47 protein-coding genes (1 of these 47 running past the window's edge) are annotated in these 57,671 nt (G+C 47.8%); 19 read left to right on the top strand and 28 right to left on the bottom strand.

Features of this window, described 5'->3' with window-relative positions:
* A protein-coding gene (adhE, locus tag L2713_RS15830) for a bifunctional acetaldehyde-CoA/alcohol dehydrogenase (RefSeq protein WP_248968530.1) crosses the window boundary here: on the top strand, window positions 1–2,569 show its 3' portion. The gene continues 32 nt to the left of window position 1, outside the view; 2,569 of the gene's 2,601 nt are visible here — the last part of the coding sequence; its start codon lies beyond the left edge, outside the window; its stop codon occupies window positions 2,567–2,569.
* Between the two features lie 501 nt (window positions 2,570–3,070).
* Here the strand turns inward: adhE and L2713_RS15825 are convergent.
* The 13 genes from L2713_RS15825 to L2713_RS15765 form a co-directional block, all read right to left on the bottom strand.
* A complete protein-coding gene (locus L2713_RS15825) occupies window positions 3,071–3,604 on the bottom strand; it encodes a cell division protein ZapC (RefSeq protein WP_011622458.1) in 534 nt (177 codons plus the stop codon).
* A 200-nt stretch (window positions 3,605–3,804) separates the two neighbouring features.
* Complete coding sequence (pyrD, locus tag L2713_RS15820) at window positions 3,805–4,824, bottom strand: quinone-dependent dihydroorotate dehydrogenase (RefSeq protein ID WP_011622457.1); 1,020 nt, start codon at window positions 4,822–4,824, stop codon at window positions 3,805–3,807.
* A gap of 62 nt (window positions 4,825–4,886) precedes the next feature.
* Window positions 4,887–9,731 (bottom strand): NAD-glutamate dehydrogenase, encoded by a 4,845-nt coding sequence (locus L2713_RS15815; protein ID WP_086904709.1) that lies wholly within the window; start codon window positions 9,729–9,731, stop codon window positions 4,887–4,889.
* Between the two features lie 265 nt (window positions 9,732–9,996).
* The gene (locus tag L2713_RS15810) at window positions 9,997–12,312 is read right to left on the bottom strand and encodes an efflux RND transporter permease subunit (RefSeq protein WP_109286158.1); all 2,316 of its coding nucleotides are present in this window, start codon (window positions 12,310–12,312) and stop codon (window positions 9,997–9,999) included.
* A gap of 31 nt (window positions 12,313–12,343) precedes the next feature.
* Window positions 12,344–13,354, bottom strand: coding sequence for a WD40/YVTN/BNR-like repeat-containing protein (locus tag L2713_RS15805; protein WP_248968529.1), 1,011 nt, complete (start codon window positions 13,352–13,354; stop codon window positions 12,344–12,346).
* Window positions 13,355–13,408: 54 nt separating this feature from the next.
* Window positions 13,409–14,773, bottom strand: a complete 1,365-nt coding sequence (locus tag L2713_RS15800; RefSeq protein ID WP_086904712.1) for a DUF1329 domain-containing protein — start codon at window positions 14,771–14,773, stop codon at window positions 13,409–13,411.
* A gap of 12 nt (window positions 14,774–14,785) precedes the next feature.
* Window positions 14,786–16,828 carry a DUF1302 domain-containing protein gene (locus L2713_RS15795; RefSeq protein WP_248968528.1) on the bottom strand — a complete coding sequence of 681 codons (2,043 nt, stop codon included), beginning with the start codon at window positions 16,826–16,828 and terminating at the stop codon, window positions 14,786–14,788.
* A 335-nt stretch (window positions 16,829–17,163) separates the two neighbouring features.
* Window positions 17,164–17,382, bottom strand: a complete 219-nt coding sequence (locus L2713_RS15790; RefSeq protein WP_011622451.1) for a DUF2835 domain-containing protein — start codon at window positions 17,380–17,382, stop codon at window positions 17,164–17,166.
* A 310-nt stretch (window positions 17,383–17,692) separates the two neighbouring features.
* Entirely contained in the window at window positions 17,693–20,242 is a 2,550-nt protein-coding gene (pepN, locus tag L2713_RS15785; protein ID WP_248968527.1) for an aminopeptidase N, read from the bottom strand.
* Window positions 20,243–20,325: 83 nt separating this feature from the next.
* Entirely contained in the window at window positions 20,326–22,377 is a 2,052-nt protein-coding gene (gene prc, locus L2713_RS15780; protein ID WP_248968526.1) for a carboxy terminal-processing peptidase, read from the bottom strand.
* A gap of 28 nt (window positions 22,378–22,405) precedes the next feature.
* Window positions 22,406–23,047: an RNA chaperone ProQ gene (proQ, locus tag L2713_RS15775; protein WP_083757891.1), complete on the bottom strand. Its 642-nt coding sequence runs from the start codon at window positions 23,045–23,047 to the stop codon at window positions 22,406–22,408.
* 278 nt (window positions 23,048–23,325) lie between these two features.
* On the bottom strand, window positions 23,326–23,784 hold the full coding sequence (locus tag L2713_RS15770; RefSeq protein ID WP_011625985.1) for a GAF domain-containing protein: 459 nt from the start codon (window positions 23,782–23,784) through the stop codon (window positions 23,326–23,328).
* Between the two features lie 15 nt (window positions 23,785–23,799).
* Complete coding sequence (locus tag L2713_RS15765; RefSeq protein ID WP_089067972.1) at window positions 23,800–24,099, bottom strand: YebG family protein; 300 nt, start codon at window positions 24,097–24,099, stop codon at window positions 23,800–23,802.
* 205 nt (window positions 24,100–24,304) lie between these two features.
* Between L2713_RS15765 and L2713_RS15760 the strand changes: the two genes are divergently transcribed.
* From L2713_RS15760 to L2713_RS15745, 4 genes are all read left to right on the top strand, one after another.
* Complete coding sequence (locus L2713_RS15760; protein WP_248968525.1) at window positions 24,305–24,940, top strand: paraquat-inducible protein A; 636 nt, start codon at window positions 24,305–24,307, stop codon at window positions 24,938–24,940.
* A gap of 1 nt (window position 24,941) precedes the next feature.
* Window positions 24,942–25,559, top strand: coding sequence for a paraquat-inducible protein A (locus L2713_RS15755; protein ID WP_088211614.1), 618 nt, complete (start codon window positions 24,942–24,944; stop codon window positions 25,557–25,559).
* The gene (locus tag L2713_RS15750) at window positions 25,546–28,182 is read left to right on the top strand and encodes a PqiB family protein (RefSeq protein WP_248968524.1); all 2,637 of its coding nucleotides are present in this window, start codon (window positions 25,546–25,548) and stop codon (window positions 28,180–28,182) included. Before L2713_RS15755 ends, L2713_RS15750 begins: the two co-directional genes overlap by 14 nt.
* A gap of 82 nt (window positions 28,183–28,264) precedes the next feature.
* On the top strand, window positions 28,265–28,561 hold the full coding sequence (locus L2713_RS15745; RefSeq protein ID WP_109286166.1) for a hypothetical protein: 297 nt from the start codon (window positions 28,265–28,267) through the stop codon (window positions 28,559–28,561).
* Window positions 28,562–28,705: 144 nt separating this feature from the next.
* Here L2713_RS15745 and L2713_RS15740 read toward each other — a convergent pair whose 3' ends face one another.
* The gene (locus tag L2713_RS15740; RefSeq protein ID WP_248968523.1) at window positions 28,706–29,932 is read right to left on the bottom strand and encodes a nucleoside recognition domain-containing protein; all 1,227 of its coding nucleotides are present in this window, start codon (window positions 29,930–29,932) and stop codon (window positions 28,706–28,708) included.
* 146 nt (window positions 29,933–30,078) lie between these two features.
* On the opposite strand from L2713_RS15740, the gene rsmF reads away from it, so the two are divergent.
* Window positions 30,079–31,527: a 16S rRNA (cytosine(1407)-C(5))-methyltransferase RsmF gene (rsmF, locus tag L2713_RS15735; protein ID WP_248968587.1), complete on the top strand. Its 1,449-nt coding sequence runs from the start codon at window positions 30,079–30,081 to the stop codon at window positions 31,525–31,527.
* 316 nt (window positions 31,528–31,843) lie between these two features.
* Here the strand turns inward: rsmF and L2713_RS15730 are convergent, their stop codons facing one another.
* The 9 genes from L2713_RS15730 to apbC all read right to left on the bottom strand — a co-directional run bounded on the left by L2713_RS15730 (window position 31,844) and on the right by apbC (window position 39,101).
* Window positions 31,844–32,632 carry a TatD family hydrolase gene (locus tag L2713_RS15730; RefSeq protein ID WP_248968586.1) on the bottom strand — a complete coding sequence of 263 codons (789 nt, stop codon included), beginning with the start codon at window positions 32,630–32,632 and terminating at the stop codon, window positions 31,844–31,846.
* Between the two features lie 361 nt (window positions 32,633–32,993).
* Window positions 32,994–33,320: a PilZ domain-containing protein gene (locus L2713_RS15725; RefSeq protein WP_011622439.1), complete on the bottom strand. Its 327-nt coding sequence runs from the start codon at window positions 33,318–33,320 to the stop codon at window positions 32,994–32,996.
* 6 nt (window positions 33,321–33,326) lie between these two features.
* Window positions 33,327–34,283, bottom strand: coding sequence for a DNA polymerase III subunit delta' (gene holB, locus L2713_RS15720; protein WP_248968522.1), 957 nt, complete (start codon window positions 34,281–34,283; stop codon window positions 33,327–33,329).
* Window positions 34,277–34,906 carry a dTMP kinase gene (gene tmk / locus L2713_RS15715; RefSeq protein ID WP_248968521.1) on the bottom strand — a complete coding sequence of 210 codons (630 nt, stop codon included), beginning with the start codon at window positions 34,904–34,906 and terminating at the stop codon, window positions 34,277–34,279. Before tmk ends, holB begins: the two co-directional genes overlap by 7 nt.
* Window positions 34,903–35,913, bottom strand: coding sequence for an endolytic transglycosylase MltG (gene mltG / locus L2713_RS15710; protein WP_011622436.1), 1,011 nt, complete (start codon window positions 35,911–35,913; stop codon window positions 34,903–34,905). Before mltG ends, tmk begins: the two co-directional genes overlap by 4 nt.
* Window positions 35,910–36,719: an aminodeoxychorismate lyase gene (pabC, locus tag L2713_RS15705; protein WP_248968520.1), complete on the bottom strand. Its 810-nt coding sequence runs from the start codon at window positions 36,717–36,719 to the stop codon at window positions 35,910–35,912. The genes mltG and pabC overlap by 4 nt, the downstream gene beginning before the upstream one ends.
* A gap of 5 nt (window positions 36,720–36,724) precedes the next feature.
* Window positions 36,725–37,306 carry a dCTP deaminase gene (gene dcd / locus L2713_RS15700; protein ID WP_055648412.1) on the bottom strand — a complete coding sequence of 194 codons (582 nt, stop codon included), beginning with the start codon at window positions 37,304–37,306 and terminating at the stop codon, window positions 36,725–36,727.
* Window positions 37,307–37,335: 29 nt separating this feature from the next.
* Window positions 37,336–37,974 (bottom strand): uridine kinase, encoded by a 639-nt coding sequence (udk, locus tag L2713_RS15695; RefSeq protein ID WP_011072566.1) that lies wholly within the window; start codon window positions 37,972–37,974, stop codon window positions 37,336–37,338.
* An 11-nt stretch (window positions 37,975–37,985) separates the two neighbouring features.
* Window positions 37,986–39,101, bottom strand: a complete 1,116-nt coding sequence (gene apbC, locus L2713_RS15690) for an iron-sulfur cluster carrier protein ApbC (RefSeq protein WP_011625975.1) — start codon at window positions 39,099–39,101, stop codon at window positions 37,986–37,988.
* A 160-nt stretch (window positions 39,102–39,261) separates the two neighbouring features.
* On the opposite strand from apbC, the gene metG reads away from it, so the two are divergent.
* Both metG and L2713_RS15680 read left to right on the top strand, forming a co-directional pair.
* Complete coding sequence (metG, locus tag L2713_RS15685; protein WP_086903590.1) at window positions 39,262–41,292, top strand: methionine--tRNA ligase; 2,031 nt, start codon at window positions 39,262–39,264, stop codon at window positions 41,290–41,292.
* A 326-nt stretch (window positions 41,293–41,618) separates the two neighbouring features.
* Window positions 41,619–42,575 carry an AEC family transporter gene (locus L2713_RS15680; protein WP_248968519.1) on the top strand — a complete coding sequence of 319 codons (957 nt, stop codon included), beginning with the start codon at window positions 41,619–41,621 and terminating at the stop codon, window positions 42,573–42,575.
* Window positions 42,576–42,643: 68 nt separating this feature from the next.
* On the opposite strand, the gene L2713_RS15675 is transcribed toward L2713_RS15680, so the two are convergent.
* Both L2713_RS15675 and L2713_RS15670 read right to left on the bottom strand, forming a co-directional pair.
* Window positions 42,644–43,396, bottom strand: coding sequence for a Nif3-like dinuclear metal center hexameric protein (locus L2713_RS15675; protein ID WP_248968518.1), 753 nt, complete (start codon window positions 43,394–43,396; stop codon window positions 42,644–42,646).
* A 60-nt stretch (window positions 43,397–43,456) separates the two neighbouring features.
* A complete protein-coding gene (locus tag L2713_RS15670; protein ID WP_069455124.1) occupies window positions 43,457–43,927 on the bottom strand; it encodes an outer membrane lipoprotein in 471 nt (156 codons plus the stop codon).
* Window positions 43,928–43,981: 54 nt separating this feature from the next.
* Between L2713_RS15670 and aat the strand changes: the two genes are divergently transcribed.
* The 3 genes from aat to infA all read left to right on the top strand — a co-directional run bounded on the left by aat (window position 43,982) and on the right by infA (window position 45,699).
* Window positions 43,982–44,692 carry a leucyl/phenylalanyl-tRNA--protein transferase gene (gene aat, locus L2713_RS15665; RefSeq protein WP_248968517.1) on the top strand — a complete coding sequence of 237 codons (711 nt, stop codon included), beginning with the start codon at window positions 43,982–43,984 and terminating at the stop codon, window positions 44,690–44,692.
* A complete protein-coding gene (locus L2713_RS15660; protein WP_248968585.1) occupies window positions 44,682–45,398 on the top strand; it encodes an arginyltransferase in 717 nt (238 codons plus the stop codon). Before aat ends, L2713_RS15660 begins: the two co-directional genes overlap by 11 nt.
* An 82-nt stretch (window positions 45,399–45,480) precedes the next feature.
* Window positions 45,481–45,699, top strand: coding sequence for a translation initiation factor IF-1 (infA, locus tag L2713_RS15655; protein WP_006081934.1), 219 nt, complete (start codon window positions 45,481–45,483; stop codon window positions 45,697–45,699).
* A 104-nt stretch (window positions 45,700–45,803) separates the two neighbouring features.
* Here the strand turns inward: infA and clpA are convergent, their stop codons facing one another.
* Complete coding sequence (clpA, locus tag L2713_RS15650) at window positions 45,804–48,071, bottom strand: ATP-dependent Clp protease ATP-binding subunit ClpA (RefSeq protein ID WP_248968516.1); 2,268 nt, start codon at window positions 48,069–48,071, stop codon at window positions 45,804–45,806.
* 42 nt (window positions 48,072–48,113) lie between these two features.
* Window positions 48,114–48,422 carry an ATP-dependent Clp protease adapter ClpS gene (gene clpS, locus L2713_RS15645; RefSeq protein ID WP_011622425.1) on the bottom strand — a complete coding sequence of 103 codons (309 nt, stop codon included), beginning with the start codon at window positions 48,420–48,422 and terminating at the stop codon, window positions 48,114–48,116.
* Window positions 48,423–48,615: 193 nt separating this feature from the next.
* On the opposite strand from clpS, the gene cspD reads away from it, so the two are divergent.
* Window positions 48,616–48,822: a cold shock domain-containing protein CspD gene (gene cspD / locus L2713_RS15640; RefSeq protein WP_011072576.1), complete on the top strand. Its 207-nt coding sequence runs from the start codon at window positions 48,616–48,618 to the stop codon at window positions 48,820–48,822.
* Window positions 48,823–48,968: 146 nt separating this feature from the next.
* Here the strand turns inward: cspD and L2713_RS15635 are convergent, their stop codons facing one another.
* Complete coding sequence (locus L2713_RS15635; protein WP_248968515.1) at window positions 48,969–51,194, bottom strand: NADP-dependent isocitrate dehydrogenase; 2,226 nt, start codon at window positions 51,192–51,194, stop codon at window positions 48,969–48,971.
* Window positions 51,195–51,246: 52 nt separating this feature from the next.
* On the opposite strand from L2713_RS15635, the gene L2713_RS20545 reads away from it, so the two are divergent.
* The 7 genes from L2713_RS20545 to L2713_RS15605 all read left to right on the top strand — a co-directional run bounded on the left by L2713_RS20545 (window position 51,247) and on the right by L2713_RS15605 (window position 57,516).
* Window positions 51,247–51,369, top strand: coding sequence for a hypothetical protein (locus L2713_RS20545; protein ID WP_258405807.1), 123 nt, complete (start codon window positions 51,247–51,249; stop codon window positions 51,367–51,369).
* 175 nt (window positions 51,370–51,544) lie between these two features.
* On the top strand, window positions 51,545–52,333 hold the full coding sequence (locus tag L2713_RS15630) for an rRNA large subunit pseudouridine synthase E (RefSeq protein WP_248968514.1): 789 nt from the start codon (window positions 51,545–51,547) through the stop codon (window positions 52,331–52,333).
* A 68-nt stretch (window positions 52,334–52,401) separates the two neighbouring features.
* Window positions 52,402–52,893: an NUDIX hydrolase gene (locus L2713_RS15625; protein WP_248968513.1), complete on the top strand. Its 492-nt coding sequence runs from the start codon at window positions 52,402–52,404 to the stop codon at window positions 52,891–52,893.
* A gap of 221 nt (window positions 52,894–53,114) precedes the next feature.
* Window positions 53,115–54,233: a tRNA 2-thiouridine(34) synthase MnmA gene (gene mnmA / locus L2713_RS15620; protein ID WP_055648406.1), complete on the top strand. Its 1,119-nt coding sequence runs from the start codon at window positions 53,115–53,117 to the stop codon at window positions 54,231–54,233.
* 3 nt (window positions 54,234–54,236) lie between these two features.
* Window positions 54,237–54,854, top strand: a complete 618-nt coding sequence (hflD, locus tag L2713_RS15615; RefSeq protein ID WP_248968512.1) for a high frequency lysogenization protein HflD — start codon at window positions 54,237–54,239, stop codon at window positions 54,852–54,854.
* Between the two features lie 29 nt (window positions 54,855–54,883).
* The gene (purB, locus tag L2713_RS15610) at window positions 54,884–56,254 is read left to right on the top strand and encodes an adenylosuccinate lyase (protein ID WP_248968511.1); all 1,371 of its coding nucleotides are present in this window, start codon (window positions 54,884–54,886) and stop codon (window positions 56,252–56,254) included.
* Window positions 56,255–56,376: 122 nt separating this feature from the next.
* Window positions 56,377–57,516 carry a ribosomal protein uL16 3-hydroxylase gene (locus L2713_RS15605; RefSeq protein WP_248968510.1) on the top strand — a complete coding sequence of 380 codons (1,140 nt, stop codon included), beginning with the start codon at window positions 56,377–56,379 and terminating at the stop codon, window positions 57,514–57,516.
* Window positions 57,517–57,671 lie beyond the last annotated feature (155 nt).

Raw genomic sequence — 57,671 nt, 5'->3', positions numbered from 1 at the left:
CATGGTCGAGCGCGTCGCCAAAGCGCAAGCCGAATATGCCAGTTTTAGCCAAGCACAAGTCGATGCGATTTTCCGCGCCGCCGCACTGGCCGCCGCAGATGCCCGCATATCACTTGCGAAAATGGCCGCCGCCGAAACCCGAATGGGGGTGATTGAAGACAAAGTGATTAAAAACCACTTTGCCTCCGAGTACATTTACAACAAGTACAAAGATGAAAAGACCTGCGGAATTTTATTCGAGGACCCCACCTTCGGTACTATCACTATCGCCGAGCCCGTGGGCATTATCTGTGGGATTGTCCCCACCACAAATCCCACCTCTACCGCCATCTTCAAAGCATTGATCAGCCTTAAAACCCGTAATGCGATTATTTTCTCCCCTCACCCAAGGGCGAAAGTCTCGACCACCACAGCGGCTAAACTGGTGCTAGATGCCGCCATTGCCGCTGGTGCGCCCAAGGACATTATCGGTTGGATTGATGAGCCCAGTGTGGCGCTTTCCAATCAATTAATGACCCATCCAAAAGTGAACCTTATCCTCGCCACAGGTGGCCCAGGTATGGTGAAAGCCGCCTACTCCTCCGGCAAACCCGCCATTGGTGTCGGCGCGGGTAACACGCCAATTGTTATTGATGAAACCGCCGACATAAAACGCGCGGTCAGCTCGATTCTGATGTCTAAAACCTTCGATAACGGCGTCGTCTGTGCCTCAGAGCAAGCGGTGATTGTGGTCGATAGTATCTACGAGCAAGTCAAAGAGCGCTTCGCGACCCATGGTGGTTATCTCTTAAATGCCGCGCAAACCGCTGCAATGCAACAAGTCATCCTTAAAAATGGCGGCTTAAATGCCGATATAGTCGGCCAAAGCGCCGCGACCATAGCGCAAATGGCGGGCATTGATGTCCCCCACACCACCAAGGTATTGATTGGTGAGGTCACCGATATCACAGAGGCCGAAGCCTTTGCCCACGAAAAACTCTCACCATTACTTGGCATGTACCGCGCCGCCGATTTCAATGACGCCGTCGATAAAGCTGAAGCCTTAGTTGCCTTAGGCGGCATTGGCCATACATCGGGCTTATATACCGACCAAGACACTCAAACCGAGCGGGTGAAAACCTTTGGTTTTAGAATGAAAACCGCGCGTATTTTAATCAACACCCCAGCCTCGCAAGGCGGAATTGGCGATCTGTACAACTTTAAACTCGCTCCCTCGCTCACTTTAGGTTGTGGCTCTTGGGGCGGGAACTCGATTTCCGAAAACGTCGGCCCAAGTCATTTAATCAATAAAAAAACCGTCGCTAAGAGGGCTGAAAACATGCTGTGGCACAAGCTTCCTTCGTCTATCTACTTCCGCCGCGGCAGCTTACCCATCGCGCTTGAAGAATTAAGCGATAAAAAACGCGCCCTCGTAGTGACCGACAGATTCCTGTTTAACCAAGGTTATTGCGACGAAACCTTAAAGATTTTAAAAGCACAGGGCCTTGAAACCGAAGTCTTTTACGAGGTGGAAGCCGATCCCACACTTGCGACCGTACGCCAAGGTGCCAAAGTCGCCAATAGTTTTAAACCCGATGTGATTATTGCCTTAGGCGGTGGTTCGCCCATGGATGCGGCCAAGATTATTTGGGTGATGTACGAGCATCCCGATGTCGACTTTGCCGATTTAGCGCTGCGTTTTATGGATATCCGTAAGCGTATCTATAAATTCCCTAAAATGGGCGTAAAAGCCACTATGGTGGCAATCCCCACCACATCAGGCACAGGCTCAGAAGTCACACCTTTTGCCGTAGTCACCGATGAACAAACCGGTAAAAAATACCCCATAGCCGACTATCAACTCACCCCAAACATGGCGATTGTTGACCCGAATCTGGTGATGGATATGCCTAAATCCTTAACCGCTTTCGGCGGAATCGATGCTATCACCCACGCGCTCGAAGCCTATGTCAGCGTGATGGCGAATGAGTACAGCGATGGTCAAGCCCTGCAGGCACTTGATCTACTGTGCAAATATTTACCCGATGCTTATCAGCTTGGCGCCGCATCCCCTATAGCCCGTGAAAAAGTGCACAATGGTGCGACCATAGCCGGTATCGCCTTTGCCAACGCCTTCCTTGGGATCTGTCACTCCATGGCCCATAAACTGGGCGCCGAGTTTCACTTAGCCCATGGACTCGCCAATGCGCTACTCATCAGTAACGTGATCCGCTTTAATGCGACCGACTTACCCACTAAGCAAGCCGCATTTAGCCAATACGACAGACCCAAAGCTTTGTGTCGTTACGCGGCGATTGCCGATCATTTAGCCTTAGGTGGAAGTTCAGATGCGGAAAAAGTCGAGAAATTGCTGGAAAAAATCGAGCAACTCAAGAAGACGCTGGGCATTCCAGCATCTATCCAAGAAGCGGGAGTTAACGAAGCCGACTTCCTCGCCAAACTAGACGAGCTCGCCGAGGATGCCTTCGATGACCAATGTACTGGCGCCAACCCTCGCTACCCTTTGATTAGTGAGCTAAAACAGCTACTGCTCGACAGCTACTATGGCCGCCCATTTACTGAGCAATAGCACATTAAAATAGTGCATTAAGTAGTCACTGAAATTGACAGGGCTTTGTTTCCTTAGCGATATAGGTAAACAAAGCCCATTATTCACTAAAGTACCGACAAAGAAATTTGAAGATATATTCAACTGGCCAACTTATCTTAAGTTTACAAATCGAATGAATCACCTACTCCCAAGCTTATTGTCTATCCTATAGTTTATTAACACCATTTCTAAGATAAATGGAGAGTGAGTCTAAAGTGCTCATATCTATATTTACCCCTATCTCTTGCGTTCAAAACGTCGAGACAACGAGTATCACTAAAGCCTACGATTTGGATTAACGAGGAAGTATAACGCTGTAGATATTCTAAATTGACCTTTCAGTAAATCATGTCGATTTATAGGGTAAATGAATAGTGTCAGATGAGCGGAAAACCGTGCGGAAATAATCAAAAAATACCAAGCTAAGTTGGCAATAGCTCGAAATAAATAATGACGGCCAAGACTTGGCTAGGCCGTCATTTAGGCTGCGACAACATGGCGCTGTACCCTTAATGGATGCAAGCGATTATGCATCACCTTAATAGTTTCAAATTGCGTCATGGTTTTAGCACCGGATAACACACATTCTGGCGATAATAGCATCACCAATGCGGATTGTAGGGTGTTTTCGATGACTAAGACTAATGCACGTTGTTTTTGGCATTTAAGCTCAAAGACTTTACCCACATCGCTAAATACGCACACATCGCTGCAATCAAAAAACCATGATTTTGGCATTTGCGGTGTCAGCATAAAATGCGCGGCTGTCGCATTTAGGGCGATTTGCACTATAGCAGCATCGGTAAGGGATAAGGTTTTCGGCAACTTGTCGAGCAAGCTCATATAGAATTTGGCGTGCGCAATATTAAATTCCATGCTTGATAAGGCATCAGGAATTAATGATTTTGCTTTATAAGCCGTCAGAAATTCTATCTCGGAACCTAACGAAACGCCTAATACACCGTACGAATCGTTATATTTCCAGTGCCAATCCTTTTGTGGCAATAATAACATAACGTTTACCTACTATTTGAACACTGGCACATCATAGTAGATATTTTATTCAATATCAAAATAAAAATATAAAAATACAGATTAGTTAACAATTACTTAGTAGATCTATTTAAGGATCTTAACTGCGTTCCAATGATCGTTTTAGATCGCAGTCAAGATAAATGATCGTAATTTAGATCCCTATTGATATCTAAAGATCATTATTTTAAGCGGTAAGCTTCAACAATTTCTTTAATTAACTTTGGACCTTGGTAAATAAAACCTGAGTAAATCTGTACCATAGTCGCGCCCGCATCAAATTTAGCTAACGCATCTTCTGCACTGTTAATTCCACCCACACCAATGATCGGGATCTGACCATTTAAACAGGTGGCTAATTGTTTGATCACTTTAGTTGAAAGCTCAGTCAATGGTTTACCACTTAACCCACCACTTTCATTGGCATTCGCAAGGCCGCTAACACCGTCACGGGTTAACGTTGTGTTAGTCGCAATCGCGCCATCAAACTTGTTTTTAATCAAGGATTGAGCAATATTTTCGATTTCTTCCGTGGTTAAATCAGGCGCAATTTTAAGGGCAATTGGCACATATTTTTTATGTTTCTCGGCCAACTCAAGTTGCTTAGTTTTTAATGCGCTTAATAATTCGTCTAATAGATCGCCATATTGTAGCGATCGTAATCCGGGTGTATTCGGTGATGAAATATTCACCGCAATATAGGCAGCATAGGGATAGACTTTGTCCATGCAGATCAAATAATCGTCTTTCCCCTGCTCTACTGGCGTGTCTTTATTTTTACCAATATTGACCCCAACCATGATATCGGTTTTCTTTGCGATCAAATTTTTGACCAGATTATCGACACCCTTGTTATTAAAGCCCATGCGATTGATGATCGCCTTTGCGGGTTTTAATCTAAATAAACGGGGTAAATCATTACCGGGTTGTGGTCTTGGGGTCACTGTACCCACTTCCACATGACCAAATCCCATCGCATGAAAGGCATCTATCGATTCGCCATCTTTATCCATACCTGCGGCAAGGCCGACAGGGTTTGGAAAAGTCAGTCCCATAAAGCTGACGGGCGCTGGCGCAATATTCTGGGCATAAAACGCATTCAATGGACTATTACCTGTCATTTTCAGGCTGCCAATGGCTAAATTATGCGCTCGCTCAGGATCCATCTGAAACATGACTTTCTGTGCGATTTTATAAAACATGTATTTTCCTCGACCTAAAAAAAGCCCCGGCGATCGCCAGGGCTTCTGATTGTTATAAAAGTTTACTTATGGCCTTCGCAATGAAGGATCAGAAGGTTCAGTTCACGCAGGGCGACAGAGAACTTAGCAAACTCATGGCTTTGCGACGTTTTGAAGTCAGCGAGCATATGGAACCATCTTTCCAGTAGCGCTTGATTGGTATCAATCCACTGAGAAATAACGCTTTGAGCGTCACAGGTTGCACTGCATGTTCTTAAGACCACTGACGTCAACGCACGTTGTTGCCAATCCAACTCTTCCCTAAAGGCTGCACGAGCCAGTGCTTGCCAATGGTTTGCCACAGGCTGTGCACTGATCTGCTCTAGGAACCAGTGCAGCTCAACGCGGGCACCGAGTTTGAAATATGTCTCGGCAACGAGCTCAACTGTTTTCTCTTCGGCTTGGGCAATTTGCGCAATATCCAGAGCCGAGAACAGTGTGCTCATGTTAGCCACGACGGTCGCCACATTCTGAGGCACGTTCTCTTTGATAAGAGCGTTGATCTCAGCTTGGATACCCGCCGCTTCTTCTTCTACCAAGTAAGAATGAACATTCGCTTTGATTTGTTCAAATACAGGTTTGAAGAAGGCTACAGTTTGCTCGATGCTCCAAGTACGGTTGCGGTGACGCAGGAACCAGCGGCATGCACGGCGCATGTTGCGACGTAATTGATGCAGCATTTCGCCCTGAACCACAGCAGGAACAATACCGTTTAAGTCAGTGATCGCTTTAGTTAATTCAGCTAAACCAAACACTTCGCGAGCCATAGTGTAACAAATTGCCGCGTCGGCAACTGAGGCACCAGTCTCATCTTGCATACGTTGAACAAAGTTCAGACCCATGTCGTTGACCAATTCGTTGGCCAGTGACGTGGCAATGATTTCACCGCGCAGTGGGTGCGTCACCATTCTGTGGCTGTACAGTTCCTGAAGTTGTTTCGGGAAGTAAGCAATCAACAGTTGGCTCAGCAGCGTGTCTTCGGTGATTTCTTGAGTCAGTAACTGCTCTTTCAGTACCATCTTAGCGTAAGCCACCAGTACCGATAGCTCAGGACGCGTTAAGGCGCGGCCATTGGCTAAACGTTCTGCCAGCTCTTCTTCCGATGGTAAGAATTCTAAGGCGCGGTCTAACTTGCCTTCTTTTTCCAGATACTGGATAAAGCGAATTTGCTCTTTTAACTGCTCAGCACCGCGGACTTGGGTGACCGAAATCGTACGAGTTTGATCTTTACAATCCTGCAGTACGATTTGGCCGACTTCTTCGGTCATCTCTTCCAGTAAACGGTTACGTTGCTTGAGTGTCAGTTCACCCTCAGCCACTAATGCGTTTAATAGAATTTTGATGTTAACTTCGTTGTCAGAGCAGTCTACACCACCTACGTTATCCACGAAGTCAGTGTTGATACGACCGCCGTTTGCCGCGTATTCAATACGACCTAACTGAGTACAACCTAAGTTACCACCCTCGCCCACGATCTTGGCGCGCAGTTCGCGACCATTGACACGCAGTGCATCGTTAGCGCGGTCGCCCACTTCTGCATGGGTTTCGCGTGATGACTTAACATAAGTACCGATACCACCGTTCCAAATCAGATCCACTGGCATTTTCAGCAGTTCTTTCATCAGCTCAGTCGGTGTCATCGACGTCTTTTCCGTTTCCAGCATTTGCTTCATTTCAGCAGACAATGGAATCGACTTAGATGAACGCAGGAAGATACCGCCGCCCTTAGAAATCAGCTTGCTGTTGTAGTCTTCCCAGGTTGAACGTGGCAGCGCGAATAAACGGGCACGTTCTTCATAGCTGGCAGCTGTATCTGGATTCGGGTCGATAAAGATATGCATATGGTTGAATGCAGCCACAAGTTTTGTGTGCTTAGACAACAACATACCATTACCGAATACGTCACCGGCCATGTCACCAATACCTAAACAGGTAAAGTCTGTGGTTTGACAATCGATACCCACTTCGCGGAAGTGACGTTTAACCGATTCCCAACCACCTCTGGCCGTGATCCCCATTTTCTTATGGTCGTAACCGTTACTACCACCCGACGCGAACGCATCGCCTAACCAGAAGTTATATTCTTGCGAAATGGCGTTAGCGATGTCAGAGAAGGTGGCAGTCCCTTTGTCTGCCGCGACCACTAAATATGGATCATCTTCATCGTGACGGACTACATCTACCGGGTGAACGATTTCACCGTTAACGATGTTATCTGTGATATCGAGCAGTGCACGGATAAAGATGCGGTAACATTCTTGACCTTCGGTGAAGAAGGCTTCGCGGCCACCTTCAGTAGGCAGTTGTTTACAAACGAAACCACCTTTCGCGCCCACAGGCACGATTACGGTGTTCTTCACTTGTTGTGCTTTTACTAAGCCAAGCACTTCGGTACGGAAGTCTTCACGACGGTCAGACCAACGCAGACCACCACGAGCCACTTTACCGTAACGTAAATGCACACCTTCAACCCGTGGCGAATAAACGAAAATTTCGAATTTCGGCAGCGGACGCGGCATTTCAGGAATTAACGAAGGCATGAATTTAAACGAGATATAACTCTTAGATTCGCCTTTGGCATCCAGTTGGTAGAAGTTAGTACGCAGCGTGGCGTTAATCAGATCGAGGTAACGACGGATAATACGGTCATCATCTAGGCTCGATACTTCGTCTAAACGTAGGTTGATCTGCTCCATAAACTTGCCCAGAGTACGGGTCTTCAGTTTTGGGTTGAACTTACGGATAAACATTTTCACCAACAAATCAGCGATTTGTGGGTAACGGCCGAAGGTTTCTTCGATGTAAGCTTGGCTGAATGTCGCATCGATTTGACGCATGTACTTAGCGTAAGCACGCAGTACTGACACTTCACGGCCAGTTAAACCTGACGCCAGAATGATGCGGTTAAAACCGTCATCTTCTAATTTCTTTTGCCACACTTGAGAGAGTGCAGTTTGGAATCTGTCTTGGCTGTCGGCGATATTGTCGGTATTAGTGACTTTAACCGTCATTAAGAAGTCTAAGATCCAGAAGGTCGAACCGTCTGAGGTCGTCACTTCATAGGGACGCTCGTTGATCACGCGCAGACCAAAGTTTTCCAGCATCGGCAGTACGTCAGAAAGATGGATTGGCTCATCTTTATGGAACAGTTTTAAACGCACTTTGTTGTCGTTCAACGCAGCTTCCTGCGGTTGATAGAACAACATGCCTAACTTGTGTTCGTCATCCAGCGCTTCAAGCTGTTGCATATCCACAACGGCAGAGCTTGGTAATACGTCTTCTTTATAGCTTTGTTCGAAGGCGTTAGCGTAACGCTTCATCAGATGAGTACCGGCTTCTTCACCTAAGGCAGTGTTTAGCGCGGTATTTAACTTATCTTCCCACGAGCGTGCCGCTTCAATTAAATTGTTTTCAATGGCAGCCACATCTACATCCATATTATTGTTATCAACTTTGACAATGTAGTGAGTACGGGCCAGGGTTGACTCGGAGAAATACGTCGTAAACTCTACATCTTCTTTGCTGTTGAAATGCTGAGCCAGAATACGTTGAGTATCTTGGCGAAGTTTAGTGTTGTAACGATCTTTTGAAACGTACACCAAACAGGATAAGAAACGACCGAAACCATCTTTGCGAACAAAGAGTTTCAGTTTGTCCCTGTCTTGCATCTCGAGCACACCGTGCGCCGTGTGTGCTAAATCATCCACATTGGCTTGGATTAGCTCATCGCGCGGCAGGTTTTCGAGAATGTTCAGCAGGGCTTTATAGTCGTGAGAACGTGGCGTTAAACCTGAACGGTCTAATACGCGCTGGACTTTTTCGTTCAGCAGCGGGATCTCACGTGGGCTGCGGTTATACACATTTGAAGCGTACAAACCGATGAATCTGTCTTCACCGACCACATTGCCTTTCTTGTCGAAGCGTTTGATACCGATATAGTCCACATAGGCAGGACGGTGCACGCGGCTCTTGGCGCTGCTCTTGGTCAGGATCAGTAAACTGTGGTCTAAGGCTTCTTTACGGGCACTGTCAGAGAAGCTTGATAATAATAAACCTTGCTCAGGCTGAGTCTTATGGTGCTTATTCATTAAACCTAAACTAGAGGCCATATTTGGCACTAGTTCGACGTCGCCTTCAACGCGTTTTAAATCGTATTGACGGTAACCCAGTAAGGTAAAGTGATGATTATTAAGATAAGTTAAGAAGTTAATCGCTTCTTCTAACTCTTGCTTCTCACCTGGGAATGGACGCTTAGGTAAATCTTTAATGGTCTCACTCAGCTTAGCTGACATCGCGCTCCAGTCGTTGACTGATGCGGCCACATCACCCAGCACAGATTGGATTTCGCGCTCAAGGGCTTTGATATCCACACTGCTGCTTTGACGGTCGATTTCAATCAGGAAAACGGCAACGTGTTCAGTGCTGTCAGGGCTTTGATTCAGGTAAGTGACTTTAGTTACATCCTGGGCTGAACGCTCAATCGCCAGCGGAGTGTGTAACATCATGTGAGCGGTAATACCCATACGATTCAATGCCATACCAACTGAATCTACCAGGAATGGCATGTCAGGTTGGATAACTTCAATGATCGAATGAGTTGATTGCCAGCCGTGCTTTGACTGACTTGGATTGAATACTCTGAGGTGAGTCTCCCCTTTCGGGGTTTTGTTTAGTGCATTCCATAAACTGAGAACCGCACCATACAGGTCGCTGTCGTTACGCGCATTGAGGTCGTCTTTCGACATGTGGGCATAAAGGCAGGTCGCGAACTGTTCAACTTGCTTGGCTTGTGAATTAGGGACTTTAGCGTGAATTAAACTGACTACATTTTCAAGTAGTACTGAAGGCATTGCATCTTTCAAGGCCATGTTGCTGTTTCCTTAAGCGTCTATGGCAGCGCTTTTTTTCATTATTTGGATGCTTCGGCTTAACGATCTCAGAAAATTAGTGTGATCCAGATCGTCGCGCGAAGTTTATTACTAAATCCTCTGTATTTCGAGGAAAATTTTAGTGGTACATCCTCTGTAAATCCAGCCAGAGCGTAAAGATGTGATAACAGGTGAGCAAAAAATCAAAAAAACAGCGTTTATATTCAAAGACAATGGGGAGTCAAAAACTCCCCATTGTTTGTAACTACTTAGCCTGCCGCCAGAATACCGCTGCCAGTGCTGGCAGGATAATTATGGCGCCCAACATATTTACCACAAACATGAAGGTGAGCAGGATCCCCATGTCCATTTGGAACTTAAGCGCCGAGAAAAACCAAGTGCTCACCCCAATCGCCAACGTCAGGCCAGTGAATATCACCGCACTGCCCCGCTCGACTAACGCTTCATAGTAGGCTTGTTGTACTGGCATCCCATTCGACAACTTAGATGACATGGTCGACAGGATATAAATGCCGTAGTCAACACCGATACCCACACCGAGGGCAATAACGGGTAAGGTACTGACTGCTAAGCCAATATTGAGTTGAGTCATCAGTGCCTGCGCCAACGTGGAGACCACATAGAGCGGGATAATCACCGCGACTGTCGCTTTTAATGACTTAAAGCTGATAAGGCAAAGCACAAATACCGCGCCATAGACATAAATCATCATAGGTAATTGGGCTTCCGCCACCGCTTCGTTGGTCGCCGCCATCACCCCAACAGGACCAGATGCTAGCTTAAATTGCAGCTTGTCATTGTCCATTTTGGCCGCGACCGCTTTCACCTTAGCGACAACCGTTTCAATGGTTTCAGCCTTATGATCCTGCATAAATAGATACACAGGCATCACTGAGCAATCACCATTTAACAAGCCCGATGTCGTTGGGATCTGGCCAATCGCCTGCACTAAACTGGCGGTCGTACGGGGCAGTACTTCCCATCTTGGGTTGCCTTCGTTAAAGCCCGCATTCACTTTTTTCGCCACCGAGGCCAAGCTAACTGTCGATTCAACGCCAGGAGTATTACGCACTAACCATTCAAACTCATCAATTTGCGTCAGCATATCGTGGTAAGTACAGGCCTCCGGGCTCGCTTCCACAATCACAGTCATCACGTCGGTGGTGATAGAAAAGTGATCGGTAATAAAGAAGGTGTCCAAGTTGTAGCGTGAATCTTGGTGTAAAGCCGGCGCGCCGCCCTGCAGATCGCCAATTTTCATCTGATTCGCCTGTTGCAGACCGGCAAAATACAAGGCAATGGTCGCCGCAATCACTACCACCGCATATTTCGGTGTGGCAAATTTGGCAAGGTAGCGCCAAATTGCCTCGGCTCGCACTTCATCCGAAGTCGGCGCCCCCTGAGGTGCAACCTTGAGTTCAGTGAAAGAAATCACTAAAGGCAGAAGGATAAGGTTAGTGAAAATAATCACGCCCACACCGAGGGAGGCCGAAATGGCCAGCTCACGGATGATACCGATATCAATGGATAACAGTGTGATAAAACCAACCGTATCAGAGAGCAACGCCACCCCACCAGGCACCAATAAACTGCGAAACGCAGACGCCGAGGCCGCCTTAGTGGTTTGTCCGTCCATCACGCGGCGTCTGACCGCGTTGATCATCTGCACCCCGTGACTCACCCCGATGGCAAAGACGAGGAATGGCACCAGAATTGACATAGGATCTAAGCCAAAACCAATGACCGTCAGTAAACCCAGCTGCCAGATCACCGCCGTTAAGCTACAGACTAATGGCAATAAGGTCAGGATAAGTGACTTGGAAAACAGGTAAACCATTACTGCCGTAATCAAAATGGCAATCACGAAGAACAGCAATACGCCTTTGGCGCCATCGGCCACATCACCCGCCATCTTAGCAAAACCGATAATATGGATTTTCACCTTATCGGTTTCATACTTACCGCGAAGTTCCTTCTCTAGCTGAGCGGCAAAGGCGATGGTATCTAAGGGCTTACCCGTTTGTGGATCAAAGTCCATCAATTGAGCCGACACCATAGCGGCACTATAATCGTTGGCGATCAAGCGCCCCACAATGCCTGCTTTTTCAATGTTATCGCGCACCGTATTCAAACCCGCTTCGGTGGTCGTAAAATCGGCAGGGATCACAGGGCCGCCCGCAAAACCATCTTCCACGACTTCGGTAAAACGGGTCGAAGGTGAAAATAAGGATTTAACCTGTGAACGGTCAACACCGGGAATAAAAAACAGCTGATCGTGAACGTTTTTAAGGGTGTCGAAAAAGTTAGGGTTAAAAATATTGCCGCTGGTGTCTTCCACCGCCACCATAATGCTATTCGCCCCACCAAAATCTTTTTGGTGTTTGAGGTAGGTTTGCATATAGCTATGATTAAGCGGAATATTTTTAATGAATGCCGCATCCATTTTTAATTGGCTAGCTTGGTATCCCAAAAAAACCGTCAGCAAAATAAAAATGCTCACCACCCAAGCACGGTTGCGGAATAAAAATGACTCAAATCCGTTGACCAGTTTTTCTAACATCTTATCGGCCCTGTTATTGTTGTTTTATCATTTATGGCTTCAGAGTGAGTAGCCCTTGGCTACCCGATAACCACACATTCCCTTGGTTATCTTTGGCAATCGAAACTAAGTTTTCCCCCTGGCGGCGAGTGACAATATTGGCACTATCATCCTGATTAAGCTGGATAACAACGCCAGCATTCCCTACAAGGTACAAGCTAGTATCTGAGCTCACCAAGGCGCCATTGATGGATGACTGCACGGGCATTTCAATCTCATCCCATTGGCTAAGGCTCAAATCTGCTTTAAACACGTGCCCCCTCAGTCCCATTACGTAGACCGCATCCTGCAATTGAATGGCATTGAACATAGAGCCGTCGTAATCAAACCCAGTACGGGTAAAGGTTTGGCCTTTATCGGCTGACACCGCCACAAGCCCAAGCTCTCCGACTAATAACAAACGACCATCATTGAGCACGATCATCCGATTAAAATGCGGCAGTAACGAGGCGCGCTCGGTCAGATAAGCGGCTTGGTCACTATTCTTTAACTCAGCCAAATAGGACACGTCTTCTTCGGCCAGCAACTCTTCGTGGAATTCTTCCGCCCAGGTCTTGCCGCCATCATGGGTTCGATAAAACAGTCCGTAAGCGCCAATGGCCATGCCGTCCTGCTCATTGAGAAACAGCACATCGAGGAAGGGTTTTTCAATTTCGCTCGACTGCATTTGTAACGACCATGTCTGGCCGCCATCTTGGGTGTGCAAAATAGTGGCATCGTGCCCGACTGCCCAACCGAGTTTTTCATTTAAAAAGAACACTTTTGTCAGCTGCGCCGAGGTCGGTGTCGGCACTTGTTGCCAGGTGTCATTCAGCACGAGCACATGGCCACGCTCGCCCACGGCGACCAAACGCTGTCCCGCATGGGCAATATCTAACACTAAAGAAGATGCCGCTAAGGGCTGAATTTGCGGGAAAGTCTCAGACACCGCAGAAAATGAAGGGGAAGAAAATAAACAACCAACACTGATTGCAGCGGCGCATTGAAGGATGCGAAACGACATACAAACTTCCTTAACTAATGAGGGGCGCTTAGCGCCCCTTTATACCGTGGCTGATTAACGGATACCTTCGCGACGTAGCGCGTCTGGGGTGAAGTTCGCTTCACTCAACTTGGCATCGAAGTTATACATTCCACTCTGGTTGTCTAAGCCCATGGCCAAATAACGACGGGACTGCAGATCGTGGAACACTTCTAAGGTATCCCACTGTGTGGGGACTTCGTAGTAGTTCAAGCCGTGGGCAACCGCCACACGGTAGAGTTCATCACGATTGTCATACAGATCGGCAATCGATACTTGCCATGAGTCTTCGTCAAGATACATCACACGCGTTTTGTAAATGTGGCGCATACCGTCTTTCAAGGTCGCCTTCACTTCCCATACACGGTGTTTTTCCCAACGGACAAACTCAGGATTGATATGACCGGGTTTTAAAATCTGGTCATATTTCAGCTTATCTGAGTGCAATTTATAGTCGTTGTAAGGAATATAGATTTCCTTCTTGCCCACAAGCTCCCAGTTATAACGCACGGGTGAACCGTTAAACATGTCGAAATCGTCTGTGGTGCGCAGACCATCGGATACGGTACCCGGTGTATCAAAGGCAACGTTTGGTGCTTTACGTACGCGGCGCTGACCTGTGTTATAGGTCCATGCTTGGCGTGGCAGCGCCTCTTGATCCATGGTTTCTTTTACTAACAGCGCAGTACCAGCCAAACGAGCAGGCTGAGTCACCACTTGTTTAAAGTAGAACAGCGTGTTGCTGGCCTTTAATTGATCAAGGGTGATTTCAGGGCGAGAATATTCAAAACGAATTTCCTCAGCGGTTTCCACTAAGGTGTAGCTGCCATCTGCCGTCGGTGCCGCTTGGCTACGTGAGGTTTCCACATCCACACCACGGAAGCGCAGGATATGGTTCCAAATCGCTTCTAAGCCATTGGCAGGGATAGGGAATGGAATACCAATCGATGCCCCCGCTATACCATTACCCTGTGCAACTAATTCAGCGCGAGTGGCGTTGGCTTTTGTCGCATCATAGACAAATTGTGGCACTGATGCGCTGCGGCGCGTTTTGTACACATTCATCTTGTAAGTATCTGGGTAAAGCTCAAACAGTTTCATTTGACCCGGGGTCAAGAAATCCTTGTATTGGGCTTTGTTCGCATTGGTAATAGTGAATTCAATTTTATCCTCAGGGAAAGGATCGGGGTGATGCATTCCCTTAGTATATCCAGCAACTGGCTTAGTAATACCGCCATCCCAAGCGGGAATAGATCCATCGGCATTGCCGGCTTTTTCTGCGCCTAATGGCGTTAATTCGTTACCTAATTTAGCGGCCTCGGCTTCAGATACCTTTGCCATCGCTACAGGTGCTACAAGGGCCATCATCACGGCACTTGCCAATATCGACAGTTTCTTCATTGTTATAGTCCTTTAGATCGAATACTTGATATTGAAAGAAATATAATCACGATCTGACATCGCGTTGGTTGTTCCTACACCGCCAAAGAAGTTGTTGTAGGATAAGTCTGCGCCCCAACGGTTTTGGTATTCAAAATTCAGACCCAAGGCCACTGACTTACGTCCTTCGGTAAAGAGGAACATAGGATCAGGCGTAATACCGTCTACATCGTGTGAGAAAATCAACCGAGGAGACATGTTCACGCCCGCAAACAAGTTGTTAAAGTCCGCTTTAGCCACCAGACGGTATCCCCAAGCAAAATCCGTTGGGAATGGGTTGGTTTCTGGACCATTGTGCAGCGCTTGGATGATGCCTGGCATATCGGGATTACCGCCAGAACGTGCAGTACCAGGGCCATTAAGACGCAGTTCATCAAAACCTGGCATATCGTGGATCCATACCCCACCGACTTCAGCCAACATCGTCAGGTTATCCAATCCCAAGGTAGGACCGAATAAATGCGTGAAAGTGACTTGCGCTTGAGTGGTATCGAGGCGGATAAAACCGTCAACGGTTTCGCCAGGTTGTACACCATCAATCTGTGAAATGCCGTCGAAATCGGGGCGAATACCCGCGTTGGCTAACTGTTGTGGCATACCCGCAAACAGCAGTTCTACGTCATCGATTTGTAGCGGTTCATCTTGACGGTGAGCGATTTCGGCGCCCACAGAGGTATCACCAAGCGAAGTGTTAAAGCTGAAGCCATAGAGTTTAATGTCTTCAGGGTAAACAATTTGCGCCTTAGAGAAGCTCTTTAAGCTGAGCAGCAATTCACGGTTAATATCACTCGCGTTTTGACCCAGTACCGCAAGATCTGACAACAGTGCGCCAGTGCTAAAGTCGGCGGCTGTACCGCTGATCAGCGGACGACGGCTGTGGTAGTTCATAAAGTAGAAACCAAACTCGGTATCGCCTAACTCAGGGGCGTAATAACCTAGCTTGATACCATATTGGCCACCGTTGCTTGGTGCTTGCTCATCTTGCACTAACGTCACTTTAGTTGGATAAGCCAGAGCCATCGCTACCAATTGCTGTGTAGGAATAGTTTGACCACTGGCGATCATCCCAGCCAGTTTCTGATATTCCTGCGTTAAGAAATCTAAATTGATGTCAGGGTTAGCATTAAAGCCTAACTGCGCGTTCTGGTTATAACCACCGTAACCGGCGAAATCGTTAGTAGCAAAAATCGAACCAGGGGTTGGGATCCAAACGGGTTCCCAATCATATTGATAGAAACCTTCTACCGATAGGTTTTCGGTGATCCCCAATGAGGCCCACACCATACCCTGAGGACGGAAGGCTTCCTTGAGTTCCGCACCTGGCGCGTTCAAGATGTTCAAATCGACAGGGTTGATTTCACCAATACCGTGGGCGATCAGCGTACTTTCACCCCAAGAAACCACTTGGTTACCCACACGGATAGAAAGCGGGTTAGCACCGTCGTTTAAATCAAAATTCGCGTAGACGAAGGCATCCAGCAGACGGATGTCCTTACATTGCACTTCAGACGCTTTACTGTCGCGGCAAGGATCGTATTCTTTCCCTGTTAACGGGTCATTGAAGTCGTAGTTACCATCGTTTAGCTTACGATCGTAAAAATACATGCCACGAACGAATAGGCCATAGTTCTCATACTTAAGGGATAACTCGTGTAATCCTTTAACGATTTCGGATGTAGTATCACCTTGAGAGTAAAGTAAATTACTCAAATCGTTGTTACTAGAATAAGAACCAGGTTGTGCCCAAATCTCAGCAGATGTGTATTTGGTATTGCCAAATGCAGTGTAGTTTGACCAATCAAACTGTGGCTGGTTTACCTTACCAATTTGTCCATCCCAATCGCGCTCCCCTACACGCCAACTGGCACCAGCAGTCCAAGTCGAGTCAAAAGTCCCTTGTATCTCCCCCCAATCGAACGCAACCGCATTAACATTCGACACCATCAATAAACTCAATGCCGACGCCACCCCCAAAGCAAGCGCCGACTTGTTAAAACTTTTTTTAACAATTTTCATTTTAGCTCTCCGTACCCTGCTGGATTCTTTGTTCTTGGAATTACAACCAACATCTTGTTAGCTCACAGGTAACATCATTGTTACAGCAATTAATCCCCATGAGCAAGGCACAGTTAGAGAAAATTTTCTAAAGAATTAAGCACGTAGACACATTTATGTCATCTACTACAGGGATGGGATTTAAATTAGAAAAGCAGAAGATTAAAAAGCGCGGGAAAAAACAGACAAAAAACTTTATATTTCATTAACATAATTACAAAGAAAATATCATATTTCCGTGATTGTAATTAGTCGACCGTTTAAAGTAATTACTCTAAGTAAAAATCAACAATTTATTAGGCTAACTGCTCTAGCGACACAAATTGCCCTTTATCATCGAGCACCAGTTTGAACTGCCCATGAATACCGTTATCGGTTAAAAAACGCCTAAAATGTCGGCCATTAATCCACAGGATCCGCCCCTGACGCTCACGCACTTCAACCTTATCGGCAATGCCTTGATAGTAAGGTAAAAACTCTCGATAACTTAGATTTAGCTTAAAATACAATTCCATATTAAAACTCAAATAATCGGCATAAAACTGGTAGTGGCTATTTACGATGGGTCAATTACAGCTGTAGGGCCAACAAACAGCATGTCGTAGATACCGAGCTATTGCCTTGAATTACCGGCCCCACTGGGACAAAGAACACTCTACTACCCTCGTCAAAAGGCCATCATTTTCAATAGTATTAAGTGTCATACCTTAGATTTAACTTAACTCGTTAAATAGTATAACTAGGGTGCATGGCCTTCAATTTAGCCCTAACTGCTCAATTACTGCTTGGAAGAATGAAGGCAGCATAATGCTGCCCTCTTCATAGCTACTGTGCTAATGCCTTAGATACCTTCTCAAATAAATCTTTCGACAGTTCAGGCAGCGCCAATAATCGCGTTAAACAAGCCTTGATCTTGGCTTGGCGCGCCTCATCAAACTTACTAAATTGGATGAGTGGCGTCACCATACGCGCCGCAACCTGCGGGTTGAGTTTATTTAAGCTGATAAGACATTCAGTTAAAAACTCATAACCTTTGCCATCGGCGCGGTGGAATTGATAAATATTTCCCGCTGCGAAACTGCCAATCAGTGAACGTACGCGGTTAGGATTGCTCATGCTAAAGCTCGCGTGTTGTTGTAATTGACGCAAGCTATCTATCACACCTTCCACATCATGGGTCGCCTGCAGCATGAACCATTTGTCCATCACCAGCGGCGTATCGCGCCAGCGGGCTTCAAACATTGCCATCAAATGTTCGCGGCAAGGTAACGAGCCGACATTCGCCGCACTTAATGCGCCAAGTGAGTCGGTCATATTGGCAGCCTTATCAAACTGCTCAACCACAAAGCTTTCGGCCTCACTACTGACTCGGCTCAACCAGTTAAGACATTGGTTTTTCAGCGCTCGCGCTTTTGTGCAATCACGGTTTACCAATGAGCGATACAGCGCCGTTAATTCATCTTCACAATAGGCGGCAAGCTCTGTGAGCACAAATTCACGGGCTAAAGCTAAGGCATCTAAATCGACAGTGTCGGTTTGTTCAATCAACGCTGAGGCCGATGGTATAGCTAACATTTCCGCCATCAGCGCCTGATCTAACTGCTCATCGAGTAAGGCACCTTTGAAACTGTCTTTCACACGCTCGTCTAATGTCATGGTGTGATGTTGCTGTAAATGCGCCACATTTTGCCAAATCGCTTGACTCACGAGCGCCACCGACGCTTCCCAACGTGCCACTTCACTCGAGGCAAAGCGCATCAAATGCACAAGCTGATCGATTTCAAAGGGATAATGTAATTTAACCGGTGCAGAGAAATCCTGTAGTAAGGATGCCACGGGTTTATGGCGCATACCTTCAAATGTAAAGACTTGCTCTGCTTGAGTAAAATCAAGCACTTGATTTACCAGTGACAGCCCTTTCTCATCTAACAGCTCTAAGCTAAAGGGAATATGCAAGGGTGAAGCACAACCAGCTAACGTTTGTTTGAGGGTTAACTGGTAAGTTCCAGTCTCGGCATCAAAACTGTCGCTTGCGGTAACAATTGGCGTGCCCGCCTGACTATACCAGAGACGGAATTGAGTTAGATCGATTCCACTGGCATCTTCCATCGCCGCGACAAAATCATCACAAGTCACGGCTTGGCCATCGTGACGTTTGAAGTATAACTTCATCCCCGCTTGGAAATGGGCTTCACCCAACAGGGTGTGCATCATGCGAATAACTTCGGCGCCCTTGTTATAAACAGTGACGGTATAAAAATTATTCATCTCAATCACAGACTCGGGGCGGATCGGATGCGCCATTGGGCCTGAGTCTTCAGCAAACTGCTGGTTTTTGATGACTTTAATCGCGTGAATTCGGTTCACAGCACGAGAGCCTAAATCCGAACTAAACTCTTGATCGCGAAACACTGTCAAGCCTTCCTTGAGGCTTAATTGGAACCAGTCACGGCAAGTCACGCGGTTACCCGTCCAGTTATGGAAGTACTCATGGCCGACCACAGATTCAATACCGTGGTAATCATCGTCGGTTGCGGTCAAAGTATCTGCCAACACATACTTGGTGTTGAAGATATTTAAGCCTTTGTTTTCCATCGCCCCCATATTGAAAAAGTCGACCGCGACTATCATGTAGATATCTAAGTCGTATTCTAGGTCAAAACGAGATTCATCCCAGGCCATAGACTTTTTCAGGGACGCCATTGCATGGTGCGCTTTGTGTAAATTACCTTTATCGACAAACACTTGTAGTACCACTTTGCGATGACTGCGGGTGATAAACTCATCCTGCAGCAGATCGAAATCACCAGCGACTAGGGCAAACAGATAGGCGGGTTTTGGGAAGGGATCCTGCCAGCGCACGTAATGACGGCCACCATCGAGTTCGCCTTTTTCAATCAAGTTACCGTTGCTGAGCAGGAACGGAAACGCCAGCTTATCGGCTTCGATTCGCACAGTGTATTTGGCTAATACATCGGGGCGGTCGAGAAAATACGTGATGCGTCTAAAGCCTTCGGCTTCGCACTGAGTACAGTAAGCGCCGTCGGACATATAGAGCCCTTCGAGGCTTGAGTTAGCCTCGGGATCGAGTTGGGTGATGATGGTCAACTCAAATTCATTCAGCGATGTCTCGATAGACAACTGCCCTTCACTCGCGTGATACGTCGCCGCTTGTCCATCAATGGCCACACTCACTAAGGTCAAACTTTCACCATCGAGCACTAAGGGATTGGTGTGGGAAGAAGTGCGTTTGACTTTGCTAACGGCTTTAACCAGAGTGTTTTTACCATCGAGATTAAAATCTAAATCAATGGTTTCGATCGTGAACTGGGGAGCTTGATAATCTTTAAGGTATTTTGCTTGTGCTTGTGTCATGTCGTTCCCTTTAACACTGTTCTAAATAAGAAAAACGCGCCATAAGCGCGTTTTAAGATACGGTAAACAGGCGCAATAACCGCCTATTTAGTGCCAGCGTTAGCCAGCTTTTTTGCATCCGCCATATCTAAGGTGATATAGGCCGTTTCGTCTAAGAAGGCATCCGGTGCTTCAATGTCGTCTTTGTCTTTAATGTCTTCCATCGATTTAACCGCGGCTAAACCATGGGCAACACGACGCTCGTTGGTTCTATCGAGGACTTTCTTCTCATCGGCTTCACGTGAGGCAATGCGCTCACTTTCAACTAAGGAGACAGTTTTCTCTTTATGATGCTTTTTAAAGTCGGCAATATCTTGATTGATATAGTTAAACTCAACATTGTTCTGAATACGGGCAAGGTGCTTTTTATCTAAACTCGCCACCAACTCAGGGGTGATGTCGTTTAGGGTGCCGTATTGCGCCATTGGCACTTTGTCCCAAGGTAAAGCATTCTTCTCTTCCGCCTCACCGTATTCACCCGGCTCTAACGCACTTGGGTAAGCAATGTTCGGGGTTACGCCTTTGAGCTGAGTGCTGCCACCGTTGATACGGTAGAACTTCTGGATCGTGTACTGCACGTGGCCAATCGGCTTCTCGTACATGTCGTAGATTCGACCAAGGCTCTTATGCTGCTGCACAGTGCCTTTACCAAAGCTTGACTCACCAACAATCAGCGCACGGTCGTAATCTTGTAACGCGGCGGCAAAAATTTCCGAAGCTGATGCACTGTAACGGTCAACCATAATGGTTAACGGGCCAGCGTAGGTCGTCTTGCCATCGTTATCACGGTGGGCAGACACTCGACCATCGGCGTCACGCACTTGCACCACAGGGCCCATATCGATAAAGAGTCCCGTCAGTAACACGGCTTCGGTCAACGCACCGCCGCCATTACCACGTAAGTCGATGACGACGCCTTCAACCTTGGCTTCGTTTAACTTCACCAATTCTTTTTCAACGTCCTGGGATAAATTCATATAGAAACCAGGAATTTGAATCACACCCACTTTACGGTTGGCGTATTCACCGTCTTTCGGCTCGATGATCTTTGAGGTTGCGGCACGGTCTTCTAAACGGATTTTGTCGCGCACTAAGGTCAGATTAAACGGCTTAGCGTTAGAGCCACCCTTCTTAGGTAAAATCTGTAATACGACTTTACTGCCCTTAGGCCCTTTGATCAGGTCGACCACATCGTCTAATCGCCAGCCGATCACATCAACAATCTCACCGCCTTCTTGGCCTACACCGACGATTTTATCTTCAGGCGACAGTTTTTCACTGCTGGCCGCAGGACCGCCTGCAATCAAACTCTTGATGACAGTGTAATCGTCTTCAAGCTGTAACTGCGCACCAATCCCCTCGAGGCTTAAGTTCATTTCCATTTGGAAACGTTCAGCATTACGGGGCGATAAATAGCTAGTATGTGGCTCGATGCTACGGGAGAACGCATTCATCACCGCTTGGAACACATCTTCGCTATTGGTCTGAGTCAGACGCTTGATGGCGTTGTTATAACGCTTTTGCAGAATATCAACGATTTCAGGCCATTTCTTGCCAGTGAGTTTCAGATTCAGCGCATCGTATTTAACACGTTGACGCCATAACTCGTTGATTTCGGCTTGATCTTTTGGCCAAGCAACATCTTCCCTATCGTATTCGTAGGCATCACCCGGAACGGTAAAGTCCATCTCTTTGTCGAGCAGAGAGAGTGCGTATACAAAACCTTCGTAGCGACGTTTCTGAACCAAATCAAACATCTTATAAGCAGGCTCGAGTTCACCCGAGCTCAGCATATCGTCAAACTGATTAACGTAAGGTTTGAAGCTATCGACATCGGCTTGCGTCAGCACATTACGACGGTAGTCGAGTTGCTGCAGGTAGCGGTCAAAAATCTGAGCAGAAAACGCATCATCTAATCCAAATCTATGATAGTGGGAACGAGTGTATAAATCCGTCACTCGCTTACTCGCCACTTTATGCTGCGCTTCCTGCTTGAGAGTGGGTAACTCGCTGATTTGAATCGTAGGGGGGACAGCCCAAGCCGAGAATCCGGCAAAAACAGTGGCAATGGATGTAGCCAAAGTGAGTTTTCGCATCAACAAGTTACTCCGTTTGATTAAATGATTACAGCAGGATATGTTCCGCTTTCACTTTTACCGTTAAGCCGCTATCTAGCTGAACATGAATGTCCTCTTTGTTAATGTCGGTGATCACGCCGGCTACTGGCGTCATCCCTAACTTAACATTGACACGTTGCTTCTTCGCTAAATCGGTCAATTGCGCTTGAACTAAGTTAACAGCAGGCTCCGCCTTAGGTGCTGCTTTTGCTGGGCGCTCAGTCTTACGTGCTGGCACGGCAACTTTCTTAGGGGCTTTCTTCGCAGGGGCTTTACCCGCAGGCGCGGCTTTTGGTGCTTGAGCTGCACGCTTAGCTTTTGCTTTATCTTGGCTTTCTTTCAACATCGCTTGAGCATGATCGATATGCTCTTGCTCTAACTCACCGCATGGCTGACCATCAAGATCCACACGTTGTGCACCGGCTTTTACCGATTTCAGGTAGCGCCAGCTGCTGGTGTAGCGTCTTAAGGCAACTCGCAGTTGAGTTTTACTGACTTTAGAATCATCAGCCAACCTTTCAGCCAAATCTTGAAACAATCCGATTTTTAATGGCTTAGTTTCACCTTCAGCAATAAAGCACAAAGGAAATGTTTCATACAAATACGCCAAAATTGCGTTGGTGTCGGTCAACTTATCTGTTGATTCCATCATTACTTCCACAGTTAAAAAGGGACATCGAATCCGAGGTGATAAAAATCAGCTTCTTACGAGTCGTTTATCTTGGTTAAGCTCACATATGAGCCAAAGTACAAATTAGCATTCTCGCCGAGTTAACTAAAGTTAAAAAATATAAGTTAACAATTTTTCACGGCTGAACCTATCAGGCTTATTTCGGCAGTACTCAAAATAAGCCTTATCAGTGCATGCGCTATTATAAGGCGCACGCCACCGATTGCGACTATGAATTATGCGTTATTGTACGCAAATTAAGCAAATAGGCAGTTTTCGAAGCTTTTTACCAATAATTCCAAGCCCTTTTGGTCTTCTTCATCGAAGCGGTCAAAAATAGGACTATCGATATCCAGCACGGCCACAACCTTACCATCGGCGCGGACTGGGATAACAATTTCAGAATTACTGGCCGAATCGCAGGCGATATGACCATCAAATTGATGCACATCGGCGACGCGCTGCGTCTGATTGGTTTGTGCGGCGGTACCGCACACGCCCTTACCCATTGGAATACGGGTACAGGCCACTTTGCCTTGGAAAGGACCCAACACCAGCTGTTCGCCACGCATCACGTAAAAACCCACCCAGTTCAGTTCGGTTAAGTTATCGTTTAGCAAAGCAGAAAAGTTAGCCATGGCAGCCACTAAATCATCCTCGCCCTCGAGTAAGGCCAGCGCTTGACGATTCAGTGACTCATAAAATTGCGGTTTCATAGACTTCCTAAAAAATTATTCGGCAGCGTCGTCCTTCTTAGGCGCTTTTTTCGCTGCATTTTGTTTTGATGGCGTACTATTAACTTGAACCACGCCTTTAAGCAAGTTTGTCAGCTCATCTTTATTGTTAGCAAAATAGAATGCGAGCTGTTCGCTCACGGTTTCATCAATTCCGAGCTGCGCTTTTTGAATAAATGGAATGAGGTTATCGGCGATGTCGAGCATCTTATCGTAGGCGTCAGCCTCCTTTTTCGATGTAAATGTCATCTTCTCCACCCCTTCTCTTACCACGACAAACTGTGTAATAACTGCCATGACTGCCCTCGCACTGTTTTTATATACAGTAATCAGGATGACATAAAGTGAACTAGTGATGCAAGTGTTCTGATTATTCTGGTATTATGAGTACGCTTTTCGTTGTCGAGATGGGTCAAGCAATGTGCTATCTCACCCTGTAATATGGTTTTATTGCGGATTATTTGCTCTCTCAATGGCTTTGGGGCTAATTTAATATTTTTATATGCATGAAAATACAGCAGAAAACTCTGTAATCCTCTGTCGTTCCTGCGACTTAGCCGTTCGAAAGCGCGCCTTACCTACGGGTGTTAGGGCGTTATGCCCGCGCTGCAGCACCGCACTTTATGACACACCATACTGCTCGGTAAACGGCATGTTAGCGCTGTGTATTACCGCGCTGGTGTTCTATTTTCCCGCCAATTTTTTTCCGGTACTCGAAATCCACTTTTTGGGCAGCATTCGTACTACTACAGTGTTTCAGGGCGCCTTTGCGGTATTCGACCAAGGTTATTGGGTCGTGGGATTAGCCGTGCTCGCCGCCGCCGTGATTGGCCCAGGATTATTGATTCTGTCGATCCTCAGCCAGATTTTGATCGTCAAATGGGGACTTGGCAGTCCATTTTGGCGTCGCAGCCTCAAACAGTTATTAAAGCTGCAAGGGCTGCTATCCCAGCTCACCATGCTGGAGATTTATGTGATTAGCTTTTTGGTGTCATCATTTCAGTTATCTGATTTCTCGGATATTTACTTCGGTATGGGCACCTTCTGCTTCACCATGCTTTTTGTAGTCACTCTGTTTTTGCAGCGTGAATACGATATTGAGCATATGTGGAGTCTTCTCATGCAGGAGCGACACTAAGATGCAGCAACAGGGAAAAGACTTAGGCCTGTGCCTGTGCCGAGTGTGCCGGCAGCTCAATAACAGTGAGAATAGTCACTGCAGCCGCTGCGAGGCCGAACTCCATGTCCGTGATCACAGCAGCTTACAAAAAAGTTGGGCGCTGCTGATCACCGCCGCCATTTTGTTGGTTCCCGCCAACCTCTACCCTATTACAATGCTCACCAATCAAGGGCAAGTGCGCCACGATACGATTTTTTCGGGGATTATCCATTTGGTGCATTCGGATATGTTGCCCATCGCCATTATTGTATTTATTGCCAGTATTTTAGTGCCTTGGGTGAAAATTATCGGTTTGGCCACTTACCTCTGTGCCATCAGTTTTAATCTGCCGATTTCGAAAAAGAAACTCATGGTGGGATTTCATGTGATTGAGTGGATTGGCCGCTGGTCAATGCTCGATTTGTTTGTGATCTCCTTGACGGTTGCCCTCGTCAATATGGGGCAATTACTCGATGCAAAGCCTGCACCTGCGGCCACGGCGTTTGCATTGGTGATTTTACTGACTCAACTTGCCGCAAAAGTTTTAGACACTCGTTTACTCTGGGATCGATTGGAACCTCAAGATGACACAAATTGAATCGCCAAAAGTTGTGAAGAAAAAACTCTTTTCGCCGATTTGGCTGCTCCCGATAGTGGCGCTCGCACTCGGCGCATGGCTGGGCATTAAGAGCATCAAAGAATCGGGCATTGAAATTCAGATCCACTTCCCCAGTGCCACGGGGATCGATGTGGGCAAAACCCTAGTCAAATACCAAGGTCTTACTGTCGGTAAGGTAAAAGACATTGGTATCGACGAGGATCTTAAGGGCGTAAACGTCAAAGTCATGATGGACTATCGCGCTAAGCCTTTCTTAAATAAAGAAACCCTCTTTTGGTTAGTCACCCCAAAAGCCAGCATTACGGGTGTTGAAGGCTTAGATGCGCTGTTTTCGGGTAACTATATCGCAATTCAACCCGGTAAAGGCAATACCGCCACCTTCTTCGAGGCTGAGCGTCAACCGCCACCGATGCAGGTGGGCTCAGAAGGGGTAATGATCGAACTGACGGCCGATAAGCTCGGCTCGTTAGACGTGGGTTCGCCAGTGTTCTTTCGTCAGATCCCCGTCGGCAGCGTAGTTAGCTATCGTTTAGATGGCAATGCCAGAGTCATTATCAGCGCCTTTATCCAAGAGCAATATGCGCGTTTAGTGAAGAAAAACTCTCACTTTTGGAACGTTTCCGGCGTAAAAGTCGACGCCAGTTTAGCGGGCATTAAAGTCAACACTGAGAGCTTAGCTTCCATTCTGGCGGGCGGCGTGAGTTTCAGCTCCGATGATAAAGCGCCTGCGGCACAAAATGGTGACAGTTTTGCCCTCTACGATTCCGAAACCAGCGCCCTTGGCGGAATTGAAGTGAGCCTGACCATGACCGATGGCAATGCGATTGATAAAGGCACTCGCATTATGTATCGCGGCATCACCATTGGCACTCTGCAGAGCAAACAACTCACGGCAACCGGCGTGACTGCGGTGGCAAAATTTGAGCCTGAATACGCCAACCTGTTAACCAGTGACGGGCTGTTTTGGCTTGAAGGCGCCGATATTTCGCTCTCTGGGATCAAAAACCCCGAGCGTTTACTCACGGGAAGCGTAATTAACTTCTTACCCGGTACCAATGCCAATACGGCGCTGCCAAGCAGTTTTGCCCTGCAAGAATCGGCGCCCGATCTATTGAAGGCCAAAAAACGTCAGCTCACTATCACCTCCACAGAAAACATGGGCCTCACCGCAGGTGCTGAAGTGCGTTATAAGCAGCTACCTATCGGTCAGGTGCTGGCGGTGAAATTAACTAAAGATCTGTCGGCCGTTGAATATCAACTCGAGCTGCAGCCTGAGTTTGCTAGCTTAGTTCGCAGTGATAGCTATTTTATCCCCGAGTCGGCGCTGAGTATCGATGCCTCACTCGATGGGGTGTCGGTGAAAACCCGCGATATGGCGACCCTCACCAAAGGGGCTGTAAGTCTTATCCCAGGAACCAGCGACACCCCGCTTGCGGCGAATACTCGCCTGTCACTCTTTAGCTCAATGGATGAAGCAAAACAGTTTTTTGCTCGGCAACAACGTCTGTACTTTACCCTCACCAGCGTAGATGGCGCAGATGTCAGCCAAGGCTCACCGATTTACTATAAAAAAATGCAAATCGGCAGTGTGGAGTCGGTCAACTGGCAGAGTAAAACCGAAGACTTTGCGATTAAAATCGCTATCGATAAGCAGTTCCAACCCTTAGTGCAAAAACCTAAAGTGTTTTGGCGCAATAGTGCCGTGGATGTCAGTGCCAGTCTTGCGGGTATTGATGTCGCCGTCGCGCCACTTCAGGGTGCGTTAAAGGGCAGCATCAGCTTAGGTTTGTTGGATAGTTCAACGAGTGAGCCTAATGCAACACTTAAACTATATGAAAGTAAACAGCTCGCCTTAGCGCAGGCTCAAGCCATCAAACTCACCTTACCCGCCTCGGCGAAATTGGCTGCCAAGGCCGCCATTCGTTATCAAGGTCATCAGGTGGGTGAAGTGACGCAAGTTAAGCTCAATGCCGACTTAACCACCCTCACGGCCACCGCCTATCTCTATGGCGACTATGCCGAGCACTTCAGCCGCAGTGATACTGAGTACCATATGGTTGATGCGCAAATCTCCTTAGCGGGGATCAAAGCGCCAGAAACCTTAATCACTGGGCCTTATATTGGTGTGTTACCGGGTAAGAGCAACCAAAAGGCGAGTCAATTCCAGGCCAAATTGGTTGAGAGCAGCTATGCCAACGTAGCCGAAGATGCACTTAAATTTACCTTAGAAGATAGCAACCTAGGCTCAATGAAAGTCGGTACGCCTATCTTCTTCCGTGGCATTAAAGTCGGCCAAATCGATGGTTATAGCCTGTCGTCTCAAGGCAACAGTGTGCTAATGCAAGCGCATATTGAGCCGCAGTACAGTCACTTAGTGAATCAGAGCAGTCAGTTTTGGGACGCTTCGGGCATTAAAGTAGACGTGGGGATTTTCTCTGGTGCACAAATTGAAGCCGGTTCGCTCGAAACCCTATTAGCGGGTGGCATTAATGTCGCTACTAAGGAAACGACGCAAGCAGGTAATCGCTTAAACCAAGGCACAGTGATCCCATTGCAGCACAAAGCCCAGAGCGAATGGCAGGAATGGGCTCCAGCCCAGTAGCAAATCCATTTTGCTAAGGCCTTCATTCAGGGCCTGTATTACGGAACATTAGTGAAGGAACTGTTTTAACTTTAGGTGAGTCATGAAAGGAAAGTACTCAAAATTAATCCAAGAGTATTGTGAGCAAGGAAGTATCTATATTCCTCCCGGGTTTAAGCGCCATTCAGCTTCTCATTTGGCGGTAATCCGGCATGATTCAGGCGAGCCCAAGTTAGTCGCTAAAACCTTCTTTAAGAAAGAAGATCTTAATTATTATATTTCTTCCACATTAATGGAGTTGGTCATTGATAGTGGGGGAAATCTTCCTGCAAAGGTGGTTGATTTCAAAGAAAATATAGAATTCAAGATTGCAAGTAATGGTGCACTGATTAAGTTATAATCCGTGTGTTTGCGTGATAATCAGTCCCGCAAGCTTAGTATCATTTAACAATCAGGCGCATTAGATAAACTCTAATGCGCCTGATTTTTATCCGCTAAAGCGACTGTTTGCATCGCTCTCAATCAGCCTTTCGCCATCATATTCTTAGCCATAGAACCAATAACAGACCGCAATCGCGGCGCAGATCCCTGCAAAATCAGCCGTTAAACCACAGGCGAGCGCATGACGCCCGTGACGGATCCCAACAGAGCCAAAGTAAACGGCCAGCACATAAAAAGTCGTTTCAGTACTCCCTTGGAAAATCGCTGCCAAGCGCCCCGCAAAGGAGTCCACACCGTGGTGCGTCATAGTTTCGAGCATCATGGCCCGCGCGCCTGACCCGCTAAAAGGCTTCATTAATGCGGTTGGCATTGCATCGACAAAACGGGTATCAAACCCGAAAAGACTCACGCCACTCGCAATCAGTTGCAGCAGGTAATCCAACGCACCCGATGCCCTGAGTAAGCCAATCGCCAGCAGCATAGCTAACAGGTACGGGATCAGTTGAATCGATTGGTTAAACCCCGCCTTAGCGCCTTCGATAAACTCATCATAAATCGCCACTTTTCGCATGCCCGCCACCAGCACAAAACTGAAGACTAACAGTAGCAATATCCCGTTGCCCAAGGCAGTCGACACTGTGCCAATCGCGTCTGCCGTTAAGGTCATCAAATAAAAACCACTGGCGACTAATGCCGACAGCAGCACCGCGCCATATCCGAGGACCACGGCATTGAGCAGTGAAAGCCGCTGCACAACAGCGACGATCAAAAGCCCCGCTAAGGTTGAGGCAGACGTGGCGAGCAGAATCGGTAAAAAAATGTCTGCAGGTGCAGCGGCGCCCTGCTGGGCACGGTACAAAAATACCGTGACAGGAACTAAGGTCACCGAGGAGGTATTGAGCACTAAAAATAGAATTTGTGCATTGGTTGCGACAGTTTTGACCGGATTAAGACTCTGCAAATCCTGCATTGCCTTTAGCCCCAATGGCGTGGCGGCATTATCCAACCCAAACACGTTGGCCGTTAAGTTCATCGTCATACTGCCAAATGCGGGGTGCCCCTTGGGCACTTCGGGCATTAATCGGCGCAGCAGCGGCTCAAACACAAAGGCAATCGCCCCAACAACGCCTGCCTTTTCACCAATTCGCATTAATCCCATCCACAGGGACAAAACGCCCACTAAGCCTAGGGCGATTTCAGCAGCGAGTTTAGCGCTGGCAAACATGGCCTCTACCGCGTTGGCAAGCACCTCAATATGCCCATTAAAAAGCTGTACCGCCATCGCCAGCAGCGATGTGAGGAAAAACACTAACCACACCCGATTTAGCACTCTGCCGCTTCCTTATTTTTATCCATGCTTTTTCTTTATGTTGCTGTGATAACCGGTTTTTGATGGCAAAAGCCAAGGGAGAAAATCCCAGCCCAGTAAGGGATTATGATATACTTGCCGCAGTTGATACACTGCCTAATCCCGTTATGGTTCAATTAAATCAAAATTTTATCAATACTATTGCCCAAGAACTGCCTGCCCATCTCTCAATGGATGACTTTATCGCAGCCTGTTCGAGACCACTACGCCGCTCGATTCGCGTCAACACCTTAAAGATCAGCAGTGAAGACTTTAAGCAATTAATGCAGCCTAAGGGATGGACCTTTGAACCCATTCCCTGGTGTGAGGATGGTTTCTGGATAAGCTACGATGAAGAAGAGCAGCTCGGCAACGCCCTAGAGCATATTCAGGGATTGTTCTATATCCAAGAAGCCAGCTCCATGTTGCCCCCCACTGCGCTATTTACCCCGAATGCGAATTGGCAATGTGTATTAGATTTAGCTTCGGCGCCCGGCTCTAAAACCACGCAAATGGCAGCGTTAATGAATAATCAAGGCTTATTAGTCGCCAATGAATATTCCGCTAGCCGCGTCAAAGTGCTCCATGCCAATGTGCTGCGCATGGGGGCCTGTCACTGCGCCCTGACTCACTTCGATGGACGGGTATTTGGCGAGTATCTGTATGAAAGTTTTGATGCGGTATTGATTGATGCCCCCTGCGGCGGTGAAGGCACAGTCCGTAAAGATGCGGACGCGTTAAAATCTTGGTCCCTCGATGAGGTGATCGAAATTAGCGAAACCCAAAAAGCGTTAATCGAATCTGCATTTTTGGCGTTAAAACCGGGTGGCAGTTTGGTGTATTCCACTTGCACCCTTAATCGGCACGAAAACCAAGGCGTGTGCGAATATTTACAGCAAACCTATGGCGATGCGGTGCAATTTGAATCCTTAAGCCAACTGTTTGATGGCGCCGAAAAAGCCACTACGCCAGAAGGCTTTTTGCACGTTTGGCCGCAAATTTACGACAGTGAAGGCTTTTTTGTCGCGAAGTTGACTAAAACCCGCTCGGTGCCGCGCCTGCAACCTGAGCCTAAATTGCAAAAGAATTTCCCCTTTACGGAGGCAAGTGCCAAACAAGCCAAAGCCATTCAAGCCTATTTTGCCGATGATTTGGGTATCGAACTGCCCGATGATCTCATTATGGTGCGCGACGATGAGTTTTGGCTCTTTCCCCATGAGTTTAAAGATTTTATTGGCAAAATGCGCTTTCAGCGGATTGGGGTTAAGCTGGCCGACCACAGTAAACATGGCTTTAAAGTCCGTCATGAAGCCATTATTGCGCTTGCGGGAAAAGCACTTACCTCGGGGGCGACAAACGGCGCTAAAGTCGTCGACGTTAGCGATGAGCAAGCGAAAGAGTATTTGATGGGACGAGATATTCCCCTCGATACGACAGGTAAGGCTCAAGGTGAAGTGATTGTCTGTTATGGCGGCGCGCCCTTAGGCATGGCTAAACATTTAGGCAATAAATTAAAAAACAGCCTGCCCAGAGACTTAGTAAAAGATAAAGTGTTATTGCTACCACCGCAGGCATAATGGTTATAAATCGACCATTTTTTAGCGAGAAATAACCTAAAAAAGGGAATAGAGAAAGTGTCACTCACACTAAACTCAACTACACTGAGTCTATTGTAAAGCGCACTGCATGGCGCTTTCATCTGTAGCGCACGGCTCTTCAACGAGCCATTCCCCTAGGCCCAAACAGTTGGAATCGTTTTGGGCCTTTTTTTATGGGCTTACGCCTAATCGAGTTCAGCTTTTATTTATGGGGCAAACTTCACCGACTAGCACTTTACTCACAACGCGTAAGTCAAGGCTTAGTCTTTGCGGACTCAAGCAAATGCTACACGTCTTATCGGCCGATTAAACGGGCTGCATCCTTAAACAAATTAAAGAAGTTCTCACTGGTGTACTCGGCAAGATCTTCGTAACGTTCTCCGCGCAGTTCTGCCACAAACTCGGCCACATCACGCACATAGGCAGGTTGATTCTCCTGTCCACGGTGTGGAATAGGCGCAAGATAAGGCGAATCGGTTTCCACCAATAAACGCTCTTTCGGCACTTTGCGGATCACGGTTCTTAACTCACCGGCATTTTTAAAGGTCACAATGCCTGAAACGGAAATATAAAAACCTAAATCAATTGCCGCCTTGGCCATTTCCCAGTTTTCCGTAAAACAATGCAACACGCCACCGACTTTGTCCGCCTGCCCCGCTTTGAGCATGTTGATGGTGTCTTCTCGGGCATCACGGGTATGCACAATCAGCGGCTTATTGACTTCAACCGCCAAGGCTATTTGTTGCTCAAAACATTGTTGTTGCAGGGCTTTAGTTTCATCGGCATAAAAATAATCTAAGCCGGTTTCACCAATAGCCACCACTTTCGGATCCATCGCGAAACGGCGAATTTGCTCAACATCGAGGCCGTCTTTCACATCCAGCGGATGCACGCCCGAAGACAAAAACACTTGCTCGAAAGCAGCAACCTTGTCACGCATCGACTCGAATCCCTGCTGGCGCACATTGACACAGAGCATATAGTCGACACCGCGCGCCTTTGCGTTGGCGAGGATGAGTTCTAAGGTTTGTTGATCGGGCGCCGCTTTCAGGCGATCGAGATGGCAATGTGAATCGATAAGCACAGCAATTTCCACACAGAGAAACAAAAAAGGAGCACAAGGATACTCAGCGATGGGATCGAGGTCAAATTCCGCTAAGGCATCACTCAGCACTAAATAACCTGAGCTCGGGATAAGTAGAGTCGCTGAATAGGCATCTTTTCGGGCCTCTCTGCGTTGCTCTGTCTAACCATAGCTCGCTATGGCGTACGACAGAGCGCCTTGATATGCGCAAAAATCTGCGCATTCAGTCAAAAAGATTGCAAACCTTTAAAAACAATACGTTACTGGGTTTGCGTGGATTGTTAAATTTAGATTTTCGACACTCGTTACCCCGAGTTCAGGTTAAATACTCAGTGTAGGCCCTAGCTAACCACAATAGAAATTACATAGTGCAAGTTAAGTCGCCCGAAGCGAGCTCTCGGGATAACAATTTTTCGATATGGTGTTTATGGCTGTCGGGATCAGAAACGATTTTAATCCCAATCCCCACGGGGCGGCCGCCCGATGCGCCCAGCGGATTAATCCACACAACCACGCCACGAAACTCGTTGGAGGTGGTCGCGCCGGGTAAACGATAGGCGATGGTTAACGTCTCACCGAGGTAATGGGTTTCTCCGGTGGCGACAAACAGCCCTGCCGGTTTGATAAACGGCATATAGGCGCGGTAAAGCTGATGTAAGGTATCAAAATTTACGACAAGATCGACCATGGCATGTTACTTATTTGTTATTTCTCTATATTCTAAGACATAACTTTGACACAAGCCTAAATAATTGACACTCGGCATTGCACTTAAGCTATGACACATTCCCATGATTTTCGCCGCCAAGTTCCCTATTTGCGCTTGCACAAACGCATCTTGGTCGCCGTACTTCAATAAAATTTGTCTCAGGAGTAAGTATAAAACCTTAAGAGCATCAATGATTTGTTGTTCACTTATCGTTAACAAACTAGCACACAGATGGCCTGACGACAAACTTTGCGCCCAATCTTTGCGAAAACCTAACAAAGTTTGATAGCGACTCGGTTGTGTCCCATCTGTCTGCAAACTTTCGGCCAACTTTAATGGGCCGCCAACCACACTTAAACACCAAGTCACATCCTCTTGGATCTGACAGTGCTGAATTAACCAGTCTTTGATCAACATCTTAGACGGCACCACAAAGGGAAGCCGTTGGCAGCGACTGCTGATCGTTGCCATTAAACGCGCGGGCGTATCGGAATGTAATAGCAGTAAAGTGTCTTTGCCCGGCTCTTCGAGCGTCTTGAGTAACGCATTGGCGGAGGCTGAGTTCAAGCGCTCGCTATGGTGAATAATAGCGACACGTCGACCACTCTGCTGGGCGGTTGCACTCAGGCGAGTACACAGCTCACGGATTTGGTCGACTTTAATTTGATGACCATCGGCCTCAATTTGATAAAAATCGGGGTGATTACCCGCATCAAATAACTGGCAGGACTTACAAAAACCGCATCCGCCAGTGGCAGTGGGTTGTGAGCACATGGCGGCGCGCGCCATAAACATACTCAAGAGTTCACCGCCATAGGCGGAATCGATACCCACGAGTTGCGCGTGGGGGACTTTTTGGGTTTGTAACTGGGTTAAAAACGCCTGTCTTGGCGCATCGAGCCAAGGCAGGGTTAATACATCAAATCCGCTTTGCGTTACCATGCCATCGCCTGTAACACGGCCAGAATATCTTTATGCACTTCGGCCATGGTTTGGCTGGCATCGATGACGACAATCTGCTCATCTTCGCTGGCAAGCTTGAGGTAAGTTGCGCGCGCCCGTTCAAAAAAGTCGATGGCTTGTTGCTCGATTCTATCAAGCTCGCCCCGCTTTGCTGCGCGCTGCAATCCAAGCTTAGGATCAAGGTCAAGATATAGGGTTAAATCGGGTTTAAAGCCTTTGAGCGTCGCGTTACTCACGGCTTCGACTAAGGGCATTAAGCCGCGTCCACCGCCTTGGTAAGCTAAGGAGGACAAATTATGCCTATCCCCTAACACCCACTTGCCTTCTGCCAGCGCAGGTTTGATCACATTGGCGACGAGCTGAGCTCTGGCGGCGTAGATCAATAAACATTCGGACTCATCACACAGAGGATCGCCTGGGTCGGCAATTTTCACTAAGTCACGAATGCGCTCGGCCAGCGGCGTACCGCCTGGCTCGCGGGTGCACACGGGTGCGAGGCCGGTGTGCTTTTCAATAAAATCGCGAATAAGGGCAATCGCACTCGATTTGCCTGCGCCTTCCAGTCCTTCAACAACGATGAATTTGGCGGATGCTTGGGTCATTTTTTCTTTCTCTGATAAATATCGACGGCGCGGTTATGCTCTTCCAAGGTGGTGGAAAACACATGGGTGCCATCGTTGCGCGACACAAAATACAAATAACTGACCTTGGCAGGCTTAGACACCGCCTGTAATGAGGCCTTGCTCGGTGCCGCAATCGGTGTTGGCGGTAAGCCGAAAATCCTATAGGTATTAAACGGCGTCTCTTCGACTAAATCTTTACGGGTGATATTGCCTTTAAATCTGTCACCCATGCCATAAATCACCGTGGGATCGGTTTGCAGCTTCATCCCCAGATTAAGTCGATTGATAAAGACGCCGGCGATTTGATCGCGCTCAAAGGCTTGGCCAGTTTCTTTCTCAACAATCGATGCCAAGATCAGCATCTGGTAAGGCGATTTAAGTGGTAAACCGGGCACACGCTCCGCCCATGCTTTGGCAAGCTCCTGCTCCATCATCTTATAACTTTGGGTGAGCAGCGTCTTAGCATCGCTATCGGCAGTGTAATGGTAAGTATCGGGGAAGAACTTACCCTCAGGCAGCGCCGAATCATCGCCCTGCTCCATCAATACCGCACTAAAGACTTCGGGAGACAACTGTAAGTGCGGCGCACTCGCGAGTTGTTGTTCCCACTCGGCAATGGTTTTGCCTTCGACTAAGGTCAGGCTGAAGGTTTTCACCTTGCCATTCACTAAATCGTTGAGTAAGTCGGCAATCGACTGCGAAGGAGACATCTCATAAAGACCGGTACGGATCTTCGCCAGCTCTGGGCGCAATCTCAGTAACCATTTGAGTTTCCATTTGTCTTGGATAACACCATCGGTTTCTAACTGTTGGGCCAACTGGTGCACGCTGGTGCCACGGGCAATGGTTAATTCTTTGGCTTCGGTTAGCACTAAGGGGGTTTGGCTGTAATCAATAATCGTTCGATAGCCCCAATAACCAACCAAACAAGCTAAGGTCAGCAAGGTCAACAAAGTAGAACTTGCGATCAGAATGATTTTTTTCATAGTGAGAGTGAAAGTGTTTGTCTAAGATCTGCAGTCAAAGGAGAAGGAGTAAAAGTGCGCGAGTCAATCGCCAGCACATCCACTACGCCTAAGACGCTGTTAGTGATAAATGCCGAGTCAAACTCCACTAAACGCTCGGCGCCAAACGGCAAACAATCGATATTCATCTGCTGTGCAAGTAAGGCTAACATAACTTGTTCGCGCATCACACCCGCGACGCCACAGTACGCCAACGATGGGGTAATCACTTGATTGCCTGTGACAAAAAAGATATTCGCCATCGAAGACTCTATCACCTGCCCAGTGCAATCCAGCACTAACCAATCATCAAAACCTTGTGGTAAGGGCTGGGATTTGATCAACACTTGCTCGAGGCGATTAAGGTGCTTTATGCCCGCCAACAAGGGTTGATGACCTAATTGGATCGCTGACGTCGTAAGGCGAATGCCCTGTTGCTGCCACAAGGCATATTGGGCAGGAATAGGATGAACTGAGACGACTTCAGTGACGTGAACCTGCTCCGGCGGCGCATAGCCACGGCCACCCACGCCCCGTGTGAGCATCAATTTAATACAGTGCTGTGGGTATTGCTTGGCGAGAGTATCGAGCTGTTGGCTTAGGGCTTGACTCATTTGCCAGTCAAACCCGAGCCGAGCAGCGCCTGCCGTGAGACGGGCCTGGTGCTGCTCAAAAAACAAAATGCCATGCGCATCGGTTCGCATCGTGGCAAATAGGCCATCACCATAGGCAAGCCCTCTGTCCATGGGAGCAATGCTTGCCTGTGATACCCCATTAACCCAAATCAAGGGTATTAGTCCTGACTGATACGGCTGGCGACCGCATCTTGCTGATCTTTATATTTCGCGTTTTTACGCTTGTTGTAAGGACGCGCCACTGGGCCACTTAACCGTTCAAAGTTTAACGCACCAATGGTCATCCGTGGACGCAGCGCTAAAGGCAACTTACCACTGTTATAAAACTCGAGCACAATTTTACCCTGCCAACCCGGATCAATTCGGTGCGCAGTGACGTGCACCATCAGGCCTAAACGCGCCAGTGAAGAGCGGCCATCGAGCCAACCGACGATATCGGCAGGCAACGTCACACTTTCATAGGTCACGGCGAGCGCCAATTCACCGGGATGTAGGAAGAAGGCTTCGCCGTCAGGGATTTCGATGATTTCGCTCATCACCCGATCAAGCGCCGCCTGCACTTCCGTACTCGGACCACTCAGGTCGATAAAAGGCGCGGTATGATCTTTAAAGACGCGAAATTGCCCCCCTAATCGCACATCGACACTCACACCAGAAATCGCATCGTTGCTTGGGCGTGGTTCAATCACAATCGTGCCGTTATCAAGGGCCTGTTCAATTTCGATATCGGTTAAGCGCATCTTGCCTTTTACTCCCTGAGTTTTAGTCGTTATTTTGCCAGTAGATGTTGAATACGAGTCTTCAAAATATCGGTCGCGATGCGGTTTTTACCGCCGCGAGGCACGATAATATCAGCGTATTGTTTTGAAGGTTCAATAAATTGCAGGAACATAGGACGCACTGTCTTCTTGTACTGTGAAATCACCGATTCCATTGTACGGCCACGCTCGGCCACGTCGCGGGTTAAGCGGCGCAGGAAGCAAATGTCCAGCGGCGTATCCATAAATACGCTCGCATCCATCAATTCACGTAATTTAGGGTCTGTTAACAGCAGAATGCCTTCTAAAATGATCACTTTTTTCGGCGTCATTTTTACGGTTTCGGCCATACGCGTATGTTCGGTATAGCTATAGCAAGGAATATCAACAGCTTCGCCAGACTTTAGCAACTGCAAGTGCGTGCATAGCAGCTGATGGTCTAACGCTTTGGGATGGTCGTAGTTTGTTAACACACGCTCATCCATGGATAAATGACTCTGATCGCGATAGTACGCGTCTTCGTTAATTACCCCAATCTGATCTGTGCCTAAATCGCGGCGAAGTTCGTCAAAAATCGTCTTGGCAATTAAACTCTTGCCCGATGCTGACGCGCCAGCAATTGCAATAATGACACACTGCTGAGAATTCATACCCTTAAACCTTACTCGTCATCTGATACGCTAATAGAAACTGTTTTTTGACTCTGTTTGAGAGCCAATTCGGCGCCCACTTTACGGGCAATTTCCCGATAAAGTGCTGCCACTTCACTGTCAGGCTCGGCCACAACCGTCGGCGCACCCACATCCATGGCTTCACGGATATTGATGTGCAGCGGCAAGGCGCCTAACAGTGGAACTTGATAACGCTCGGCCATTTTACTGCCACCGTGCGTACCAAATGGGTGTTCTTTATGACCACACTCGGGGCATAAATGGAAACTCATATTCTCAACAATCCCGAGGACGGGGATATTCACCTTCTGGAACATGGTGATGCCTTTCTTGGCATCGGCCAGTGCGATGTCCTGCGGGGTAGTCACAATCACAGCGCCGCTGACAGGCACTTTTTGTGACAGGGTCAATTGAATATCCCCCGTCCCTGGCGGCATGTCGACCACCAGATAATCGAGTTCAGGCCACTGGGTTTCATTGAGCAGCTGCGCAAGCGCGCCCGCCGCCATAGGACCACGCCATACTGCGGCTTCATCTCCACTTAACATAAAACCAATTGATTGAGCGGCAATCCCATGGGCACTGGCGGCGCTCATGTGTTTACCATCGAGGGAAACGGGTCTGAAATTGGGGATCCCGAGCATTAATGGGACGGAAGGACCATAAATATCGGCATCTAAAATACCGACCTGGGCACCTTCTGCTGCCAGAGCTAAGGCAAGGTTAACCGCTGTAGTCGATTTACCCACACCGCCTTTGCCAGACGCGACCGCAATCACTTGCTTCACATTGGCAATCGGTGCAATAGAGGCAATCGCCGAATACACTTTTGGTTGGAAATCGATTTCGCACTCAACTTCGTCGATGGCATCCAGCACCGCGAGTTTGTTGGTGATTGCCATGACAGTATCACGATATTGCGTCATGCAAGGGTATGGATAGACTAAGCCAAGCTGCAAACGCTTACCTTCAATCGCCAATTTATTCACGCATCCTGCGCTCACTAACCCCTTCGCTAAATACGGGTCGATATATGCATCGAGAATGGCCAGAACGGGCCCGAGAAGATCGTCACTTAAACGATAATCAGTTTGAGTTGAAGACAAAAGAATTACCCCCACCAATAAATTTGCCCAAGTGTACCAGATAATGACAAAAACATTAGCGCAGATTTAACCCAATCGACTCAGGTTTTGATGAAAATCATCCTGTAATCGGTTAGTATCTCTACCATTATTTTTGGCCCACCACGATATTTGAGACAAGATGGCAACTTCACAACGTAAAATTCTCGTGACCAGCGCACTTCCCTACGCGAACGGACCGATTCATTTAGGTCACATGCTGGAATACATCCAGACGGATATCTGGTCCCGTTATCAAAAGCTTCGTGGACATGAGTGCCACTATATTTGTGCCGATGACGCCCACGGCACACCGATTATGCTTAAGGCGCAGCAATTAGGCATGGCGCCTGAAGAAATGATCGCGCAAGTCAACAAAGAGCATCAGCAGGATTTCGCCGATTTTAATATCGCCTTCGATAATTATCACAGCACCCACAGTGAAGAAAACCGCGTGCTGGCGAGCGATATTTACTTAAAACTGCGTGCTAACGGCTATATCAAGAGCAAGAGCATTTCGCAATTATTTGACCCTGAAAAGTCGATGTTCCTGCCAGACCGCTTCGTAAAAGGCACCTGCCCTAAGTGTAAATCACCGGATCAATACGGCGACAACTGCGATGCCTGCGGCGCAACTTACAGCCCAACTGAGCTGATTAACCCTAAGTCGGCCGTCTCTGGCGCAACGCCAGTGATGAAGGACACTGAGCACTTCTTCTTCGATTTACCCGCCTTCGAAGACATGCTCAAAGAGTGGACTCGCTCGGGTGCACTGCAAACCGAAATGGCCAACAAGCTCGATGAATGGTTCGAACAGGGTCTGCAGCAATGGGACATCACCCGTGATGCGCCTTACTTTGGTTTTGAGATCCCAGATGCTCCAGGCAAATACTTCTACGTGTGGTTAGATGCGCCTATCGGCTACATGGGCTCATTCAAAAACCTCTGTGACAAACGCCCAGAGCTGAGTTTTGACGAATTTTGGGCCAAGGATTCTAAGGCCGAAGTTTACCACTTTATCGGTAAAGATATCGTTTACTTCCACAGCCTATTCTGGCCGGCCATGCTCCATGGCTCAGGCTACCGTCAACCTAACAGTGTCTACGCCCACGGTTATGTGACAGTGAACGGCGCTAAGATGTCTAAATCTAAGGGTACCTTTATTAAGGCGCGCACCTATTTAGACCACTTAGATCCTGAATACTTACGCTACTACTACGCCGCCAAGCTGAGCAGCCGTATCGACGATCTCGACCTGAATTTAGAAGACTTCGTTCAGCGCGTAAACTCAGACTTAGTGGGCAAACTCGTTAACCTAGCGTCTCGTACTGCAGGCTTTATCACTAAGCGTTTCGATGGCAAGTTGGCCAAGATAGCCGACACCACGCTCACGGATGCGTTTTTAGCTAAGCAAGAGCAAATCGCCGAGTTTTATGAAACCCGCGAATACGGTAAAGCGATGCGCGAAATCATGGCACTGGCCGATATCGCCAACGGTTTTGTCGCCGATGCGGCGCCTTGGCAGTTAGTGAAGCAAGACGATCAACAGGAAGCCGCGCACCAAGTGTGCTCGAACGCCCTGAACCTGTTCCGTATTCTGGTCACTTACTTAAAACCTGTGTTGCCACGTTTAGCGCTGGATGTTGAAGCCTTCTTCCAACAGACTTTAACTTGGGATAGCTTAGGCCAAGATATGGCAGGACACGAAATTGCACCATTCAAAGCCATGATGCAACGTGTTGAATTAGACAAGGTTAACGCTATGGTTGCCGACTCTAAAGAAAACCTGCAAGCCACGAGCGAGCCTGAAGCGCCTAAGGGCCCATTGGCGAGCGATCCGATTAGCGACACCATTAACTATGAAGATTTCGCTAAAATCGATCTGCGTATTGCCCGTATTGTCAAAGCCGAGCATGTGGCCGAAGCCGACAAACTGTTAAAACTGCAATTGGATATCGGCGGCGAAACCCGTCAGGTATTTGCAGGCATTAAATCGGCCTACTCGCCTGAGGATCTCGAAGGCAAGTTGACTGTGATGGTCGCCAACCTTGCGCCACGTAAGATGCGTTTTGGCATGTCAGAAGGCATGGTACTGGCAGCAGGCCCTGGTGGTAGCGATTTGTGGATTCTAGAACCCCATGAAGGCGCACAACCTGGCATGCGTGTGAAGTAAAACACAGAGCACGACTCAAGCTACTGCTAAACCGACATAAGGCCGCATTAAATGCGGCCTTATTTATTGGTAAAAACATCCCTTTACGCTTTTTCTGGGAGCCTAGCCGAATGCGCTCTCGACAAGCGGCTTACAGTGGGACACTATCGCGCCTGTGGCTAAGCGTTAATCGCGAGGCCGCAATCACTAAGCTGTCCTGGCTGAGCTGTAATCGTTGTTGGAATAGCTGTTGTAATAGCTGTTGTAATAGCTGTTGTAATAGCTGTTGTAATAGCCAAGCCGCACTGTGTCGCGGCAACGCACTATGGAATTTTCGAGGAGAAGTTATGGGCAATATCATTGAGCAGTTGTTGTTTTCTGCTTCAATAACCGGTCCCATCTGTTTAATGTTAGCCTTAGGCGTGATGCTTAAACGCACCCAGGTGATTGATGAGCACTTTATTGATGTCGCCTCTAAGCTGGTTTTTAATGTCACCCTGCCCGCGCTGTTGTTTCTCAGCATCATTAGCTCGCACCACGATCTTGCCGCCAGTGCGCCGTTAATCGGTTATGGCTTATTAGCCAACTTACTGTTTTTTATTCTCTCGACCTACGCGACGAAACGATTTTTCCCCGAGCCGAAGGATCAAGGCATCATCATTCAAGGGGGATTTAGAGCCAATACCGCCATTATCGGCCTAGCCTATGTCTCTAATGCCTATGGCGAATCGGGTGTTGCTTTAGCAGCCGTTTATGTGGCATCCATGACACTGCTCTACAATATCCAAGCCGTGATTTGTTTAAGCCCGCGGGGAGAAGAATCGAGCCGCCGCGCCTTTGCGGTGATCATTAAAACCATCACCAAAAACCCGCTGATCATTGCCATTATGCTCGGCATGCTGTTTTATCTGCTGGCGATCCCCGTACCTAAAATGGTTCTAGACGCTGGACAATACTTTGCCAATATGACGCTCCCTTTAGCACTGCTGTGTACTGGCGGCTCACTGGATATTGGCTCGCTCAGACATGAAAAGTATTCCACTTGGTTCTCGACCGCCTTAAAACTGATCTTTGCGCCACTGTTCATCACCCTAGGAGCCTTGATACTTGGCTATCGCGGTGTGGAACTGGCCTTAGTGTTTTTAATGAGCGCCGCGCCCACGGCGGCCGCAAGTTATGTGATGGCGCGGGCCATGGGGGGAAATGCCACCCTAGCCGCCAATATTATCGCCCTCACCACAGTTTGCTCACTGCTCACCTGCACCTTAGGCATTTTTATCCTATCGACCCTAGGACTTATTTAAACTGTGGCTTATTCAAACTTAGGCTGACTGAAACTTAGGGAAAATTTACATAAGACAAAGGCAACACATTAGACAGGGTTAGCGATATCCACAAAATGGTGCACTAAATTAAACTCGCGGGCGAGATGACGCCCCAGCGCCTCAATGCCAAAACGCTCGGTTGCATGGTGACCCGCAGCATAATAGTGAATCCCCTGCTCCACTGCGCTGTGGAACGTCCGCTCGGACACTTCGCCACTGATGAACGCATCGACCCCAAGGCTTGCGGCAATATCGATATAATCCTGAGCGCCACCGGTACACCAAGCTAAGTGCTGGATTTCATCCGAACTTTCACCAATATGCAGTGGCGTTCTGCCAAGTACATCACCTAAGGTCGCGGCAAATTCACTGGCACTGACGGGTAAATCCAGTTTGCCGCGCCACACGAGTCCCTGCGCCACATCTTCAACCGCTTCGGCATCGAGCATCCCAAGTTTACGGCCGAGTGTGGCATTGTTTCCCAACATAGGGTGAGCATCTAGGGGCAAGTGATAGCCAAACAGGTTGATATCATGGGCGAGTAAGGCTTTGATCCGCCGCTGCTTCATGCCGGTGATCACCTCAGGTTCACTCTTCCAGAAAAAGCCATGGTGAACCAAAATCGCATCGGCTTTGAGGCGAATCGCTTCATCAATTAACGCTTGGCACGCCGTCACACCTGTCACTATGGTGCAGATCTCAGCTTTCCCTTCAACCTGTAACCCATTCGGGGCGTAATCTTTAAAGGCCGATACGCGCAAAAAATCGGCTAAATATTGGGTTAGTTCTGTCCGTGTCATTCCATCACCGTTTACACTTTTTTATTGATTATAGGCAGTTACGCTTAAGTTCGTACTGTATCACATGGCTAAATCAACGCGAACCCCACCTTGCAGGTACACCACACGTACCCTATCCCCCGCATTGAACACCATGCCGGGATCATAATCTTGGATCACCATGACTTGCGTGCCATCTTCCTGAGTGATCATCAGCTCCACTAGCTTAAGTGATTGTACCGTAGTGCCACTGCCATAACGATTGCCAACACCAGCACCAATCAAGGCCCCCAATACGGTCGCGATATCTTGGCCTGAACCACCACCAAATTGATGACCAATCACCCCGCCCGCTAAGGCGCCGCCAAAGGTTTTCCAACCTTGGTTTCTGTCTTCAATCAATTGGGTTTCGGTGATATTGCGTACAGAGTTGATATCGCCATAGAGGACTTTTTCGACCGGCACAGCCTGATTACGATCGTAGCCTGCTTGCACGGGAGAAATCACTAAAGCACAAATAAACATAAAGCTCGCTAGTGTAGGTTTCCACATATCCGAATTTCCGCTAACTTAATATAAGGGTCTATTACTGAATCATACGCAATTGTGAACTCACTGTCTTTTCTGAATCACGAATTTGAAGCTTTTCCTTCACCCGAACTCGCCCTAACCGATCCAAACGGCTTATTGGCGATAGGCGGCGATCTTCGCCCTGAACGTTTATTAACCGCCTATTATCATGGCATTTTTCCTTGGTTTAACGCCGACGATCCCATCTTATGGTGGTCACCCGACCCCCGCGCCATTTTTATTCCTGGCCAAGTGAATATCAGCACCAGTCTACGCAAATATTTAAAAAAACAGCCCTGGCGATTCACCATCAACCATGCCTTTACCGATGTGATGGCGGGCTGCGCTCAACCTCGGCGGAAACAAGCCGGCACTTGGATAACCCATGAAATTCAAATGGCTTACCGCGAGTTACATCATAATGGCCATGCCCATTCCATCGAAGTCTGGCACGGCGAGCGATTAATTGGCGGGCTTTATGGCCTTGCTATCGGCCAAGTCTTTTGTGGGGAATCCATGTTCCACCGCGAAACCAACGCGTCAAAGGCGGCCATGGCAGTGCTACAACAGCATCTCATCACAATGAATTTTAAATTGATTGACGCACAGGTGATGAATCCCCACCTTGAGAGCTTGGGGGCCAAGCCAGTCAAACGCGCTGATTTTATTCAACTTTTGACTCGGTTTAGGGATAAGCCCGTCAACCCAGCGGCTTGGATACCGAGTGAGGTCACTCTTGAACTCTAACGCGAGTAACACGCCCATCGCCATTGGGATCAGCCAAATCTTCCCCTGCAGTTATCTTGATGGACAGCAGGAACAACTGTTGGTGATCCAAGAGGAAACCCTCGACCCCATTTTATTTGATCGCCTATTAGCCATAGGTTTTCGCCGCAGTGGCAGCGCCATTTATAAACCACGCTGTCCTCGTTGCAGTGCCTGTCAGCCGATTCGTCTGCCGATTAATGAATTCATGCCTTCTAAACGGCAAAAACGCACTTTAGCCCATAACCGCGATTTAACTTGGCGTATTACCTCAGAGCATACCGAGGCTCAATACGCCCTGTATGAAAAATACATTCGTGAGCGCCACTTCGATGGCCCCATGTTTCCCCCGAGTAAGTCGCAGTATGAGCAGTTCTTATTTTGCCATTGGCTACCGCCAACCTTTATCGAAGTCTATGATGGAAATCGACTTTTAGCGGTGGCCGTGACAGATACGCTCCCCAATAGTTTATCGGCTATTTACAGTTATTTTGACCCCGATGAAGAACGCCGCTCCCTTGGCTCACTGCTCATTTTACTCCAGTGCCGCTTAGCAAAATTACAGTATAAAGAATTTCTTTATCTCGGGTATCAAATTGATGCAAATCGAAAAATGTCCTACAAGCGCTTATACCGCCCTTATCAGATTTTAACCCCTCAAGGCTGGGAGTATTCCCAAGTTTGCTAGGCACTTCCCCTTTACAGCAAGGTGAATTTGCGGCATGATACGCCCGTTTTTTATATTCGAAGGCTAATGGGATAACTAATTAATGGCGAAAGAAGACAACATTGAAATGCAAGGCACTATCCTTGAAACCTTGCCAAACACAATGTTCCGCGTAGAGCTTGAAAATGGTCATGTGGTGATAGCCCACATTTCTGGCAAAATGCGCAAAAACTACATCCGCATTCTGACTGGTGACAAAGTTACCGTTCAGTTGACTCCTTATGATCTGACCAAAGGTCGTATTGTCTTCCGCGCACGCTAATAGTAACCCTTAGTTGAAAAACCCGGCGAGGCCGGGTTTTTTTGTTGGCGAAAGATCAGAAAAATGGCTGCAATTGCAGCCATTTTTATTGGGTTTCAAAGCATTTACGCTTTGCTGGTACTCTTCTCATGCCGTTCGGTATGAATGACGATTTCCCCTTCCTTCGCATCGACATGGGCAATACCGCCATGTTCTAACGCACCGAAGAGGATCTCATCCGCTAACGGACGTTTAATCAGCTCAGTCACCACACGGGCCATTGGCCGCGCGCCCATGCTCTTATCATAGCCTTTCTCGGCGAGTAAGGTTCTGGCTTCATCGCTGACTTCCAGCACCACATGTTTCGCATCCAGTTGTGCCTGCAATTCCACCAAGAATTTATCCACCACTTTGGCAATGATGGTCATGTCTAAATGGTTGAACCAAATGATGGAATCTAAGCGGTTACGAAACTCTGGTGAAAAGACCCGGTTGATTTCCGACAGGGCATCTTGGGTATGATCCTGCTGAGTAAAACCAATGGACTTACGGATCGTTTCCTGAACACCTGCGTTTGTCGTCATCACTAAGGTGACATGCCTAAAGTCCGCCTTGCGACCGTTGTTATCGGTCAAGGTGCCGTTATCCATGACTTGCAGCAATAAGTTATACACATCAGGGTGAGCCTTCTCAATTTCATCGAGCAGCACCACGCAATGAGGGTTCTTAATCACAGCATCGGTCAGTAAACCACCTTGGTCGTAGCCCACATAACCTGGAGGCGCACCAATTAAGCGAGAAACCGTATGGCTTTCCATGTACTCAGACATATCAAAGCGCACCAGCTTCATCCCTAGGCAACTGGCTAACTGGTTGGTGACTTCTGTCTTACCAACCCCAGTTGGGCCCGCAAATAAGAAGCTACCCACAGGCTTTTTATCCGTACCTAACCCACTACGTGATAATCGAATCGCCGAGCTTAAGGATTCAATCGCCTTATCTTGACCAAAGACCACCATCTTGAGATTGCGCTCAAGATTACGCAGTAAGTCTTTATCGGTGGCAGAGACAGACTTTTCAGGGATCCGAGCAATCTTAGCCACTATGGTTTCAATCTCGGCCTGACCGATGGTTTTCTTACGTTTGCTCTGTGGCAACATGGCCATGCGCGCACCCGCCTCATCGATCACATCGATGGCTTTATCGGGTAAATGCCGGTCATTAATGTGTTTTGCCGACAGCTCAGCAGCGCTATTAATCGCCGCTTGGGTATAACGCACTCCATGGTACTCTTCGTACTTAGCCTTAAGCCCCATGAGAATTTTTGTGGTTTCGGCCACTGAAGGTTCATTGATATCGACCTTCTGGAAACGACGCGCCAGTGCACGGTCCTTCTCAAAAATGCTTTGATATTCCTGGAAGGTGGTCGACCCCATGCAACGCAAGTTACCGCTCGATAATAACGGCTTAAGCAGGTTCGATGCATCCATCACTCCGCCCGATGCGGCGCCCGCACCAATGATGGTGTGAATTTCATCGATAAATAAAATGGCGTGCTTATCGGCGCTAAGTTCCTTAAGCAGACTCTTGAAACGTTTTTCAAAATCGCCACGGTATTTAGTGCCAGCAAGCAAGGAGCCTAAGTCGAGGGAATAAACTGTCGCCTGCGACATCACCTCAGGCACTTGATTATTGACGATTCGATAGGCTAAGCCTTCAGCAATCGCAGTTTTACCCACGCCAGCCTCACCCACTAAGAGCGGGTTATTTTTACGGCGACGGCATAGGGTTTGAATTGCCCGTTCAATTTCTTGATCGCGGCCGATGAGTGGGTCGATAATCCCTTGTTTTGCAAGCTGGTTTAGATTGCTCGCAAACTGCGACAACATGCTACGCTCTTCACCCGCTTCGGTTTGATCTTCGATGCGTTCGTGATCTTGATGGGCGTCGCTGTCCTCATTTTTTGAAAAGCCATGGGAAATATAGTTCACCACATCTAAACGACTGATGTCGCTGCGACGCAGCAGATACACAGCTTGGGATTCCTGCTCACTAAAAATCGCCACCAGCACATTGGCACCGGTGACTTCATTACGGCCCGAAGACTGCACATGGAAAACGGCGCGTTGCAGCACCCGCTGAAACCCAAGCGTTGGTTGGGTTTCTTTATCATCATCCATATCCGCAATGATTGGGGTGGTTTGTTGGATAAAGCTTGCTACTTCATCTCTGAGTTTATCTAAATTCGCTCCACAGGCGATTAGCGCTTCTTGAGCCGCAGGGTTGTCTATCAGAGCCAATAACAGATGTTCAACTGTCATGTACTCGTGACGAGCCTCTCTGGCTTGCTGAAACGCCAGATTTAAGGTGACTTCCAGATCTTTGTTCAGCATAAGCACCCCCAAAATTAACAACTGACAACAGAGTAAGCGCTGTTAAGCCTTCTCTAACGAACACAGTAACGGATGTTGGTTTTGTCTTGCAAATTGATTTACTTGTATCACCTTAGTTTCTGCAATGCCGTAGGGGAAAATCCCGCAGATACCCTTTCCCTGGTGATGAATAGTCAACATGATATCTGTGGCTTCCTGCTCATTCTTGCGAAAGAAGATTTGCAGCACTTCGATCACAAAATCCATTGGAGTGTAATCGTCATTATTGAGGATCACCTTATACATCGAAGGTGGCATTAACTCAGATTCCACACGCTCTTCAACGTGTTCTATGTTTCCTGTCTTACCCATTTTTTAATACTAGCCTCTCGTGTTGGCCTCTTCCAATTGCTATCTTCAAATTAATTAGTTGTTACCTCTTTGTTAATTTTAGCTTGACTTCCGCTTTTACTCCTTACATTCTGTAGCTCAGACGGTGAAACAATCCCGTCTATACAGGTTTTACTATCTTACTGGTAAGTAGACAACAGAAGGAAGTGGAAGTATGGCAAGCGGAACTGTTAAATGGTTCAACAACGCCAAAGGATTCGGGTTTATTTGCCCTGATCAAGGTGGCGAGGACGTTTTTGCACACTATTCTACCATTGAAATGGAAGGCTATAGAACTCTAAAAGCAGGCCAACCAGTTCAATTCGAAGTAGAACAGGGTCCAAAAGGAATGCACGCTTCAGCCATTTCACCAACAAAATAACGTTTGGTGAGGCCAATGATCTAAAAGGCAGGGATTTATCCCTGCCTTTTTATTGGGCGATTGTTAGCATTCTCGAAGATTAAGTGTGATAAAAAAGGCCTGCAATGCAGGCCTTTCAGTATGAATGCTAAGTTAACGATAAATCGTTAAGCAATTAATAGCTTGTTCAATGTCTCACTTGGACGCATGGCTTTTTCCGCTTTTGCGGCGTCTAAACGATAGTAACCGCCTAAATCCACTGGTGCACCTTGCGCATTGTTTAGCTCAGCAACAATCACTTGCTCATTTGCGCTTAAAGCGTGTGCTAATGGAATAAAGTGGGCTTGTAACTGCTCGTCTTTGGTTTGAGCGGCTAATGCTTGTGCCCAGTACATCGCCAGATAGAAATGGCTACCACGGTTATCCAGCTCTCCAACACGTCTTGATGGTGACTTGTTGCTATCTAAGAACTGACCGATGGCTTGATCTAAAGTATCCGCCAGTACTTGTGCCTTAGGATTACCCACAGTTTGGCTTAAATGCTCTAAAGAAGCCGCTAAAGCTAGAAATTCGCCCAGAGAGTCCCAACGTAAGTGACCTTCTTTTTCAACCTGTTGTACGTGTTTAGGCGCACTACCGCCCGCACCCGTTTCGAACAGGCCGCCACCATTCATTAATGGCACGATAGACAGCATCTTAGCACTGGTACCCAGTTCGAGGATTGGGAACAAGTCAGTCAGATAGTCACGCAGTACGTTACCGGTAACAGAAATAGTATCTTTACCTTCCTTAATACGTACTAATGAGAAGCGTGTTGCTTCTTCTGGTGACATGATGCTGATTTCTAAACCGTTAGTATCATGCTCAGGCAGATATTGCTTCACTTTAGCGATCAACTGCGCATCGTGGGCACGATTCGCATCTAACCAGAATACTGCTGGAGTATTGCTTAAGCGTGCACGGCGTACGGCTAATTTCACCCAGTCGCGAATTGGTGCATCTTTAACTTGGCACATTCTCCAAATATCGCCCGCTTCAACGTTGTGGCTCATTAACACTTTGCCACTGGCATCAATCACGTTAACTAGGCCATCGGCTGGGATTTCGAAGGTTTTATCGTGGCTACCGTATTCTTCGGCTTTTTGCGCCATCAGACCAACGTTTGGCACACTGCCCATAGTGCTTGGATCGAAGGCACCGTGTTCTTTACAGAAAGCGATAGTTTCTTGATATACACCCGCGTAGCAACGGTCTGGGATCAGGGCTTTAGTGTCGTGCAACTTGCCATCAGGGCCCCACATTTGGCCTGATGAACGAATGGCAGCTGGCATAGAAGCATCGATAATGATGTCGCTTGGTACGTGTAAGTTGGTGATGCCTTTGTCAGAATCTACCATCGCCAGCGCTGGGCGCTCAGCATAAACAGCAGCGATATCGGCTTCAATCTGTGCACGGACATCGGCTGGCAAACCAGCGATTTTGGCGTATACATCGCCAAAGCCGTTGTTCACATCAACGCCTAGCTCAGCAAATAATGACGCATGTTTATCAAACACGGGTTTGAAGAACACTTTCACTGCGTGGCCGAACATGATGGGATCAGACACTTTCATCATGGTGGCTTTAAGGTGCAGTGATAACAACACGTTTTCAGCCTTGGCATTGGCGATTTCACGCTCAAAGAAGCTCACTAAGGCTTTTTTGCTCATCACTGACGCGTCGATGATCTCACCAGCGAGCAGTTTCAGGCCAGATTTCAATACCACTTCTTGACCGTCTTTTTGCGACAGTACGATGTTAACTGTGTCTGCGTTAGCCAGAGTCACTGACTGCTCGCTACCGTAGAAGTCACCTTCGCTCATGTGAGCAACATGTGATTGAGACTCTTTGGTCCACTTACCCATTGAGTGTGGGTTTTTCTTAGCGAAGTTTTTCACAGACAGCGGCGCGCGGCGATCAGAGTTACCTTCACGCAGTACAGGGTTTACCGCACTGCCTTTGATCTTGTCGTAACGGGCTTTGATAGACTTTTCTTCGTCAGTCTTTGGCTCGTCAGGATAATTTGGAATGTCGTAACCTTTCTGTTGCAGCTCTAAAATACAAGCTTTTAACTGCGGGATTGAGGCACTGATGTTTGGCAGTTTGATGATGTTAGCTTCAGGTTGGTTCGCTAATTCACCCAGCTCAGCTAAGTGATCGCCAATCTTTTGCGCGTCAGTCAGTTTTTCAGGGAAATTAGCAATCACACGGCCCGATAAAGAAATATCACGGGTTTCAACCGCAACACCCGCTGCATCGGTAAAGGTTTTGATGATAGGTAACAGAGAAAGCGTTGCTAGCGCTGGTGCTTCATCGGTTTCGGTATAAATAATTGTTGGTGAGTTATCTTTCATGTTACATCCTACATTATTGTAAAATTTAATATTTTTATAATAATTTTATATCATGACGAACAAACATTGGCACGGCGGAATTCTCTATCGAGGCAATCGTGAACGCCTCTGCTACCTCAAAACCCGCGGCAACATCCTCTTTGCGTTCGCCAACGTGGGTAAATCGACTCATTAATACCTAACAAACATTTAGGCGTAGATCACATTTTCAGGCCGACATCATAGAGCATTCGCAGTAATATTCAAATTCCACTAACGGCGAATGCCAAGTACACTGTGTACAGATTATTGATACACGTCCTCAAACTTTTAAGTTCGGTCGTCAGCTTACAGCGACTATTAGCCACAGCATGAACAAAAACAGCACGCCAGCAACCGCATCCAGCCCACGCGCCAGCGGCAAACGCCCCGCTACAGGGCGAGCCAATCCGGCGGATAACCGCAATAGCGCCAAGAAACCCCATACCTTCGCCAAGAATGCCAAGCCAAGTTTACAACAAGGGGCAAACGCCAAGCGAAACAATGCTGAGCGCAGCGGCGCCAAGCCTCGCCCTCAGCAGCGCTCAACGGCTGCACGCACAAAACCCCAAGGCGAGCCGATGATCGTCTTATTTAATAAGCCGTTTGATGTCCTATGCCAATTTACCGATGAGCAAGGCCGTAAAACCTTAAAGGATTACATCCCTATTCCGGGAGTGTATGCCGCAGGGCGATTGGATCGCGACAGTGAAGGCTTGTTACTCCTCACCAACGACGGTCAACTTCAGGCCAAACTGACTGAGCCGAAAAAGAAAACCTTTAAAACCTATTGGGTGCAAGTCGAGGGAGAACCTACGGAAGCAGATTTAGCGAAACTGCGCCAAGGTGTTGAATTAAAAGATGGTATGACACTCCCCGCTAAGGTCAGCATCATGGCGACGCCGAATGTTTGGCCTCGTAATCCGCCGATCCGTGAGCGAAAAAACATCCCTACCACTTGGCTGGAAATTCAAATCCATGAAGGACGCAATCGCCAAGTTCGGCGGATGACGGCCCATATTGGTTTTCCGACCTTAAGACTCATTCGTTATAAAATAGGTCAATGGAGTCTAGATGATTTAGCTACAGGTGAGCATAAATGCATCCAAATGTCTGAATGATGTAGCGCCGTGAGAGCAAGTAAACAGGATATCGCAGTGCCCAACCAACAGATAAAAAGGTGATTAGCGTGGCAGAAAAACTCAGATACAAACCCAATGTGACTGTGGCCTGTATTATCCACGCGCCTACAGAAGATAAGTATCTGTTAGTGGAAGAGTGGATTGATGACGAGCAGCGCTTTAACCAGCCCGCCGGCCATTTAGAAGCGAATGAGAGTCTGATCCAAGCCTGTAAACGTGAAGTGCTCGAAGAAACTGGGCTTACTCTCGAACCCCAAGCCTTAGTGGGGATTTATCAGTTTAGTGCCAGTGAAACCCTCGCTTTTGTGCGCTTTACCTTTTTCGTACAAGTCGATGCACAGCTCCCTCCTCAGCCACAGGATGCGGATATCGATGCCGCCCATTGGCTGAGCTTTGAGCAAATCGAAGCCAAAATGGAGCAGCTTCGTAGCCCATTGGTGCTCGATTGCCTTAATGATTACCGCCATCAGCAGCAACAGGGGCAAACCTACTCCCTCGAATTACTCAATAGTCAGCGTCTAATGGGATGTCAAAGATAGCCCCAAGCGACAAGGCGTGATAGAATACGCCCCCGCGTAAATTCGCGATTCAACACGGCATTTAAACGCTGTTTTAGCAAACACTCGCTCGATGAATCGCCCGCTTGTCTGCCATCAAACACAGTCCAAGCGAAGACGCAGATTTTAACGTGAGAGTGGCCCACCAAGGTGAGCCATTCTCACGGCTAACCAATACATATACTCAATGGTTTTTAGGATCTATGACATCAATCGAACCCACTCATACAGGAAAAAAAGTCATTGTCGGCATGTCCGGCGGTGTTGATTCATCTGTTTCAGCCTATTTGCTTATGCAGCAAGGCTATCAGGTTGAAGGCCTTTTCATGAAGAACTGGGAAGAAGATGACAACGACGAGTATTGCGCGGCCGCCGAAGATTTAAAAGATGCTCAAGCCGTATGCGACAAGCTTGGGATCAAACTGCACACGGTCAACTTTGCCGCCGAATATTGGGACAATGTGTTCGAGTACTTCCTCGCCGAATACAAGGCGGGTCGTACCCCTAACCCCGATATCATGTGCAACAAAGAAATCAAATTTAAAGCCTTTTTAGACTTTGCCGACGATATCCTCGATGCCGACTACATCGCCATGGGTCACTATGTGCGCCGCCGCGATAATGCCGATGGCACCACGCAAATGCTGCGCGGGGTCGATAACAACAAGGATCAGAGCTACTTCCTCTATACCTTAAGCCATGAACAAGTGGCGCGCAGCTTGTTCCCCGTAGGTGAACTCGAAAAGCACGAAGTACGTGAAATCGCTAAAAAAATGGGCTTAATTACCCATGATAAGAAAGACAGCACCGGCATTTGCTTTATCGGTGAACGTAAATTCACTGAATTCTTAGGCAATTACTTACCGGCGCAACCTGGCAATATCGAAACCGCCGAAGGCGAAGTCATTGGCAAGCACCAAGGCTTGATGTACCACACCTTAGGCCAACGTAAGGGTCTGGGTATTGGCGGCATGAAAAACAGCAATGACGATCCTTGGTACGTGGTGGATAAAGATCTAAAACGTAATGTCTTAGTCGTTGGCCAAGGTGGACATCACCCACGTTTGATGTCAAACGGCATGTTCGTCAATCAATTGCATTGGGTCGACCGCAAAGGCCCCGCCGAAGGCAGCCAGATTGTGGTGAAAACCCGTTACCGCCAGCAGGATATCCCCTGTACCCTCACCTATCTTGATGACAATACCCTCAAGGTGGTGTTTGACGAGCCTGTTGCCGCCGTGACGCCTGGCCAATCAGCGGTATTCTACGATGGCGAAGTGTGCCTAGGTGGCGGGATTATCGATCAACTGATCCGAGGATAAGCCGTGAACGAGCAGCTCCATAATCGCACGATGGCCTTTGCAGGAATACTGCAGGCCATTGCGCAAGTTCAGCATTTAGCCCGTCATGGTGAGAGTGACACTGATGAGCTGGCGGCCAGTTTAAACACCATTTTAGTGACCGACCCTGAAAGCGTCGCCGATGTTTATCAAGACAAGGCCGCGCTGCACAAAGGTTATAAGCTGGTGTTAAACCAACTGGGCGACAGCAGTCAAAAAGATGTGGAAATCACTCGCTATTTGGTCGGCATTTTGGCCCTTGAACGTAAATTAACCCGTTCGAATAGCGGGTTAGCTATGCTTGCCGAGCGCATCAATCAAGTGAATCGCCAGCTACATCATTTTGCGATCACCGACGAGCAAGTCATTGCCAATCTGGCCAGTATTTATAGCGACATTATCAGTAATCTTGGACCTAAGATTCAGATCTCAGGCAATCCGCTGTGCCTGCAACGTCCGATAGTACAACACAAAATTCGCGCCCTGCTGCTAGCAGCCATGCGCAGCGCCGTGTTATGGCGACAACTGGGCGGTAAACGTCGACACTTAGTCTTCGCCCGTAAAGCCATCATAGACGCAGCCAAGAAAAGTCTTACCCTATAATAAAATAAGTTTTCATCAAGGAGCTTCACATGGATCTTTCCGCACTAACTGCTATCTCTCCGGTAGACGGCCGTTACGGTAGTAAAACAGCGTCATTGCGAGGGATTTTCAGCGAGTTCGGTCTTACTAAGTACCGTGTTCAAGTTGAAATCAACTGGTTAAAATTACTCGCCGATTGCCCAGAAATCACCGAAGTGCCGCCATTGAGCGAGTCTGCTATCGCGGTGTTAGATGCAATTAAAGACAATTTCAGCGAGCAAGATGCGCTACGCGTGAAAGCCATTGAAAGCACCACCAACCACGACGTAAAAGCGGTTGAATACTTCATCAAAGAAAAAATCGCAGACAACGCCGAACTCGCCGCTGTGGGTGAATTTGTTCACTTCGCCTGTACCTCTGAAGACATCAACAACCTAAGCCACGGCTTAATGTTGACCGAAGCCCGTGAGCAAGTGGTTCTGCCATACTGCAATGAACTGCTCAGCGCCATCAAAAAACTGGCCGTTGAATACCGCTCAGTGCCATTGATGTCACGCACCCACGGTCAACCCGCTTCGCCTTCAACTTTAGGTAAAGAAATGGCCAACGTTGCGGTACGTTTAGAGCGTCAAATCAAGCAGATCGCAGCTGTCGAAGTCATGGGTAAAATTAACGGCGCCGTGGGTAACTACAACGCCCACTTATCTGCTTACCCAGAAGTGAACTGGCATGCGCTGTCGGAACGTTTTGTTACCAGCTTAGGCCTGCACTGGAACGCTTACACCACACAAATCGAGCCACACGATTACATCGCCGAACTGTTTGATGCTATCGCGCGTTTCAACACTATCCTGATTGACTTCGACCGTGACGTTTGGGGTTACATTGCCCTTGGTCACTTCAAGCAACGTACCGTTGCCGGTGAAATTGGTTCATCAACCATGCCACACAAAGTCAACCCAATCGACTTTGAAAACTCTGAAGGTAACCTTGGAATTGCTAACGCACTGATGCAACATTTAGCGTCTAAGCTGCCAGTATCAAGATGGCAACGTGACCTGACCGACTCAACCGTACTGCGTAACTTGGGCGTGGGTATTGCCCACTCGCTGATCGCCTACCAAGCCACCTTAAAAGGCATTAGCAAGTTACAAGTGAACGAAGATCATTTACGTGCCGAACTCGACCAAAACTGGGAAGTCCTAGCCGAGCCAGTACAAACCGTTATGCGTCGCTATGGTATTGAAAAGCCATACGAGAAGTTAAAAGAACTGACTCGTGGTAAGCGTATCGATGCCCAGCAATTAGCAGTATTCATCGACGGTTTAGCCCTGCCTGAAGACGTGAAAGCAGAGCTGAAGAAGATGACGCCAGCCAACTATATTGGCCGTGCTGAAGCCTTCGTCGACGAGCTTAACTAATATTTTTAGCTCAGCGGAGTTTGCTAAGTCACAATAGCAAACATGCGCGAGCTGATATTGTTTATCAGCCATAAATAAGGATTAAGGCGGTTACATTCGATGTAGTCGCCTTTTTTGACACTATGTATACACTCAATCTCGATATCGCCCAGTTCCTCAAGGAACACTGGCAACAAAAACCTGTAGTCATCAAGGGTGCCTTCCCTGACTTTGAAGATCCGATCAGCGCAGATGAGCTTGCAGGCCTTGCCTGTGAAGAAGAAATCACCTCGCGCATCGTGGTCACTCAAAAAGACAACTGGGAAGTGATCCAAGGCCCGTTCGAGGATTACGAAAATTACGGTGAAACCCACTGGCAATTACTGGTGCAAGCCGTAAACCATTGGTATCCGGACTCTCAGCCATTAGTGGAAGCGTTTCGTTTTCTGCCCGACTGGCGATTCGATGATTTGATGGTGTCATTCGCAACGCCAAGTGGCGGTGTCGGTCCACACGTTGATAACTACGATGTGTTTATCATCCAAGGTGAAGGCGAGCGTCGTTGGACTGTGGGTGCTAATACGCCGCAACAACGCCGTGGCGGTAACCCGAACTCGCCACTGGTGGAAGACTTCGAGCCCATCATCGACGTGGTATTAGAGAAAGGCGACGTGTTATATATTCCGCCTGGCTACCCACACTGCGGTGAAACCTTAACCTTAGCCTTAAGCTACTCAATTGGTTACCGCGCGCCAAGCCAACAAGAACTCGCCAGTGAAGTTGCCGATTACCTGCTCGACAATAACTTAGGTCAGCAGCGTTTTACCTCTGCGACTGAGCCTGCGAATCCTGGCGTGATCAGTCAAGATCATCAGCTCGGGATCATGTCGCTGTTAAGCCAGCTCGCTCAAGATCCAACAAGCTACCAAGTGGTGCTGGGTAAATTGTTGAGTCAAAACCGTTTTGAACTGGATATTTGTGAGGGTGAAGAAGCCTATAACGCCGGCGATCTGCAGGATGCGTTCGAGCAAGGCGCTGGCGTTAATCGTATCGGCGGCTTAAAAGTGCTGCGTTTAGAAAACGACACTCAATCTCGCTTATTTATCAATGGCGAAATTTATGAGCTGCCCAATACGCCAGAAGCCGTGTTAACTCAGTTAAGCGACCATGTTAGCTTTGATAGCGACAGCGCCATGGCACTGTGTGAATATGCCGAAGTGCAAACGCTACTGCTCAAGCTAATCAATCAAGGCTTATATTATTTAAGTGACGATGAAGCTTAACCCTTAGCGCACTGCTGCGTTAGGTCGACAGATTAGCGTCACCCTGTCTCGTCCTAAGATAGGTTGACAGTTTTTAGGCCAGCTCCAGTAGCTGGCCTTTTCTATTGTGCACCTGATTAGGGGTTGCCATATTCAAACTCAGATGCGGTCTCATA

It is taken from the genome of Shewanella seohaensis, from assembly GCF_023283775.1.
Classification (GTDB): domain Bacteria; phylum Pseudomonadota; class Gammaproteobacteria; order Enterobacterales; family Shewanellaceae; genus Shewanella; species Shewanella seohaensis.
The sequence above is the reverse complement of the archived record's forward strand: the minus strand, read 5'-3'. Positions and strand labels throughout refer to the sequence as shown.

Excerpts from the sequence above, each read along its gene's own strand:
- L2713_RS15825 (WP_011622458.1), bottom strand. The coding sequence starts at position 3,604 with ATGTTATTATTGCCACAAAAGGATTGGCACTGGAAATATAACGATTCG.
- pyrD (WP_011622457.1), bottom strand. The coding sequence starts at position 4,824 with ATGTTTTATAAAATCGCACAGAAAGTCATGTTTCAGATGGATCCTGAG.
- L2713_RS15815 (WP_086904709.1), bottom strand. The coding sequence starts at position 9,731 with ATGGCCTTGAAAGATGCAATGCCTTCAGTACTACTTGAAAATGTAGTC.
- L2713_RS15810 (WP_109286158.1), bottom strand. The coding sequence starts at position 12,312 with ATGTTAGAAAAACTGGTCAACGGATTTGAGTCATTTTTATTCCGCAAC.
- L2713_RS15805 (WP_248968529.1), bottom strand. The coding sequence starts at position 13,354 with ATGTCGTTTCGCATCCTTCAATGCGCCGCTGCAATCAGTGTTGGTTGT.
- L2713_RS15800 (WP_086904712.1), bottom strand. The coding sequence starts at position 14,773 with ATGAAGAAACTGTCGATATTGGCAAGTGCCGTGATGATGGCCCTTGTA.
- L2713_RS15795 (WP_248968528.1), bottom strand. The coding sequence starts at position 16,828 with ATGAAAATTGTTAAAAAAAGTTTTAACAAGTCGGCGCTTGCTTTGGGG.
- L2713_RS15790 (WP_011622451.1), bottom strand. The coding sequence starts at position 17,382 with ATGGAATTGTATTTTAAGCTAAATCTAAGTTATCGAGAGTTTTTACCT.
- pepN (WP_248968527.1), bottom strand. The coding sequence starts at position 20,242 with ATGACACAAGCACAAGCAAAATACCTTAAAGATTATCAAGCTCCCCAG.
- prc (WP_248968526.1), bottom strand. The coding sequence starts at position 22,377 with ATGCGAAAACTCACTTTGGCTACATCCATTGCCACTGTTTTTGCCGGA.
- proQ (WP_083757891.1), bottom strand. The coding sequence starts at position 23,047 with ATGGAATCAACAGATAAGTTGACCGACACCAACGCAATTTTGGCGTAT.
- L2713_RS15770 (WP_011625985.1), bottom strand. The coding sequence starts at position 23,784 with ATGAAACCGCAATTTTATGAGTCACTGAATCGTCAAGCGCTGGCCTTA.
- L2713_RS15765 (WP_089067972.1), bottom strand. The coding sequence starts at position 24,099 with ATGGCAGTTATTACACAGTTTGTCGTGGTAAGAGAAGGGGTGGAGAAG.
- L2713_RS15760 (WP_248968525.1), top strand. The coding sequence starts at position 24,305 with ATGCATGAAAATACAGCAGAAAACTCTGTAATCCTCTGTCGTTCCTGC.
- L2713_RS15755 (WP_088211614.1), top strand. The coding sequence starts at position 24,942 with ATGCAGCAACAGGGAAAAGACTTAGGCCTGTGCCTGTGCCGAGTGTGC.
- L2713_RS15750 (WP_248968524.1), top strand. The coding sequence starts at position 25,546 with ATGACACAAATTGAATCGCCAAAAGTTGTGAAGAAAAAACTCTTTTCG.
- L2713_RS15745 (WP_109286166.1), top strand. The coding sequence starts at position 28,265 with ATGAAAGGAAAGTACTCAAAATTAATCCAAGAGTATTGTGAGCAAGGA.
- rsmF (WP_248968587.1), top strand. The coding sequence starts at position 30,079 with ATGGTTCAATTAAATCAAAATTTTATCAATACTATTGCCCAAGAACTG.
- L2713_RS15725 (WP_011622439.1), bottom strand. The coding sequence starts at position 33,320 with ATGGTCGATCTTGTCGTAAATTTTGATACCTTACATCAGCTTTACCGC.
- holB (WP_248968522.1), bottom strand. The coding sequence starts at position 34,283 with ATGGTAACGCAAAGCGGATTTGATGTATTAACCCTGCCTTGGCTCGAT.
- tmk (WP_248968521.1), bottom strand. The coding sequence starts at position 34,906 with ATGACCCAAGCATCCGCCAAATTCATCGTTGTTGAAGGACTGGAAGGC.
- mltG (WP_011622436.1), bottom strand. The coding sequence starts at position 35,913 with ATGAAAAAAATCATTCTGATCGCAAGTTCTACTTTGTTGACCTTGCTG.
- dcd (WP_055648412.1), bottom strand. The coding sequence starts at position 37,306 with ATGCGCTTAACCGATATCGAAATTGAACAGGCCCTTGATAACGGCACG.
- udk (WP_011072566.1), bottom strand. The coding sequence starts at position 37,974 with ATGAATTCTCAGCAGTGTGTCATTATTGCAATTGCTGGCGCGTCAGCA.
- metG (WP_086903590.1), top strand. The coding sequence starts at position 39,262 with ATGGCAACTTCACAACGTAAAATTCTCGTGACCAGCGCACTTCCCTAC.
- L2713_RS15680 (WP_248968519.1), top strand. The coding sequence starts at position 41,619 with ATGGGCAATATCATTGAGCAGTTGTTGTTTTCTGCTTCAATAACCGGT.
- L2713_RS15675 (WP_248968518.1), bottom strand. The coding sequence starts at position 43,396 with ATGACACGGACAGAACTAACCCAATATTTAGCCGATTTTTTGCGCGTA.
- L2713_RS15670 (WP_069455124.1), bottom strand. The coding sequence starts at position 43,927 with ATGTGGAAACCTACACTAGCGAGCTTTATGTTTATTTGTGCTTTAGTG.
- infA (WP_006081934.1), top strand. The coding sequence starts at position 45,481 with ATGGCGAAAGAAGACAACATTGAAATGCAAGGCACTATCCTTGAAACC.
- clpA (WP_248968516.1), bottom strand. The coding sequence starts at position 48,071 with ATGCTGAACAAAGATCTGGAAGTCACCTTAAATCTGGCGTTTCAGCAA.
- clpS (WP_011622425.1), bottom strand. The coding sequence starts at position 48,422 with ATGGGTAAGACAGGAAACATAGAACACGTTGAAGAGCGTGTGGAATCT.
- cspD (WP_011072576.1), top strand. The coding sequence starts at position 48,616 with ATGGCAAGCGGAACTGTTAAATGGTTCAACAACGCCAAAGGATTCGGG.
- L2713_RS15635 (WP_248968515.1), bottom strand. The coding sequence starts at position 51,194 with ATGAAAGATAACTCACCAACAATTATTTATACCGAAACCGATGAAGCA.
- L2713_RS20545 (WP_258405807.1), top strand. The coding sequence starts at position 51,247 with ATGACGAACAAACATTGGCACGGCGGAATTCTCTATCGAGGCAATCGT.
- L2713_RS15630 (WP_248968514.1), top strand. The coding sequence starts at position 51,545 with ATGAACAAAAACAGCACGCCAGCAACCGCATCCAGCCCACGCGCCAGC.
- mnmA (WP_055648406.1), top strand. The coding sequence starts at position 53,115 with ATGACATCAATCGAACCCACTCATACAGGAAAAAAAGTCATTGTCGGC.
- purB (WP_248968511.1), top strand. The coding sequence starts at position 54,884 with ATGGATCTTTCCGCACTAACTGCTATCTCTCCGGTAGACGGCCGTTAC.
- L2713_RS15605 (WP_248968510.1), top strand. The coding sequence starts at position 56,377 with ATGTATACACTCAATCTCGATATCGCCCAGTTCCTCAAGGAACACTGG.